Raw genomic sequence first — 54,287 nt, 5'->3', positions numbered from 1 at the left:
AGCGGCGGCGCCGCCTCAGGTGGTACACGACGCTCGGCACGTACAGGATCACGAGGAGGGTCGCGATCGAGGGGAAGACGAGGCGCCAGGCGTCGTGCGACGTGATCGAGGCGGGCAGGTTGAAGTACGACGTCACGGCGGCGATGAGCCAGACAGCGGCCAGGAGGACGCTCGCCCAGAGCGATGAGGAGGCGACCCACCACGGCTGCTTGGGCCGGATCGGGAGTGTCGGCTGCTCCTCGCGCAGGCCGAGTCGCGCAAGCCCGTCGCCCTCGTCATCGTCCATGGGCGAGACGATAGCCCCCTCCGCGCGGCGCGGCCGGGCACGTTGTGGCGCGGGTAGGTTGAGCGACATGAGCAGAATCGCGCGCATCGTCCTTGTCGTCGTCGGTGTCGTCGTGCTGGTCGTCGGGGCGGTGTTCGCCGGGCAGGGGCTGAACCTGATCCCGGGCAGTTCGATGACGGGCGACAGGATGTGGTTCTACATCGGAGCGATCATGGTGATCGTGGGCATCATCCTCATCGTGCTCGGTGCGCGGCGCTCGGCCGACAGCCGAGGCAGACGCTAAAGCCGCGAGCCGCGGAGCATCAGAACGCCTTGCCCGGGTTGAGGGTGCCGCGCGGATCGAGCGCGTCCTTGATCGAGGCGTGCATGGCCAGCACGCGCGGGCCGAGCTCGGCACGGACACCGGGCAGCTTGAGCAGGCCGACGCCGTGCTCGCCCGTGACCGTCCCGCCGAGGTCGAGGCAGTCGGCGACGATCGTGTCGAACGCCTGTTTCGCCCGGGCTTTGGCGGCGTCATCGCCGATCGGGGTGATGATCAGCGGGTGCAGGTTGCCGTCGCCGGCGTGCGCGATGTTCGCGATGGTGACGTCGTTCGCCGAAGCGGTCGCCTGGATCCGGGCGAGCATCGTCGGCACCTGCCTGCGGGGCACGCAGATGTCCTCGGTCAGCACCGGCCCGAGGCGCTCGAGCGCCGGATAAGCCAGGCGGCGGGCCAAGAAGAGCCGGGTGATCTCGTCGGGGTCGGTGGCGCGTTCGACGTTCGTGCCGCCGGCCGCGTCGAAGATCTCCTCCACCCGGTCGGCCAGCTCGTCGCCCGCGGCCCCGCGCTCGTCGATCCGGCAGAGCAGCAGGGTGTCGACGCTGTCGGGCAGGCCGAGGTGCTGCCACTCGTCGACGGCCGTCAGGCAGGCGTGGTCGATCAGCTCGAGGGCGGCCGGGACGATGCCCGCGCGAGAGATCTCGGCGACGGCCACCCCGGCATCCTGAAGCGACGGGAAGTAGCCGATGACGGCCCGCTCGTCGCGACCGCTCAGCGGCAGCAGCGTCACGGTGACCTCGGTGATGATGCCGAGCGTGCCCTCCGAGCCGACGAGCAGGCCGGTCAGGTCGTAGCCGGCGACGCCTTTCGCGGTCTTGCGGCCGAGGTGCACGACCTCGCCGTCGGCCAGCACCACCGTCAGGCCGAGCACGTAGTCGCGCGTCACGCCGTACTTCACGCAGCAGATGCCGCCAGCGTTCGTGGCCGCGTTGCCGCCGATCGTCGAGATGGCCGAGCTCGCCGGATCGGGCGGGTACCAGAGGCCGCTCTTGGCAACCTCGGCCCGCAGGGCGTCATTGATGACCCCGGCCTGCGTGACGGCGTAGCGCTCGTCGACGTTCACCTCGAGCACCTCGTCCATCAGCTCGAGAGAAACGACAACGCAGTTCAGGATGCCATTGGCCCCGCCGGACAGACCGGTCCCCGCCCCGCGCGGCACCACTCGCACCCCGTGGTCGCCGGCCCACTTCACGACGCGAGCGACGTCCTCCGTGCTGCGCGCCCGAACGACCGCGAGGGGCGCCGTGTAGTCGGCCCACTCGGCGTCGTCGTGGCTGTAGCGCTCGAGGCTCGCGGCATCGGTCAGCACCTGGTCGTCGTCGAGGATGTCGCGGAGCGCTGCCGCAGTAGCCGCCGTCGCAGTGGCGGCCGCGGCGCGGTCATCGTGGGAGGTGGTGGGTCGAGTCGTCGTCACCCTCTCACGCTAGCTCTCCTGCCTCGGTACGGCTTCCGGTCGTCGAGCCGTTCGGGCACGATGAACTCGTGACGACAACAGATGCGGTAGCCCCGACCATCACTCTGTGGCGACCGGCCGGCCCGGAGGAGATGGAGCTCGTGCGCCGGAGCGGCTCGACGCGATGGCCGCCACGACTGCCCGACCAGCCGATCTTCTATCCGGTCTTGAACGAGGAGTACGCCACGAAGATCGCCCGCGACTGGAACGTCAAGGCCTCCGGTGTCGGGTACGTGACTCGCTTCGAGGTGGCGAAGTCGTTTCTCGACGACTACGACGTGCAGCAGGTCGGCGGCCGCACCATCCTCGAGTACTGGATCCCGGCCGAAGACCTCGAGGCTCTCAACGACAACATCGTCGGCTTGATCGAAGAGGTCGCCGTCTTCCGCTGAGACGCAGCCGTAGCGGGAGCGGGACTTGAACCCGCGACCGCACGATTATGAGTCGTGTGCTCTTCCGACTGAGCTATCCCGCCGCGAGAACCCACAGTAAGCAGACGTCGATGCGGCCGCTCGATTGTTACGCGCGGGCGGGCCTCGCGGTGTCGGCCGCCGTCCATGGCCTAGATTTTGCCCATGCCCTTTGAGCAGAAGTACGACGAAGCGACTCGCAACGCGGCGGCGGCCCGCGTTCTCGAGCGGCGCGCGACGAACCCCGGCGACCGCTCGGTGCTGCGTGTCGTGTCGGAGGAGTTCAACGTGGGGCAGCAGTCGCTGCGCGCCTGGGTCGCGGCTGCTGAGGCGGAGGACGAGACCGCGGCCCCGGCGTCGGCGTCGGCGTCGGCTGCGGCTTCGGCTCCGGTCGCGAGGAAGCGCAGGCCCCGGTTCTCGCCGGTCGTCACCACGAAGATCGCGGCCGACACGGAGCCACAGCCACAGCCGGAGCCCGAGGCTGCGGCACCGGTCGCGGTCCCTGCCCCCACCGCGTCCGTCTCGGCTGTGACGCCTGCGCCCGCCGCGAGGCCCGCGCCCGCCGCGATACCTGACCCCGCTCAGACCCCCGCGGTCACCCCACCGAACCGCGTCGCCGCCCTCGAGGCAGAAATCCACGCGCTGACCCGCGGCAACGACGCCCTGAAGGCAGCCATGCGAGTCCTCCTCGGCGGCTGACCCCGCCTACAGCGGCCGCAGCCGGAAGATCAGGATGCCGAGGTACTTGTTCATCCACTCTCGCTTGTGCGGGAAGCGGCGCGCGGCATCGTCCGACAGGTGCGGCTCGACGGCCGCCTCGACTCGCAGCCCCGCGGCACTGACGGTGTTGAGCAGGTCGGACATCGTGAAGGGCCGCTTGGTGAGGCTGATCTCGTCGTTCCAGCCACTCCGGTAGGTGAAGGTGGCGGCGGTCGAGAAGTACTCCTCGCCGAGAGTGGTGCCGTTCTGCTCGGCGCGCTCGAGTGCGTACCGGACGGGCTGCGTGCGAGTGAGCAGGATGAACCCGTCGGGCGCGAGCATCCTGCGGGCATCCGTGAGCGTGCGCACAGGATCCGACGCGTACCCGAACGACTGAAGGAACATGACGCGGTCGAACGTGCGACCGTCGAGCTCGGCGATCGATCCCAGCTCCGACAGGTCGCCCTGGACGAGCTTCGGGCCGGGCGGCTGCGTGGGCAGGAAGTTGCCGCTGATGTCGACGCCGACCGAGTCGACTGCGCCATCGAGGGTCAGCTCGAGGAGCTTGCCGCCGTTGCCACAGCCGAGATCCAGCACCGAGCGCCCGGCGACGTCGCCGAGTATCTCCCGCTGCGCCGGCCACTCGACCAGCCGATCAAGCGAGTCCTCGCGACCCCGGTAGTGCTCGTAGTCGGGAGCCAAGCGGCTCCAGGGCTCCGTCGGATCCTGCCCTTGCGCTGCCCCGGTGCCCTCTGCCTCCGTCACTCTCGCATCCTACTGATGGGCTTGTCGCGTGTCGCCGGTCGATCTCCGGGACGAGGGATGTCGTCCTCACGCCCGATGGCCGGCAGCGCCTGGGTTGCCACGATGTGTTTCATGAGGGCACGACGAAAGCCGCGGACGCGCCGCGCCCTCGTGACCTGCCTCCTGGTCGCCGCCGTCGCAGCGACCGCTGGCGGAATCATGCACTGGCGCGTCGCGGTCGCGCAGGTGCCGCTCGTGTACCTCCGCGCTGCGGAAGCCCACGACTGCACCCTCACCGAGGCGCTCAGCGCCACGGACGACGAGCGACAGGTCGCCTGGTGCGGCCGGCGTTTCTCGCTGCTGGGCACACATCCCGATCTGCTGTCCTTTAAGAACATCGCCAAACCGATCGACGAGCCCGAGTTCGGCCAGAACGGGCCGCCCTCGCAGTGCTACCCCGTCGACATCACCGAGACCAACATGACCGGCGCCCAGCCCGGAGCGATGCCCGGTTGGCAGTTCTGCTTCATTCACACTCCGGCCGGCTGGCGCCTCGCCCAGGAGGGCTACGGGTGATCCGCGCCGCGCTCATTCGCCCGCGGCTCTATCGTGACTTCATGCGCAGCGAAGACTTGAGCCCTAGCACGGTGAGAGCCGCAGCCTGGCTCGGCGAGCAGATCGGCGCATTCGAAGCGCTGCGAGGGCACCGCGTGACGAAGTGGCAGGGGTCGGAGTGGGCCTTAAGGTTCGATGACGAGTCTGACGAACCAGCCCAGTTCGACGACCCGGAAGTGCCCTGCGTGCAAGCGATCGAGCTAATCGCGGTCGTCGAGGGGCAGGATCCCGTGTGCTTCTGGGCTCCTCAAGATGACGAGGGATTTGGCCTCGGTATCGAACGGAGACACTGGACGCGTCGCCACTCGGGTGGGGCCCTTCGTTCGCGTGAATCATTGCCGTTGCCCACGGGGATCGTCGAACGCGTCGAGGTGCGCGTCGAGCACTCGTGCATCTCCGAGGTGGCGATGCAAGTGGGTGGAGTCGACATCCTGCTGGTAGCCGGTGAGGTCGGAGACGCCTGGGGAGAACTCCTTCAGTGGCACCGGTTCGACGAGCAGGTCCTGGCCTTCCCGAATGCATCCGATGCCGACCAGATCGACTGGGTCCCGCCGCGGCCTCCCGGGCCCGCTTGACCGGAAGTGTAGCGGCACGTCAGCCGCGCGACCCGAGGCGCGTCATCTGCGGGCAGTGGCACGTCGCGAAAGGCCGAAAGCCTGCGGCTCGTATATGGCAACGTTCTGCGAGCGCGAGTACAGCGTCTCGTCTCGTCCGCTCCGCTTCGGTCGCGCAGTCGTCGTCTCGCTTGCGGCACCATGGACGCGTGGACTATCAACGCGTGACCTGGGCGCACGACTTGCCGGAGGAGCCCGTCGAGCTCTACGCCGAGATCGACGCGGGATTCGAAGTGCGCAAGGTCGACGTCTTCGGTGACGGCTCGATGACTCGCGCGGATGCCGCGAGCGGGTCAGGGGCAACCTGGCTGTCTCTCGCGCGGATGCCATCCTTCGAAGAGATCGCGCAGGATCCCGAGTTCCTTCCGGTTCGCATCACGGCGGAGGAGTTCGAGCGCGCCTGGGCCCGGGCCGGGGATTCGGCTGCCGCTGCGCGCGGCGGCAGTGCGACCGCGAGGCACGGGATCGCGTGGTCGGCGTTCGTCGAGGCTTTCGGGGAGCGACCTCTGGTGCTGCCCGACGGTGTGTTCGTCGGCTCCACGTCGGCCGACTGGGATTCGGTCACGGCCGCCCTCGAGCGTTCCCGTTGGGACGTCGTCGTCAGGGGCAATGACGGATCTCGTGCGTTGTCCGACATCAGGGAAGGCCTCATGCGGCTGAGCACGATCAAAGTCCGCCCACGGCCAGACGTCATGCTCAACTTCTTCTTCGACGACGAGGCGGTGCTCTTCGACATCGATCTACGTGAGATCACGGATCAGGATGCTTTCGACCAGATCCTCGATGTCATCGAGACGCTCGGGAGAGCCGTGGAGAAGGATTGCGTCATCACCGACGAGGGGGGCCGCAGCGCGCCCGTCCTCACTTGGACACGGGCCAGCGGCCGATTCCGCCTCGGCCCCTCGCTGCGATGACCAGGCAGGGCCTCCTTCCCATTCCGGGTGGCGGTCAGCCTTGACCGGGGACGGTCACCTGCACGTCGACGCTCGAAGAGTTGTTGTCGCAGGCTATTCCGATGGTCTGCTCGTCCCGATTGTCCGCCTGCCCGGCGGCGCCGGCGGGCGCAGCGAGGACGGCTTCGCGGAGGGCGCTGGTCGCCGTCGCGGCCCATCCGGGGTCGCCCGGCTTCGACGCGATCGTGTCGAGCTGCGAGGCCGCTTCGGCGCGCTCCTGCTGCCACTGCGCGGCCGTCGACAAGTGCTTCTGGTAGCTGAGGTCGGCGTTGTACGTCGTCGAGTCGGGAACGGAGTAGGCCTTGCAGAACGCGGCCAGTGCGGCATCCTGCCGGAAGCGTGTCGTCGTCGCGACGGCCTTCGCGCTGAACTTCTGGCCGCCCGTGGCGGCGCTGACGTCGATCGTCACCGACGAGGGAGTGCCGATGATCGGAACGAGCGTCGGGTCGGCCTTGTCGCAGACACCGTGCCGTGAGATCGACGAGGTCGTGTTGGTGGCGACCCACGCACCCGTGCCCGGGCAGGAGACCGTCACGTCCACCCCGTGCTCGCCCGTCGGAGTCTGCACGACCAGAGTGACGGGCGCCGGCCCGGTCTTCGCCCCGACCGTCCATCCTGTGCCCGTCGCGCTCACGGCCGCGGCAGGCGTGCTCGTGGCTTTCGAGATGGAGCCCGGCTCGCTCACACTGCTGCCCGTCTGCGTGCACCCCGCCAGAGCCGCCACCAGAGCGATGGCCGACACGACGACCCCCACGTTTCTCAACTTCATACTTCCCCCATCAAGACGCTTCCTCAGATCGTGCCAGACGAACGGCCGGTAGCGGTACATCGCGCGACTGAGATTCTGCGCGCGGCTCCGGCCGGTCTCGGGGCAAAGAAGTTCAGCCCTCGGACCACGGCGAGAGGGCCAGCGCAGGATAGATCGCGCCGGCCATTTACCCGGCCCCGCGGAGCGGCTACGGCAATACAGAAGCTCGACCCGCGTCAGGCAGCACCCCCATTGACGTGGACGACCTGGCCGTTCACCCACCGGCCCGAGGTCGCGAGGAAGACCACGACGTCGGCGATGTCGCTCGGCTCGCCGATGCGCCCGAGGGGTGAGCGAGCGGCGAGCGATGCGGCTAGCTGCTCGCCGCCGCTGCCGCCGAGATAGTTCTCGAGCATCTCGGTGCGGACCGGCCCGGGCGAGACGGCGTTGACCGTCACGTCGCGACCGGCGAGCTCTCGGGCCAGAGCCAGGGTGATCGCTTCGACAGCTCCCTTCGACGCGATGTAGGCGATGTTGCCCGGCTCCTGCAACCGGGTGGCCGAGCTGGCGATGGTCACCAGGGCCCCGCCGGGCCGGAGGGTTCGAACGGCGTGCTGGCCGACGACGAGCGCCCCGCGCACGTTCGTCCGCAGGATCGCGTCGAGCTCGTCGAGATCCAGGTCGGCCAGGCTCGTGAGCGAGCTGACCCCGGCGGCGTTCACCACGACGTCGATGTCTCCGAACTCGTGTTCGGCGGCGTCGAACATCGCCCGGACCGCGGAGTCGTCGGCCACGTCGGCGCGCACGGCGATCGCGTGCCCTCCGGCGGCGACGATCCGGTCGACGGTCTCGGCCGCTGCGGTGGGCGAGCCTGCGTGGCCGACGACCACGTCGGCTCCTGCGGACGCCAAGCGGAGGGCGATCTCACGCCCGATGCCTCGTGAGCCTCCGGTGACGACTGCTGTTCTCTGGTGATGCTGCATGGGCACTCCTTCCGTTCGGTGGCCCCAGCATCGACGCCCTGGAGAAAGACGAGAAGAGCAGGGTTCGAGCCTGGGAGTGATCCGTCCCTCCCTCGACGGCGCCGTCGAGACGAGAATGGCCGTATGAAGACGGCGGCCTCGGTTCGGGTGGGGAGTTCCTCCGCGCTCGCCGCGGCGCGCTGCAGCCCGGCGACGTCGGAGTCGACGAGACCGGCTCGATCCGGCGCGTGCCGGGCCTTCGGCGCGAAGAGCTCGCTCGGCTCGCAGCGATCAGCGTCGACTACCTCACCCGTCTCGAGCAGGGCCGGGTCACCGCCTCCGCGGGCGTGCTGGCAGCCCTCGCTGACGCTCTCCGGCTGACGGCCGACGATCGCCGGTACCTCGCGGAGGTCTCGGGCACGACCGTCGGCACACCCCCGCACCGGCCGTCTCAACGGCCGCGCCCGGCGATGCAGCGCCTTCTCGACCAGCTCACCGAGACTCCCGCCATGGTGCTGGGGCGGCGGATGGACATCCTCGCCTGGAACATCGGCGCGACGTCGCTGTTCGTCGACTTCGACGCCCTGCCGATCGATGATCGCAACTACGTGCGACTGCTCTTCACGAACCCCGTCATGCGTGCGCTCCACCGGGACTGGCGACACGACGCCGAGAGCTGTGTCGCCGCGCTGCGCACCGAGAGCTCGCGTTTCGGAGACGACCCCCGGCTGACCGCTCTTGTCGACGACCTCAGCGCGAGGGACGACGACTTCGCGGGTTGGTGGGCATCTCACGCGACCTCCACGGCGACGTACGGCACGAAGCGCTACCACCACCCGGTCGTCGGCGACCTCACGCTCGACTGCGACATGTGGGGCGACTCCGGCGACGACGGGCAGCGGCTCATGGTGCTCACCGCCGAGGCGGGCACTGCGTCGGCGGACAGCTTGCGGCTCCTCGCGTCGTGGTCGGCGACGGCGACCCGGCGCTGAGCCCAGCCCGAACGAGGGCGTCAGTCAAGCCCCGGCGTCTGCGAGACCTTCGGCGCGCGCTTCGGGCACACCCAGCAGCAGGAGGCTGGTGATCGTCGCCGCGCAGGCGTCGAGGGCGCCGTTCGAGTGATGGCTGTCGGCGATCGTGAAGACGGTGGCGTAGGCCAGCTGACTCAGGATGCCGGCGGGCAGGTGACGACCGAACACCCCGGCATCCTGTCCGCGCTGCACGAGATCCGCCAGGATGTCGTCGACGGGCCTCAGGAGGGCGTGGATCTCGGCCCCGTACTCGCCTCGCCGCAGCGCCACGACCACGCGGTAGCGGTGCGCCAGTGGCCACAGCCGGGCGACGAAATCCACCCACATCGCGTCGGCTCTCTCGTCGGACGCCGTGACCTCGGTGAGCACATCGGTGATCTCGGCCACGGCCCGTTCCGTGAGGGTACGCACCAGGTCTCGCCGGTTGGGGAAGTGGCCGTAGACGGTGCGACGGACGACGCCGGCAGCCGTGGCGACGTCGCTCATGGCGGCATCCGGATCCTGACCCAGCACCTCCAGGGCGACGTCGAGGATGCGCTCGCGGGTCTCGTTCATCGCCCCATCGTTGCACATCGGTGTGCAATGCGCGTAGATTGCACACCGGTGTGCATTGCACACCCGTGTGCAACGGCCTGTCGCACTCACAACCAGCGAGGAGAACCACGTCATGACCGCATCGAATCCGTCACCCCTCATCCGCCCCTTCACCGTCGCGATCCCGGATTCCGAGATCGACGACCTCGAGCAGCGGCTGGATCGAACCCGCTGGCCGAATGCCGAGACCGTCGCGGATTGGTCGCAGGGTGTCCGTCTGGAGAACGCCAAGAGCTTGGTCGAGTACTGGCAGCACGACTACGAGTGGCGCCGCTTCGAGCGCGAACTCAACGGCTTCCCGCAGTTCGTCACGGAGATCGACGGGCTCGACATCCACTTCCTCCACGTCCGGTCGACGAATGCGAACGCGATGCCCCTGATCCTGACGCACGGCTGGCCTGGCTCGATCGTCGAGTTCGTGAAACTGATCGGCCCGCTGACCGACCCCGAGGCGTTCGGGGGAGACGCCGCGGACTCGTTCGACGTCGTCATCCCGTCGCTGCCGGGGTTCGGGTTCTCGGGCAAGCCGGCCGAGACGGGGTGGACGGTGTCGCGGATCGCGAGTGCCTGGGCAGAGCTCATGGCGCGTCTCGGCTACGAGAAGTGGGCGGCCCAGGGCGGCGACTGGGGTGCGGTCGTGACGACTGCCCTCGGAGCCATGCGGCCCGAAGGTCTGCTCGGGGTCCACCTGAACACGCAGTACGCGTTCCCCGCGCCGATCCCCGAGACGCTTTCCGCCGAAGAGCAGGGTGCCGTCGACACCGTCGCCCTCTACACGGGCTATCTCGGCGGGTCGAACCACCTCCAGGCGACGAAGCCCGAGACCGTCGGGTTCGCTCTCGCCGACTCTCCGGCGGGGCAGGCGGCCTGGATCTACGAGAAGTTCCAATCGAAGACGGACAACGACGGCCTCGCCGAAGACGCCCTCAGTATCGACGACATGCTCGACGCGATCTCGCTCTACTGGTTCACCAACAGCGCCGCGTCGTCCGGCCGCATCTACTGGGAGAACAGTTCGGGCAGCCTCGCCGGGCCCACGCTCACGCTGCCGGTCGCAGTGACCGTCTTCCCTCGTGACATCCCGCGCCTGCCGCGAAGTTGGATCGAGGACACCTACACGAACCTGATCCACTACGGCGAGGCTGCCCGGGGCGGGCACTTCGCTGCCCTCGAGCAGCCCGACATCCTCGTCGATGAGATCCGGGCGGGGCTCAGGAGCCTGCGCTAGAGCTGCCCCGCGATGTCGCGAAGAGCGGCGAGGTGAGCCTTCCACCCGCGGCGCCCCGCCGCGCTGAGCGCGAGCGTGGTGCGAGGCGTCTTGCCGACGAAGCCCTTCTTGACGACGAGGTAGCCGGCCGCCTCGAGCAGCGCGACCTGCTTGCTCAGAGCCGAGTCGGTGATCTCGACGGCGTCGCGAACCTCGGCGAAACTCAGCCTCTCGGCCCGGTCGAGGGCCGCCGCGATCGAGAATCGGATCGGGTTCTGCAAGACGTCGGAAAGCCGATGCCGAGGGTGAGCGTGTTCGGTTGCCGTCATCGTTTCGCCTCGAGGGCGGCCGCTGTGAACGTCACCGCGAAGACGAGGCCCGACGTGATGCTCGCCAGCACGATCGAGCCGTGGGCGAACGACACCACGGCGATCGCGCCGACATAGGCGGCGAGCCAGGCGGCAACGTAGATCGTCCATCGGCGACTCCAGGCGAACGCGAGGCGCCCCTGCGTCGTCAGCAGGAAGAAGATCAGAGACCCGAAGACAGCAGCGAGCGTGCCGACATAGGTGAGGCCGAAGGCGTCGCCGACGGTCATCGCCATGCCGAGTGTGCCCAGGGATGTCGAGGTGCCGAGTGCCAGCAAGAAGGTCACATACGGCCACCGGACGGCGTCGTGTGCGCGTCTGCTGATGCGGTCGGCGTCGTCGAGCATTTGCTGGGCGGTCGTCGGCGTGAGGTCTGCGTTACTGGTCATGGCGCTCCTTCGGTTGCCTCCAGCTTCTCATTGACCTGCCAATGTGGCAAGTACTTTCCATTGATTTCACTCAGAGGGTCTGAGCGATTCTGGGCGGGTTCTTCGAGGGATGCGGTAACGATTGACAAATGCTGGACACCGACACGCGACAGGTCCGCCTCAACGTGGTGCACCTGGGCCTGTGGACGGCCGCGAAGAACGCCCTCATCGTGGGTGTGCTGGTCGGCATCGTCACAGTGATCGCTTTCTTCCTCGGGTGGACGGCGTTCTCGAACTCGGGCGGCATCGCCTCGCTGGCCTCGACGCTGTCGGGCGGCGGATCGTCGACCGAGGTCGCGTCGATCGAGAAGGTGGTCAACACGTCGAGCGTCATGGCCATCGGAGTCGTTGTGGCTGTGGTGCAGGTCGTCTCGATCATCGTGCTGGGCGTCGTGGGCGCCGCGATCTACAACGGCTTCACGCATCTGGCGGGCGGTCTTACTCTCGGTTTCAGCCCGCAGGGTCGCCGCTAAGTCTCGTGCACCGCTCGCCTTCGGGGTCTTTCCGTTTATTCGGTGGTTCGAGACACTCCGGGGTGACGGAGACGCGCCGAAGTCTGCCGCCGGGGACCGGGCAGCCCCGTGAGTGCATGGAATCCGGGCAGGCGAAGCACTGCGGCGCGGGAATCTACGCACTCGGCGGGAAGCGCAGCGCGCGAAGTCGGCGAGAGGGCAGAAACGCGCGCTCAGAAGGCTCGGGCCATGACTTTCCGCCCTTTCGGCGCCGGGCGCAGCGCGGCGCCGGGCGCGGCGCGACGGCGCCGGGCGAGCAGGCGTCAGTCGCGCGTGACCTGGTAGATGCCGTAGACGACGCCGGGGAAGTGGCCGATCAGTTGCAGCAGTATCGCGATCAGCACTTTGACGCTCGGGCCCTCGTGGATCAGCACGGCGAGGAACGGGAAGAAGAAGCACAGGATGATCAGCAGGAGTCGGCGCATCCCCCGAGCATGTCAGGCCAGGGCACGACAGGGCCAGGCGGCGGCGGCCCGGCGCTCGTAGTGTCGACAGTGCGCCGGAGCCCACGACGGCCCCGGCCAGGAAGGAACACAGACATGCAGAAGCGCACACTCGGCCAGCAGGGCCTCGAGACCTCGGCCCTCGGCTACGGGGCGATGGGCATCTCGATCGCCTACGGCTCGGGCGACGAGCAGGAGGGCATCGCGACCATTCAGCGGGCCCACGACCTCGGCGTCACGTTCTTCGACACCGCCGAACTCTACGGCTGGGGCGAGAACGAGAAGATCGTCGGCCGCGCCGTGAAGGGCTTCCGTGACGACATCGTCATCGCCACGAAGTTCGGCTTCACCCACGACTTCGGCAACGACAGCCGCCCCGAGCACATCCGCGAGGTCGTCGAGAACAGCCTCCGCTATCTCGGCGTCGACCACATCGACGTGCTCTACCAGCACCGCGTCGACACGACGGTGCCGATCGAAGACGTCGCGGGCACCGTCAAGGAGTTCATCGACGCCGGCACCGTGAAGTACTTCGGGCTCAGCGAGGCCGGCCCCGAGACGATCCGCAAGGCCCACGCCGTGCAGCCGGTCTCGGTGCTGCAGACGGAGTACTCGCTGTTCGAACGCGACGTCGAGAGCATCTTCCCGACCCTCGACGAACTCGGCATCGGTTTCGTGCCGTACTCGCCCCTCGGCCGGGGATTCCTCACCGGCACCGCCAAGCCTGCCGCCGAATACGAAGAGGGCGACATGCGCACCTACGACCCGCGTTGGCAGCCGGGCAACTACGAGCAGAACGTCCAGGCCACGCAGCGGCTCGTCGAGTTGGCCGGATCGAAGGATGCCACGGTCGCCCAGCTCGCCCTCGCCTGGCTGTTGGCACAGAGTGAGCACATCGTGCCCATCCCGGGCACCCGCAGCGTCGCCCGCCTCGAAGAGAACGTGAAGGGCGCCGATCTCGTGCTGACGCCCGCCGACCTCGACGCGATCGCCGAGATCCTGCCGACCGGTGGCTTCGGGGCCCGCTATGCGGGAGGCATGACGCCCGTCTGGCAGTAGCGGCACACGGTGCGACAAGCGTCGCGCGCGAACCTCGCCCGTATCGAAGTGGTTAGTATGGCTAAATAACTATCGGGTGCGGGACGAGTGGACGGCGGTAACTGCGGGTGACGAGTGCGACAGCAGGCGGCTTCTCTCGGACCTTCGTCTCGCTGCGCACTCGCAACTACCGGCTGTTCTTCATCGGCCAGCTGATCTCGAACAGCGGCAACTGGCTCACCAACGTCGCGCTGACGCTGCTCGTGCTCGATCGCACGGGCAGCGGCATCGCGGTGGGGTGGCTGGTCGCGTGCCAGTACGGGCCGATCCTGCTGTTCTCGATCTGGGCCGGGTCGATCGCCGATCGGGTCGACAAGCGCAAGCTGCTCTACTGGACGCAGGCGCTCGAGATGGCCGAGTCGGTGGCGCTGGCGGTCTTCGCCTTCATCCCGCACACCCCGCTCGTCAGCTTCTACGTCATCGCGACGGCGGGCGGCTGCCTGCTCGCGGCCGACAACCCGGCGAGACGCTCGTTCGTGCGCGAGATGGTCGACCGCGACGTCGTGTCGAACGCCGTGGCGCTCTACAGCTCGATGGTCAACCTGTCGCGCATCGTCGGCCCGGCGATCGCCGGCGTGCTCGTCACGACGCTCGGCTTCGGGTGGGCGTTCACGATCGACGCGGCGTCGTACATCGCGGTGATCGTCTCGCTGATCGCCATGCGGGGCTCCGAGTTGCATCCGTCGATCAAGTCGAAGAAGGGCAGCGGGCAGGTGAGCGCCGGGCTGAAGTACATCTGGCGCACCCCGGAGCTTGCGGTGTCGTTCGGCATGCTGCTCGTGATCGGGCTGCTCAGCTACAACTTCAACGTCACCTTCCCGCTCTTCGTCGAGAAGGGGCTGCACGGCACGGCCATCCAATACACGCTGCTGTATTCGTCGTTCAGCCTCGGCGCCCTCGTCGGCACGCTCTTGGTGGCCCGACGATCGGTGATCACGCTGCGCACCATCGTGCTGAGCGCCGGCGCCTTCGGCATCGCCCTGACGGGGCTGGCCTTCGTGCCGAACATCCCGGCTGGCTATCTCGTCGCGGCGATCGTGGGCGGCACCTCGATCTCGTACATGACGGCGACCACGACCCTGGCGCAGCTGCGCGCCGACCCGCAGCTGGTGGGCCGGGTGGTCGCGGTGCAGACCGTGCTGCAGCTCGGCACGACGCCGATCGGCGGGCCGCTGCTCGGGTACGTGGCCGATCTCGCGGGCGCTCGCGTGCCGATCCTGATCGGTGGCCTGGCCGCGTTCGTCACCTTCGTCATCGCCGTGCTGGCCGGGCGTCGGCGGCTGGCGACGAACCCCGTCGTCGAGCAGGAGAAGGACGAACCCGCCCTCGACTAAAGGCTCGAGCCGGCGACCACCGGCTCGCCGCCCGAGTCGTGGCCCGAGTCTCCGCTCGCGTCGTCGACGGCCCGCGATCGCACGTTCAGCACGTGCGCGCGCATGGCCTCGGTCGCGGCTCCGGGCACGCCCGAGCGGAAGGCCGACACGATGCGGCCGTGCTCGACCAAGGCCTCGGCGACGTCGTTGTGGTTGCGCAGCACGGCCTGGCGCATGCGGTGCACGTGCGCGCTGAGGCTCTCCGAGAGGTCGAGCAGAAAGCGATTGCCGCAGTTCTCGAAGATGACCCGGTGGAAGGCCCAGTCGGCGTCGAAGTACTCGCGGAAGACGGCCACCGGCACGTCGCCCACGGCCGCCGCCCGGATCACACGGTCGCCGAGGATCGCATGCTGGTCTTCGGCTCGGACGAGCGGGTCCATCAGCTCGAGGGTGTGCGCCGACGCGCGCTCGGCGGCACTCGTCTCGAGCACGAGCCGCGCATCGAAGAGTTCTTCGATCTGCTGCCGGTCGAGCGGCGGGGCGACGCGATAGCCCTTGAGCGCTTCGCGGGTGACGAGGCCGGTGCGCTCGAGCTGCACCAGGGCCTCGCGCACCGGGGTGGGGGAGAGGCGGAGCCGCTTGGCGAGCGCGTCGATGGTGAGGCGCTCACCCGGCGAGACGACACCGTCGAGGATCAGCTCGAGCAGCACCGAGTAGACCCGATCGCGCAGCCCGCTGCGGTCGATGGCACCGCCGGGTGCCGACCCCTCGCCGGGCGGCGAGTCGGAGATCGCGTTCATCGAGCCCACGGTACCGGCCTTCTCGCTACTTCAGGCTGCCGACGCTCAGGCCGCCCTGCCAGTAGCGCTGCAGCAGCAGGAACGAGACGACGAGCGGGATGATCGACAGCAGCGACCCGGCGACGATCAGCGGGAAGAGCGGCGTCTGCGTCGCTCCGTTCGAGTTGGCGAGGCTCTGCCACTGCCCGAGGCCGACCGTGACCGGGTAGAGCTTCTCGGATGACAGCACGGTGAGCGGCAGGAAGTAGTTGTTCCACGTCGCCACGATCGACAGCAGCAGCACCGTCACGACCGCCGGCCGCAAGAGCGGCAGAGCGACCTGCACGAAAGTGCGCAGCTCGCCGGCGCCGTCGACTCGCGCGGCGTCGAGCAGCTCGGTCGGCACCGCATCGGTCGCGTACACCTGCATCAGGTACACGCCGAACGGGCTGAGCAGAGAGGGCAGGATCACCGACCAGGTCGTGTTGATGAGGTGCACCTGCGCCAGCAGAAGGAAGGTCGGGATCACCAGCGCAGTGAGCGGCACCATGACCGACCCCAAGAGCAGCGCCAGTGAGATCCTGCGCCCTCGGAAGTTGAATTTGGCGAAGCCGTAGCCCGCGAGCACCGCCAGGAGTGTCGCGCCCACCCCGCCTGTCAGGGCATAGAGGAACGAGTTGGCGAGCCACCGGAAGTAGATGCCGTTGTCGTAGGTGGCCAGCTGCGAGATGTTCGAGAACAGCGCGAACGTCTTGTCGAACCAGAGCGCGCCACCCGTGCCCGAGAACAGCCCGTGCGAGTTCTTAGTGCTCGCGACGAGCAGCCACCACAGCGGCAGCAGGAAGTACACGATCAGGATCACCAGGAAGATGTGGGCGATGACGTGGCGGCTCTGCCCCGGCCGACGGCCCCGGAGGCCGACCTCTTGATGCGTCGGCGGGTGGGCGTGGCAGACGCGTCGGCGGTGCTGTCGACGGGGCGGCGGACGCTTGCTGTCGAGCTGGACATCAGAGGATCCTGCCTTTCTTTCGCGTGGCGAAGAGGAAGATGTAGACCGCGATGAAGACGACGGCCCCGAGGGCGAACGACAGAGCCGACGCGTAGTTGAACTGCGTGTACGAGAAGGCCTGCGTGTAGGCGTAGATGTTCGGTGTGTACGAGGGGGTGATCGCGCCGTTCGACGCCGGCGTCAGAATGGTCGGCTCGGTGAAGAACTGGAACGTGCCGATGAGGGCGAACACCAGGATCAGGACGAGCGCGGAGGCCACCATCGGCACCTTCACGCGCACGGCGATCTGCCACGCGTTGGCACCGTCGATCTCGGCCGCCTCGTAGATGCTCGAGTCGATGCCGCGGAGAGCCGCGTAGATGATGATCATGTAGTAGCCGGCCCACTGCCAGTTGACGACGTTGATCAGGCCGCCGAAGACGTTGTGGCTGTCGAGGATGTTGGGCGCCGTCTGGTGGAAGAGCGCGAAGAACTGCGTCAGCGGCCCGAACTGAGGGCTGTAGAGGAAGCCCCACATGAGCGCGCCGATCACCGCGGGCACCGCGTACGGCACGAAGATCATCAGGCGCGAGAAGTTCGCCAGCTTCGTCGTGAGCGAGTCGAGCACGAGGGCCGCGGCCAGCGAGACGACCATCTGCACGGGGATCAGGACGAGCGAGAACAGCAGTACGAACAGCACGCCGCCGAGGAAGAGCGGGTCGGTGAACGCCTGCGCGTAGTTCGCGAGGCCGACGAACGCGTTGCCGGTCGCGAGCTTCTGCGTGAAGAGGCTCAGGCCGAAGGCGTAGACGAGCGGGGCCACCAGGAAGGCGAGGAAGACGACGCCGAACGGTGCGATGAAGAGCCACGCGATCCACTGGCGGCGGCCTCCGCGCCGCTTGGGGGCCCGGGGCGGGCGCGCCGCGCGTGCCGGGCGGGCTGCGGGGGTGCGGATCGTCGTGGTCATTTCTTCACCTGGAATCCCTGGCTCTGGGCGTACGAGACGGTGGTCGACTGGAGTTTCTGGAGGGCGGCGTCGACGGGCTTGCCGGCTGCGATCGCGATGGCCGCCGTGTTGACCTGGGCGTAGTAGAACTGCTGGAAGGGGCTGTAGACGGTGCCCTTGTAGCCGGCCGACGCCGGGATCCAGACCTCTTTGTTGGCCTGCTGGTAGGCGAAGAAGGGGTCTTTGGCCGGGGCGAACCAGCTGCGCTTCTGGGTCGGCACGTGCTGGGGGAAGTGCGCGCCGATGGTCGTCGGCGTCTCGTCGTTGAAGAGGTAGATCGCGACCTCGGCGGCGAGCTTCGGGTGCTTGCTCTGGGTGGTCACCGTGTAGGTCGACCCGCCCCAGTTGACCTGGGCGTTGTCGCCGGCGGCCCACTGCGGCAGGGGGGCGACCCGCCACGGGCTGCCCTTGCCGGGTGCGAAGCCGTTGCCGGTGAGGTGGCCCGGCTCCCACGACGGCGCGATCATCGTGGCGTACTTGCCGTCGCCGAGGCCTGCCGTGTAGTCGGTGGTCTGCTCGCCGGTCGTCGCCACGAGGTTCTTCGAGATCATGCCCTGCCAGAAGGTCATGACCTTCTGCCAGGCCGCGTTGTCGGTGTCGATGCCGATCGACGTGCGGTTCGACTGGTTGTACTCGAAGGCCTTCGACCCGGCCTGGTTGGCGAGCGACTGCTGGAACTGCGGGGTGTCGCTGGGGAAGTCGGCCATGGCCGGGCCGCCCTCGGCCTTGAGCTTCACCGCATCGGCCTCGAACTGGGCCCACGTGGTCGGCACGGTGAGGTGATATTTGTCGAAGATGTCCTTGCGGTACATCAGGGCGACCGGGCCGCCGTCGTCGGGGATGGCGTAGATGTCGCCGTCGCTCGAGATGTCCTTCAGCGTGCCGGCCGAGAAGTTCTGCCGCACCTTCTCGGCGCCGTACTTCGACAGGTCGACGAGAGCGCCGCGGATCTCGAAGCTCGAGAGGTACTCGGTCTCGATCATGGCGACGTCGGGGCCCCGCTGCCGGCGGCGATCGCCGTGTTGAGCTTGTTGTACTCGGCTGTGCCGGCCCCCACGTTGGCGATGCACGCCTGGACGTCGCTGTGCGCCTTGTTGAACGCGTCGGAGGCGACCTCGATCGTGGGCGACCACGACCAGACGGTGATCTTGGTCGCGTTCGGCTTGTCGATCGTGTTGCTGCAGGAGGCGTTGGAGTTGTAGCTGCTGCCGGCCGAGGAGGAGCAGCCCGAGAGCGCTGCCACCGCCGCGGCTACGACGGCGATCGCCATCAGCCGGTGCCGTCTCCAGGTGCGTCGAGTGAGCACTGGTCGTCCTTTCGTCCGCGGAACGTCGTCGTTGCGACGCGGTGGGACCCAGCATCGGCGCGAGCCGTAGCTTTGTCAAGGAAAGATTGTTAACAAAAGCTCAGACGGCGAAAACCTGCAGGATGCGCGGGCTCGGTACGACGGGTCAGCTCTCGTCACCGTCATGGTCGCTCAAGAGGCGCACGAGCGTGCCTTTGACGTGATCGACGATGGCCGCCTCCGCCGCGTCAGGATCGCCGGTGAGCAGCACGTCTCGAATCTGGCGGTGCTCGGCGTAGCCGACCGAGACGAAGTCGGGGTGGGCGCGGTTGCGCACCTGGAGAAAGAACGCGACCTGGCTGCGGATGAAGCGCCACGACCGCAGGAGTCGATCGTGGTCGGCGGCCTCGTAGACGAGGTCGTGGAACTCGAGGTCGAGGGCGACGGCCTCGGCCGCCGTCGTTGTGGGGGCGACGTTCTGCATGGCGGTCAGCACGTCGTCCATCCGCTGAGCGATCTCCGGGGTGATCCGGCTCGCTGCGCGCTGCATGGCGAGCCGTTCGAGCGCGATCCGCAGCGAGTAGACCTCTTCGATGTCGCGCCGACGGAGGGTCGTGACGAAGGCGCCGCGGTGCCGGCGCAGCTCGATGAAGCCCTCGTTGGCGAGCTGTTGGAAGGCTTCGCGCACAGGGCCGCGACTGACACCCAGCGCTTCGGCGAGCTCGCTCTCTTTGAGGTGCTCGCCTTCGCCCACCCGCCCCGACGCGATCATGTCGCGAAGAGCGTCGACGACGTTCTGCGAGAGGGCAGGGCTGACGTCGAACACGATCTGATCAGGAAGCGCCATGCGGACTCCAAGCAAAGATTGTTAACAATTATTCCTTGACAACGTCGTCGCGACGGGACGAGAGTCGTTGGCACGAGGCTACCGGCTGCGGCCGTCGGCGAGGTGGAATCACCCCGACGTGTGCACGAGACGTCTCGACCCCAGGACCCCGACGGAGAGGACCACAATGACCATCGCAGAGGACAAGAACCCGGGGACGGCGGTCGCGAGCGGCGTGCCCCAGTTCGCCCCCATGATCCTGAAGCCGCCCACGTCACCAGCGCCCGGGTCGACATCGACGCCGGCGCCGAGGGCACCGTGCTCGAGCCGGTCTGGGAGAGCCTCGGCTACGACGAGATCAACTGGACGTACACGCCGACGGGCAAGCGCCTCTTGAAGGACATCGCCGGGACGTCGGGCCGGCCCTTCCACGTGCGGCCGCACTACGTCTTCATGAGCGGATCGGGCTTCGGCCTGCCTCACTTCGGCAGCGGCAACGTCTATCACGAGGACGCCGCGGGCAACCCGGTCTACGACTTCCAGATCGTCGACGACACGTACGACGCCATCGTCGGGGCCGGCCACCATGTGCTGGTCGAGCTCGGCTTCACGCCCCGCGACCTTCTGCCCGATCGCGCCCTGGCCGAGCACACGATCATCGACAGCCCCACCGTCTACAGCGCCTACGAGGCCGGGCAGTGGTCGTACCCGCCGAAAGACCTCGGCAAGTGGGGTGACCTCGTGGCCGCCCTCGCACGGCACTCGCTCGAGCGCTACGGCGAGGCGGAGGTCTCGACCTGGCTCTGGGAGCTGTGGAACGAACCCGACATCTTCTACTGGCGCGGCACCCACCAGGAGTTCTGCGACCTCTACGAGGCCACCGCGAATGCGGTGCGCAGCGTGCTGCCCGACGCGAAGGTCGGCGGCCCCACGGTGACCGGCGGGGCGAACGGCGTCACCTTCCTCCGCGACTTCCTCGCCTTCGTCGTCGACCGTGCTCTGCCCATCGACTTCGTGTCGTTCCACACCAAGGGCTCGCACTTCACGCCGTGGCGCACCTACGGCGTGCTCGGTGCCGAGGCGCCCGAGAAGCAGTCGCCCTCGACCGGCAAGATGCTCTACGAGATGCGCACGCTGCTGCGGGTGATGGCCGAGTTCCCGTCGATCGCGAGCCTCCCGGCGATCGTCGACGAGTGCGACGCCGGGGTGCCTGCGCACTGGGGTGTGTACGACAACTCGAACTTCGAGTTCCAGAACACCGAGTACTACCCGGTCTTCCAGATCAACCTGATGAAGAAGATCCTCGACCTCAACGAACAGGAGATCGCGAGCGTCAACCGCGCGACCACGTGGAGCTTCTACTTCGAAGGCGAGCGCTACTTCGAGGGCACTCGGGCCTTCCTCACCGCGGGCGGCGTCGAGAAGCCGTTCTTCAACGCCTACCGCGCTCTCGGCCTCCTCGGCGACCGCCGTCTGCCGGCCACCTCGGACGCGAGCTGGCACGTCGACGAGCTCGACGACACCCTCGAGACCGGGGCTCCCGAAGAGGTCGACGTTCTCGCCTCGGCATCCGACGACGGCCGCGTCACCGCCCTGGTCTACCGGCACGCCGACGACCAGTACCACCGCGGCGACGCAGAGGTGCCGGTCAGCGTCTCGATCACCGGGCTCGCCTCGGCCAGCTACCGTCTCGAGCACTTCCGTATCGACAGAACGCACAGCAACTCGCACACGGTGTGGAAGAGCCTCGGCAGCCCGCAGGATCCGACACCGGAGCAGCTCTCCGCGATCCGCGACCGGCAGGGGCTCGAGCTGCTCGACGAGCCGAGCACCGTGTCGCCGACCGACGGGGCTGTCGAGCTGCCCGTCTCGCTGCCGTCGACCGCGGTCTCGGTGCTCGTGCTGACCCCCGAGGTCGCGTGATGGCCGAGACGGGCCCTTCCACGGCGGGCGTGGATGTCGGCGGGGGAGTCGTGCTGCCGCAGGTCGGCTTCGGCGTCTTCCAGATCCCGCCCGATGAGGCGCAGAAGGCCGTCGAAGACGCCCTCGCCGCGGGCTACCGGTTGATCGACACCGCTGCCGCCTACAACAACGAGGCCGGCGTCGGCGCGGGCATTCAGGCGAGCGGCGTGCCGCGCGACGAGATCGTCGTGACGACCAAGCTGCGGAACGGCAACCAGGGGGCACGGTCGACACGAGAGGCCATCGAGCGGAGCCGCGACGCGCTGGGGGTCGATCACATCGACGTCTACCTCATCCACTGGCCGTCGCCGGCGCGCGACCTCTACCGCGAGAGTTGGAGCGACATGGAGGCGGCCGTCGGCGACGGGCTCGTCCGGTCGATCGGGGTCTCCAACTTCTTGGCCGAGCACCTCGAGCGGCTGCTCGCGTCGACGTCGACGAGGCCGGCCCTCAACCAGTTGGAGGTGCACCCGACCTTCCAGCAGCGCGAACTCACGGCGCTGTGCGAGCAGCACGGCATCAAGGTCGAGGCGTACAGCCCTCTCGGGCAGGGCGCCGACCTCGGCTCGCCGGTCGTGGCGGGGATCGCTCGACGCCTCGGTGCGACACCCGCGCAGGTGATCCTGGCCTGGCATCTCGCCCACGGGCGGGTCGTCATCCCCAAGAGCGTCAGGCCCGAGCGGATGGCCGAGAACCTCGACGTGACGGGGCTGCGGCTGAGCGATGCCGACCGGCGCGCGATCGACTCGCTCGAGACCGGGGTCAGGGTCGGCGGGGATCCTGCGACCTTCGAGATCACCCAGATCCGCTGAACGTTACACACACTCAGATTCTTCGAACAGCCAGAGAAGAGCTCGTCCCATGACCACCTCCTTCCCCACCTCGCCGACCGTCGTCGTCACCGGTGCGGCATCCCTCCGCGGCATCGGCCGCGCCACCGCCACCCGTCTCGCCGAGCACGGCTGGAACGTCGGGCTGCTCGACCTCGACGGGGGCGCGTGCGCCGATCTCGCGGCCGAGCTGCACGACCGTTTCGGAGTCGAGGCCCACGGTGTCGGCGCAGACGTCGTCGACCGGGGCGCCGTGCAGGCGGCCGTCGACGAGCTCGAAGCCAAACTGCCGCCGCTCACAGCCCTCGCCAACATCGCGGGCGTCTCGTCGCCGGTGCCCTACCTCGAGCTCGACGCCGACGAATGGCGCCGCGTGATGAGCATCAACCTCGACGGCGTGCACAACGTGTCGCAGCGCGTGGCCCAGAGCCTCGTGCGCTCGGGCGTCGGCCGTATCGTCAGCCTGTCGTCGGTCTCGGCCCAGCGCGGTGGCGGCACCTTCAGCAAGACGCCCTACTCGGTGGCGAAGGCCGGCGTGATCGGCCTCATGCGCTCGCTCGCCCGCGAGCTCGGTGAGTTCGGTGTCACCGCGAACGCGATCGCCCCGGGCCCGATCGACACCGACATCATGGGCGGCACGCTCACCGACGAGCGCAAAGAAGAGCTCGCCGAGGATCTCCTGATCCGTCGCGTCGGCACCCCGGACGACATCGGCGCCGCCATCGAGTTCTTGATCGGGGCCGACGCCGGCTGGATCACGGGCCAGACGCTCAACGTCGACGGCGGGCTCTATATGCATTGAGCTGCGACGCGCACTGACCTGCGACGCGCATTGACTTGCGACGCGCACTGACCTGCGACGCGCACTGACCGCCCACGACGACAACGGCCGTGCCGCCCTCCGAAGCGGGCTGCACGGCCGTTGTCGTCGTCCGCTACTTGATCGTGTAGCTGTAGGGGAGGCCGAAGAGCTCGTCGGTCGACGTCTGCCCGTACGGCGGGACCGCGTTCACGTAGTCGTCGACGTAGAGCGTGCCGTTGACCTTCGTCCCGCTCGCCCCACGCGGGGTGATCGTCACCTTGACGACCGCGGAGGCACCCGGGGCGATCACGACCGGCGCGAGGTTCTCGTCGTTCGGGTTCACCGCGAGCTCTTCGAAGTCACCGGTCGTCGACGTGACTGCCGCATCGAAGGGCTTGGTCACGACGCTCGCCTGGATGTCGGCGGTGCCGGGCGTGGCGGGAGCCGCGTAGGGGCCGCACTCCGTCGGTGCCGCGAACCAGCCGCCCGCGCCCACCTTGCCTCCGGTCGGCGTGTACGACAGGCTCTCGCTCGTCGCGCACAACGACCCGGTGCTCTCGGCCGTCGGCGTGCTGCCGAGGTCGGGGTCGCCCTGGAAGAGGCCGGCGTCGAACTCGATCGGCAGCGACGACGTGGCCGTGATGCCGAGGCCCGACGACTGGGTCGGCACGAACCACTCCGGCTCGCTCGTCGTCAGCGGCAGGGCGAGGCCCGACGTCTGGTCGAGACCGGTGAGGGGCAGGATCGCCGACGTGTTGAGACGCGGGTCGACGAAGAAGTCCTCAGGGGCCTTGCCGTTGTTCGTGATCGTGACGGGCACGGTCACCGCCTTGCCTGCTGCGAGCTTGCCCCCCGTCGGCAGACCCGGTGCGCTGGCCTTCGCCGCGTTGAACGCGACGCTGCCGGTGTAGGGGTCGGAGACCTCGTTGCCGACGACCGGCGACGCAAAGTCGACGATCAGAGTCCAGACACCGGGGGTCGGGTCGACGGTCCAGGCCGTCGCCGAGAGGGTCGACGTGCCCTCGGTGCTGTTCTGGCCGTAGCCCAGCGTGTTGCCGTCCGGGCTGACGAGGTACTCGCCGATCGGGTTCTCGGCATCGTTGGCGAGCGTGGTGCTCGCCGTGATGTTGTGCACACCGCGCGGCACCGAGAACTCGTAGTACTGCTCCTGGCCCTGGCCGTTGGGGCGGCCGTTGCCGCCGGTCAGCGTGCCGCTGAAGCGGCCGCCGTGCGCGACGTCGATGGTGCTGCGGAGAGTGACCGGGATGGTGCTGACGCCGGTGGTGCCGGCCTTCGAGGTGAAGACGACCGAGCCGGACGAGTCGCCGGGCGACGACGGGGTCGTCTCCGTGACGCGGATCGTCTTGCTCTGGCCGGCCCCGAGCAGCAGGGTGGGGTTCGAGACGCTGCCGAACGGCACGTACTTCTGCGTGGCGGTGCGCCAGACGACCTTGCCGTTGGTGCCGCTGTCTTTCGTCGTGAGGCCGAAGACGTAGCCCGTCCAGGTGCCGGGAGTCGGGTTCACCACGTCACTGTTGCCGTAGTTGCCGACACCCTGGGCGAACGAGTGGGCCGCGAACTTGCCCGTCGGGTCGATGAGGTCCATCCGGACCCGCTGGTTGTTGCCCAGGGCCGGGTCGCCCGGGTAGGCGAGCGAGGCGTCGAGGCGGTTCTGGCCGGGCTTCACGGTGAAGGTGAACTTCTCGTAGTTGTTCGGCAGGCCCTGGAACCCGATGATCTGCGGGCTGGCCGTGTCGCTGAGCGTCACGCTGCCGGTCTGCACGTTCTGGTCGGGGCCGATGGCGCGGGTCGAGACACCGACCAGCTGCGGGCGCGAGCCCGAGTTGGTGACCGTGACCGGGAGGCTCTCACGAGCGCTGGGCGTCGAGGTGGCCTGCAGCGAGACGGCCGACTTGACGAGGCTGGCATCCTGCGACGACGTGCGGGTGACCGGCTTCTGGATCGTCCCGGCCAGCTGTACCGCCTTGTAGGCGTTGACGAGGCCCGCGCCCTGCTCGGTGGCCGGAGCCCCGAGGTCGGTGGCGGTCGAGACCAGGATCTGTTTGACCAGCGCGGGGGTGGGAACCGCGCCGCCGTGCGTCTTGCCGTAGGCCTGGATCACGAGTGCTGCGGTGCCGGCCGTGAAGGGAGCCGACTCGCTGGTGCCACCGGACTCTTCGACGTCGGAGGGGTTGCCCTTGAAGTCGGTGCAGTCGGCGTACGTCGTGCTGGCGTCGCACGAGGCGAAGCTGAGCTCACCGGGTGCCACGAGGTTGATCGTGCCGCCGGTCTCGTTCGTGCCGCCCGACGAGAGCGACGAGATGTTGTTGTTCAGCCAGCCGTTCTTGGCGAAGTAGCGCGCGTCGGCGTAGTCGGTCTGCGCGTAGAAGCGGAGGTCGGTCGAGGCCCCCACCGAGATGACGGCGGGGTCGGTCGCGGGCGAGCCGATGGTGTTCGTCGAGCCGGCGTCGCCGGACGAGACGGTGACCGTGACTCCTGCGGCGACCGCGGCCTCGTCGAACTGGTCGGTCACGTCGAGGGTGCGCACGTCGGGGAAGGCGTTCGTGCCGAACGACTCGTTGAGGATGTTGACGTGCTCGGTCTGCACCGCGTAGTCGATGGCCTGGAGGAAGTTCGACTCGGTGGTGAGCTCGTTCTCTCCGAACACGTTGAGGCCGACGAGGCTCGCGCCGGGCGCCACACCCTCGATGCGGATGTTGCAGGCCGCCGCGGTCGGCTGGGCCGAGAAGTTCTGCACGTCGTAGACGTGCTTGCCCTGGCCGGCGATCGAGTTGGCGTCGAGGAAGGCCTCGCCGCCCGTGGTCGGCTGGCCGGGGCCGTCGCCGGTGAAGTCCTCGGTGTCGGTGAAGGCACTCGACGTCGGATCGTTCGGGTTGCGGAGGAAGTTGACGTTGCTCGGGTCGATGCCGTCGGCGATGTAGGCCACCTTGACGCCGGTGCCGGTGAAGCCGAGCGAGCGGGCGGTCGCCGCGTGCGGGTCGTCGGAGTCGACGTGCATCAGCGAGAGGGCCTCGGGGTCGAGCTGCACGGCGCCGTTCGCACCGCACGCTCCGGGGATGTCGTTGGGGGTGAGCGCGCTGCTCGTCGGGTAGCCGGACGACGTCGGCGTCGTGGCGGGGGCCGCGAGGTGGATGACGGAGTCGGGGATGACCTCGGCAACCGCCGGGTCGGCCGAGAGACGGCTCTGCTCGGCCGCCGAGACGGTAGCCGAGACGATGTTCGACGTGGTGAACGTCTTGATGTGGGTGGCGCTGACCTGCTTCAGCTCGGAGACGACCGGTGCCTGCACGCTCTTGATCTTCGTGGAGCGCTGCTTGGCGGCGCTGGTGCCGACGTGCGCCGGCGCGAGCTGCGACTTGAGGATGACGATGACCTTCTTGTCGACGTGCTGGGCCAGCTTCGTCGCCATCGACGGAGTCAGGGCGGCCTGCGCGCTCGGCGAGAGGGTGCTCGTCGCCGGTGCGGCCGAAGCCGACCACGGTGTCATCAGCATCAGAGCCCCTGCGGCGGTGGCCGCTACTGCTGCGGATATGGTCGTTCGGCGTTTGTACACGGGTCCTCCGACGTTGGTTGACGCGCGTCGACCCCCCTGGCGGTTCCGATCGAGCGGAGCCCGGAGCGACGCGATGTCCGAATCCAAACACAGTCCCTATGACTGGGGCTAGACCTCTGTGTGAAGATCGTGTGACGGCTTGCGCTTTTCGCCCGCAGTCACTTGCCGAGAACGTACGAAGCCCAGCAGGAAAAGCGCCAGGGCGATGACCGCGAGAGCTGCGCCGACCAAGGGCACGGCGCTCGCGCCCGGCAGAGAGCCGAATCCGCCAAGAACGGCTGCGCCGAGAATCGGCGCAAGGGCGATTCCGACGTACATCGCCGTCGAATACCACGAGAGGGCGATGCCGGCGACTTTCGGCTCGATGCCGACGAGGCGGTGCTGCACGGGCACCACCACGCCGAAGGCAAGGACGCCCCACAGTACGAAGCCCACCGCGAGGGTCGCGTACGACCCCTCGACGAGCGGCAGGATCGCGAGGACCACCGCCTCGCCGCTCAGCCCGATGGCCACCACGGTTCGGCTGCCGAGCCGGTCGGTCAGACGGCCGGACAGGTTCGTGCCGATGATGCCGCCGACGCCGTAGAGCAGCAGCAGGATCGCGAGGAGGCCGCTGGACCCTGCCGTCGCTTTCGCCGTGACCGGGGCCGAGAAGATGTACACGACGTTGAAGGCCGTGGTGAGCACGAGCACCGCCACGAGCGTCAGGACGATCGCGCGACCGCGCAGGGCGCCGAGGCGCTCGCGCACGCCGATCACCGGCCCGACGGGAACGCCGCGGACCACGACGGCGAGAACGACGGCGACCACCGCGCCGAGCACGGCCAGGGCGCCGAGGGGCAGTCGCCAGTCGCCGCCGGCCGCCAGGGCGGTGCCGACGGGGGAGCCGAGCGCGGTGGCCAGTGTGAAGCCGAGGGCGGCGATGGCGAGGGCGCGGCCGCGCTGATCGGGCGGAAGCAGAGTGGGCGCGGCTGCGGTGGCAGCGGGCACGAGTGCGGCGCCGCCGAACGCGGCGAGGACCCGGCCCAGCTCGAAGACCGCGAGGCTCGGCGCGATCGCCGTGATGGCCGTACCGATCGCGATGACCGCCAGCCCGCCGGCCATGAGTCGGGTGCGGTCCATGCTCGCGAAGACGATCGAGACGATCGGTGAGGCCACCGCGACTATCAGCGAGTAGAGCGTGATCGAGTAGCCGACGCGGGCCTCGGTGGTGTGCAGCCCGTCGGCGATGCGGCCGAGCAGGCCCGCGATGACGAAGGCGTTCGTGCCGACCACGAAGAGACCGGCGGCCAGGATGCCGAGGCGCAGCGTCACGATGCGCGAGGAGTACGATTGTTCGATAACCGTCATACGATCAAGTTAGCGGATAGTTTGATGATTGTCGAACTAATTCGGAGAGGTCCCACGTGCCCGACTACCCCGTTCCCGACATCGCGGACGTCGAGCTCGTCGAGATCCTGAAGGCCGTCGCCGACCCGATCCGGTTGCACATCATCAGCGTCCTCGCCGACGGCGAGCCTCGATCGAAGACGCTCGACGGCTGGAGGCTGGACGTGACGAAGTCGACGATGTCGCACCATTTCAAGATCCTGCGCGAGGCGGGCCTCACACGCACCATCGTCGATGGGCGCAACCACTCGATCCAATTGCGGCGCACCGAGCTCGACGAGAAGTTCCCCGGCCTCCTCGCGGCCCTCACCGCCCCTGGCGCCGACGACCCCTCCGCCTGACGCGGTCGCTGTAGAACTTGTTCTACAAGATCGGTAGGCTTGAGGTCATGATCACCCACAGTGCTCGCGACGGGGCTCGTGCGGGGCTTCCCTCCGTCGGCGTTCGCGAACTCAAGCAGAACGCCTCCAAGGTCGTGGCTGAGGTCGAGGCCGATCACATCATGCGTGTCGTGACGATCAACGGTCGACCCGTTGCGGGCATCGTTCCGCTGGAGGTCCTCGATGTGATCCTCGTGGACGGCCCCGGGCATCGGGTCGAACGGGTCGGCGTCAGCTCCGCAGACTTCGACGCTGCAATGGCTCGCTTCCCGGTGCCGCGGATGACGACGGACGAGATCGACGAGTGGCTTCACGACACCGACCAGGCCGCACCCGAAGAGCCACTGATCGACCCGTGGGAGGAAGCCGGGCTGTGATCCTGTTCGACACGTCAGTGCTCATCGCCTACGACCAGCTCGACATTCCCGCCGGCGACTACGTGTCGAGTGCAGTCGTCCTCGGCGAGTTGCACTTCGGCGTCGCGACGGCCAAGAGCATTTCGATGCACAGTCAGAGGCAGGCTCGGCTTGCCCGAATTCGGAGGACGGGCATTCAATGGCTGCCCTACACCGAGTCCACTGCCACATTCCACGCCGAGCTCATGACGGCCATTCACCCGCACGCGCCGGGCAAGGCCCGTGCGCGCGACATCATGATCGCAGCCACCGCCTACGAGCTCGGGGCCAGCCTCGCCACGCTCAACCCGGTCGACTTCCGGCACATCGACGCTCTCGTCGAGATCGTCGTCCCTCCTCGCGTGGCCTGACGGGCCGGCGCACGAGCGGAGCCCGGACGGGGGCTGACACGAGGCCACGTCTCGGGTCATGATTGACGGCGGGGGTCGGGACGGCCGGTGCCAGACGATCGAGGGGATCGACATGCCGCTACGAGAAGCCGCACGCGAGATGCGAGACGTCTACGCGAACGAGATCGCGCGCGCGGTCCATGCGGGCCAGGAGCCCGACCCGTTCGCCGTCGTGTCCTGGGCGAAGTACGAGGCCGAGGCGACCTCGGGGGAGCCTCCCCGCACCTGAGCGCTGCGGTCGTCGCGGTCAGTGGCGGGAGGCGATCCAGCCCATCAGAGCCTCGACGTCGAGGCCGAAGGGGCGGTCTGCTGTTCCCGGGGGCAGGATCCCGTCGACCTGGCCCCACATCGCGTCGTTCGCTGTCGCGCCTCCGAGGCGTCTCGCCTGGACGATCGCCAGCATCTCGCACGCGAGCACGTCGCGCAGGCCGTCGAGGGACTTCTCGCACGCGGCGGCCGCTTCGAGCGCGAACGACTGCGCGTCCTCCTGGCCGAGCGACGTCTCGATCAGGCCGAGGCTCGCAGGGGCCGAGCTTCGCACGAGTTCGTGGACGACCCCCGCGGCCCGCTTGTGCACGGTGACCATGCCGGCGTGGAGGCCCGGCTGCGACGAGAGCTGGCGCGGGAGGCCGGTCACGCGGTCGTCAAGGAGGCGGTGCAGACGTGCGGCGGACAGTTCGGCGAGGTGGATGACGGCCGAGCGGAGGGCGTCGAGGCCGGCCGCCAGCTCGAAGCCGTCGAAGCCGGCGGTGCCGATGAACGCGGTGTCGTCGCGAGTCTCGTCTTCGGCACCCGCTTCGACATCGACGAAGGCAGGGGAGTCGGTGACCCCGTCGAGAGCTCGCCGTGCGGCCAGCCCGAGGGCGACGGCGGTGCGCTCGAGATGAGCCAGCGCCGGCGCCGTGACGCGGAACGAGACCGGGGCCTGCAGGGCCGAGGCGACCGCCCGTGATCCTGCGCCCTCGCGGATGCGCCCGGCGATCGCTTGCTGGACGTCGTCGCCGCGGATCACCTCGTCGCGCAGCGGATCGCGGCTGGCATTCGTGAGGTCGAGCTCGGCCGACAGCGCAGCCTCGACGACCCGGCCCAGGATGCGGGACTGCCGCACCCGGGCGAGCACCAGCGCGGTCGCCACCGGCACACCCTCGATGAGCGCGACGCCCTCTTTCGGGCCGAGGCCGAAGGGGGCGACACTCACCTCCGGGCTGCCCGCGATGATCGCCGCCCCGAGGTGGGCGAGGGGGATGATCTCGCCGGCGGCTCCGTTGCGCGTGGCCGGGATCGGGGGCAGCGCGCTGCGGTTCAGCATTTCGACGAGGTGCTGGCAGAGCTCGGGAGACACTCCGGCGTCGCCGTTGAGGAGGGTTCGGAGGCGGACGGCGATGGCGAGGCGGGTCTCATGGGCGTCGAGCCACGGCCCGGAGCCGACGGCGCGGGCTCGCATGAGGTTCTCTTGCTGTCGTCGCTGCGCGTCGGCATCGAGCCGGACGGTGCTGGCCGCGCCCATGCCCGTCGTGACCCCGTACACCGCGTCGCCGCGCTCGAGTCGGCGCAGCAGCTGCTCGCGTCGCCCGCCCAGCCGTGCCACCAGTTCGCCGCCGAGCCGGAGGTGCCGCCCGTCGGCCACCGCCATGCAGGCGTCGGCGTCGAGGTCGGCCGGGGCGTCGACTTTGAGGGCGTCGGGGTGGGTGGGGCTCATCGGCGGGAGCTTGTCGGCGTCACGCCTCCACTCTGGCACGGGCTGCTGAGATCGCGGGGCGGAGTCCGGATCGCGGGCACACGCCGGCTCCGCCGACCTCACGCTGCCCGCAGACCGCGCGCCCGCCAGCCAGACGTCCCGCCCGCTCGTCAGGACGACGCAGCCCGAGTGCCCGACCCGGCGCGCCGAGCGGTCCCGCCGCGCACCACAGCCCGCGGCGCCGTGATCCTGCTCAGCACCCCGTAGGCGACACCGCCGACGAGCGGCCCGACGATCGCCGAGAGGTCGGCCCCGCCGAGCGCCGCCGAGACCGGCCCGGTGAACGGGGTCGTGTCGATGCAGAGTGTCGCGGCCGCGGCCCCCGCGACGAGGGCGACGATGCCGGCCCAGTTCCAGCCGCGGTGGTACCAGAACGGGCTCGACGGCGACTCGTCGGCGAGAGCGGTGTGGTCGTACCGGTTGCGGCGCCGCACGATGTCGATCACGTAGATCGCCATGGCCGGGCCGAGCAGGGCGACGGTGAGGGTCAGGATGCTGCTGATCGCGTCGAGAAAATTCGTCACGAACAGCGCGTAGCCGGTCACCCCGACGGCGACCGCCGCGTCGAAGACCACGGTGACCGACCGCCGCCACGGCACCCCGGCGGCCTGGAGCGCGAGGCCGGTGCTGTAGGCGGTCAGCACGTTGTTGGTGATGAGACCGACGATGATCATGCCGAGGAACGCGGCGTAGAACCAACTGGGCAGGATGCCCTCGAGCGACGTCTGCGGGTCGGTCATGTCGACCGCCGTGGCCGCGAAGGCGCCGAGCAGGCTGAGCACGACGGACGGCAGGAAGCTGCCGAGGAAGGTCCAGCCCATGACGGCCCGAGGCGACGAGGCGGCCGGCAGATAGCGCGAGAAGTCCGCGCTCGTGCCCCACGAGAGCGGGCACGCCGCGATGATCGCGAAACCGACCAGAGCGACGGCCCAGAGCGCCCACCCGTGCACGGCGTCGTTCGCGGGTGTCGCATAGTGGAAATCGGTGTGTCGCACGACGAACCAGCCGAGCACGACGAGCGCCGCGAAGAGCAGCCACGTGAACCCGCCGCTCAGCCGCTGGATGGTCGCGTGGCCCAGCACGGCGATGGTGAAGGTCACCACGGCGGTGCCGACGATGATCGCCGCCTTCGACCAGAGTGGCACTGCGCCGAAGAAGTAGTGCACCAGGGCGAACCCGGCGAGCGACCCGGTCGCGAGGTTGATGGCCTCGTAGGCGACACCGACGACCCAGCCGAGGATCAGCGTGTAGACCCGGTTGCCCCGCACGCCGTACATGGCGCGCGTGATGATCTCGCTCGGGGTGCCGGCCGCCGGCCCGCTGATCGCGACGAAGCCGACGGCGATCCAGAAGAGGTTGCCCGCGACGATGACGAGGCCCGCCTGCCACAGGTTCAGGCCGAGCATCACCATGAGCCCGCCGAGCACGACGTAGAGGTAGGTGATGTTCGACGCAGCCCAGATCGCGAAGAGCGAGCGGGGCCGACCGTGCCGCTCGGCGTCGGGGACGTAGTCGGTGCCGTGCGTCTCGATTCGACCTGACCGGTCGGCGCGCGGCTCGACTTCGACAGTGCTGCTCATGGTTCGCCCTTCCGCGATCTGTTATTGGTGCTGGAGTCAACAGCACTGTTGGCCCTAGAGTCAACAACATGGCCGATGTTGTTACACGCGAGAAACCTCGACGGCGCAAGAGCCCCGTCGAGCGCCGCGACGAGATCGTCGAGGCGGCAAGCCGGCTGGCGATCGGCGACGGCCTCGGCGCAGTCACGGCGAAAAGGGTTGCTCAGGATCTCGGGGTCGTGCCGGGTCTCGTCACCCACTACTTCTCGTCGATCGACGACCTCGTCGCCGCCGCCTTCGTGCTCGCTGCGGCCCGCGAGCGGGACGAGCTGTACGCCTCGGCCCGTGCCGCCGCTCCGACATCGGTCGCCGGGCAGCTCGGCGCCCTCCTCGACTCGTACGTCGACCCGGGGCGCGACACGATCAGCCTCCTCTGGCTTGACGCCTGGCAGGACAGCCGGCGGCGACCCGCGCTCGCCGACGCCGTCGAGGGCCAGATGCTGCTCGACTACGACGCGCTCGCAGAGCTCATCGAGGAGGGGATCGTGAGCGATGGGCTCCTGGTGCCCGACCCTCGGGAGGCCGCCGTCAGCGTCATGGCCCTGGTCGACGGGCTGAGCATCCGCGCCGCCGTGCGCGACCGTATCGACTACGCACCCGTCGTCGAGGTCTTCACCGAGACTGCGTCGCGCCTCCTGGGGCTCGCACGCTGACGGCGGGCGGGGCCGCGGGGTATTCTCGGCGCGATGAGCATCGCAGAGCCCGCCCGCACCCGCCCGCTGACCGACGACGAGTTCGCCGCGTGGCGCGACGCGCAGCTCGCCGACTACGCCGAGAGCCTCGAGCGCTCGAGCGGCATCTCGCCGGAGTCGGCGCGCGCTCGCTCCGAGAAGGAGTTCTTCGGCGCCCTGCCCGACGGGCTGCAGACGGCGCGCATGCACGTGCTGGCCGTGCTCGACGCGGCCGGCGAGAAGGCCGGCGTGCTGTGGGTCGGGCCGCATCCCTCGTTCGACGGCTCGGGATACGTGTACGACATCGTCATCGAGCAGGATCACCGCGGGGCTGGCCTCGGCCGGGCGACGATGCTCGCCGCCGAGGAGGTGTCGAAGGCGGAAGGCTGGAGCAAGATCGGCCTCAACGTCTTCGGCGACAACGAAGTGGCGCGCGGCCTCTACGACTCGCTCGGCTACGCCGTCGCCTCGACACGCATGATCAAACCGCTCTGACCCGCCACACCACCCGCGCAGTCGAAGGAGACACCGTGACCGACCAGCCCGACCGCACCCTGGCTCCCGCCCGCACCCCCGCCCCGCCGTTCGACGCCGAGCTGGGCGCGGCCCTCGAGGAGCTCGGCGACCTGATGGACCCGACCCTCACGCCGGACAAGCTGCAAGCGCGCCGCGCTGCTCCCACGATCCCGATCGACGAGATCATCGGCGGCCGGGCGATCCGCCGCACCGAGCGCACCATCGAAGCGGGCGGCGTCGAGATCGCGCTGTCGATCTTCGAGCGGGACGATCACGAGACGGCCGGCATCGGCATCTACTACACGCACGGGGGCGGAATGGTGGCCGGCGACCGGTACTCCGGCGCGGCCGAATACCTGCAGTGGGTCGAGGCCTTCGACGCCGTGGTGGTCTCGGTGGAGTACCGGCTGGCGCCCGAGCATCCTGACCCGGCGCCTGTCGACGACTCGTACGCCGGCCTCGTCTGGGCGGCCGAGCACGCCGCCGAGCTGGGCATCGACCCGTCGCGTCTCATCGTCGCGGGAGTCAGCGCCGGGGGAGGCCTGGCGGCCGGGCTCGCCCTCCGCGCGCGCGACCAGGGTGGCCCTGCGCTGGCCGGCGCACTGCTGATCTGCCCGATGCTCGACGACCGCAACGACACCGTGTCGAGCGCGCAGATCGACGGCTTCGGCGTCTGGGATCGCACGAGCAACGACACGGGCTGGAACGCCCTGCTGGGCGACCGCCGCGGCACGGACGGCGTGTCGATCTATGCGGCGCCGGCCCGGACGACCGATCTCAGCGGCCTGCCGCCCACGTTCATTGACTGTGCGACGGCCGAGGTCTTCCGCGACGAGGACGTCGCCTATGCCACGTCGATCTGGCAGCATGGCGGTGTCGCCGAGCTCCACGTCTGGCCCGGCGGCTACCACGCGTTCGACAACTTCGCGCCCGCGGCGCAGTTGTCGATCGAAGCCAGGGCTGCCCGTGTCGCGTGGATGCGCCGGGTGCTCGGCGCCTGAAAGGCCCGGCTCGGGCGCAGCGCACGCTCGTGGGCCCCAGCAGCGCGTTGACTTCGACGCCGATGGTCGAGGCGCTCGTCGTCGACCACGCCGAATTGCTCGCCGTCAGGTCCGTTCGCACGGCGATCGGGTAGGTGGCAGGCCGAGCCCGAGGAGGGACGCCGTCGACAGCGCCGCCGACAGTGCCGCCCCCGTCGCCGTCGCGTAGGCCGTGCCGTTGAAGGGGAGTGCGAGGTCGTTCGGCGTCGTGCCGGTGTAGCTCCAATTGATCGTGACCGTCGTGCCGTCGGCGTTGTTCGCGCAGGTCGGATTCGTCGCTGCGACGGGTGTCCTCATGGCGAAGGTCGAGGTCGGGTTGGCGGTGGTCGCCCTGAATGCGACCGCGTCCGCGCGCGGCTGCGGCGCCGCCGAGCACACGGCCCCGGCGATCAGCAGCACCGTGAGCGCCGCCCCGGCCTGCCGCAGGCGGCGCACGTTCCGCGGCAGTCGGTGCCGGTCGAGCCGGGCTTGAGGCCGGTCGCCGTGAAGAGCGCGACGTTGTTGTCGTCGTCGGTGAGCGCCACGGATCCGGCGCTCCAGTTGCTCGTGGGGTTCGACGTCGTGGCCGAGAACGCCGAGTACGACGCGGTGCCGACGACGATGCCGGAGGCGTCGAGGGCCGTGGGAATCGCGATCCAGGCGGCGATCTTGGCGCGAAAAGGGTGACGAAAGGCATGGCTGTAATCCCGGGTGTGGGGCTGACCCGCGGTCGGTCGACCGCCTACAGGTGAAGCGGGATGGATGGGCAGTGGTTAAGTGCTCACCCGGTGTGGTTACGACCGAACTAATCGGGTCGGGCCGGGTCGGGTCGGGTCGGGTCGGGTCGGGTCGGGTCGGGTCGGGCCGGGTCGGGCCGGGCCGGGCCCACAAGACCTCCCTGCGGGGGACTGGACGGGGTTGTCGACCCCGTTGTCAACCCTCTGCCGCAACGGATCGCCCGGCGTACGGTCGACCGATGACACCCTCCGACGACACATCGACCACCGACGGCTCCACGAACGTCACCGACGAGCAGAAGAAGCACACCGACTCGCTCGGCGACGGCTCGCCCACCGGCGACGCGACGGAAGACCCGAAGCAGGACAGCGACACCACGTCGGGCGGTGAGCCCGAGTGAGCGACCCTAAGCCGCAGGGCGTGCCAGACCCCGACGAGGTCGACCCCGAGACCGGCACCGAGCCCGACGGCACGCCCGTCGACAACCCGTCCGGGCTCGTCGCGGCCTGACCGGCCGGCCGCTACCTGATCCACTCGCCGCCGATTGGCTCTGTCGAAAGAGCCGGTCGGCGACCACTCTGTCTGCATGAGACTCAACCCTCTCGCGATCCGGCTGCCGGCGCTGGTCGTCGGCCTCGTGCTGTACGGCGCTGCGATCTCACTCTTGGTGCGCGCCCACGTCGGCGTCGAGCCGTGGGACGCCTTCGCCCTGGGCATCGCGCGGCACACCGGCTGGAGCTTCGGCCTGCTCACCAACGTGATCGGCGCCCTCGTGCTGCTGCTGTGGTGGCCTCTGCGTCAACGACCCGGGCTCGGCACCGTGCTGAACATCGGCGTCGTGGGGTCGAGCGCCCAGGTGGGCCTCATGATCCTGCCGTCCGTGTCGTCTCTACCCGTGCGCATCGCGCTCTTCGCCGCCGGCATGCTGCTGCTCGCCGTCGCGAGCGGGCTCTACATTGGCGCCGGGTTCGGCCCCGGGCCCCGCGACGGCCTCATGACCGGACTCAACCGCAGGCTCGGGGTGCCGATCTGGTTGTCGCGCACCGTCGTCGAGGTGTCGGTCGGTGTGACGGGGTGGATCCTCGGCGGCGACATCGGCGTCGGCACCGTCGTGTTCGCGCTCGGGGCCGGGCCGCTGTGCGGGCTGACTCTCCCGTGGTTCGCGGCGCGGATCCCCGCGGCCCGTCCGTCGCGGCGCGCTTCGCGCCCGGAATCGACGACTGCGGCCGTCTGACCGGGCTCAGTTGTCGCTTTCGGGAGCAGAAAGTTGGTCGCGCGGGCGGCTGCTCTGTCGCGCCAACCGGATCCGGCGGCGCCAACCGGATCCGGCGGCGCCAACCGGATCCGGTGGGGCGAACCGGATCCCGTGGTGCGAAGTCGGCCGCAGGGGCTAGACCGTGGCGAGCTCCAGCCCGAGGGCGGCGGCGACGCCGGCGTTCGTGACGCGACCACCCTGCACGTTGAGCCCCTTGGCCAGCGCGGCATCGTCGGCGATGGCCTTCTGCCAGCCCTTGTCGGCCAGCGCCTGCACGTACGGCAGCGTCGCGTTCGTCAGCGCTCGTGTCGACGACTCCGGCACGGCGCCCGGCATGTTCGCGACGCAGTAGTACACCGCGTCGTGCACCGCGAAGGTGGGGTCGTCGTGCGTGGTCGGGTGCGAACCCTCGAAGCAGCCGCCCTGGTCGATCGCGATGTCGACGAGCACCGCCCCGGGCTTCATGGTGGCGACCATGTCGTCGGTCACGAGCTTGGGGGCCGCCGCGCCCGGGATGAGCACCGACCCGATCACGAGATCGGCGTCTCGCAGTTGCTCGGCGATGGCGAACGGGGTCGAGTGCCGCGTCTGGATCCTGCCGCCGAACTGCACTTCGAGGGCACGCAGGCGAGGCAGCGACACGTCGATGACGGTCACGTCGGCCCCCATGCCGAGGGCGTTGGCAGCCGCGTGCTCGCCGGCGACACCGCCGCCGATCACGACGACCTTCGCCTTCGGGGTGCCGGGCACGCCGCCGAGCAGGGTGCCGCGCCCGCCGTGCGAGCGCATCAGCTGGTACGAGCCGACGGTGATCGAGAGGCGACCGGCGACCTCCGACATGGGTGAGAGCAGCGGCAGGCTGCGGTCGGCGAGTTGCACCGTCTCGTAGGCGATCGCGGTCGTGCCGCTGGCGACGAGCGCCTCGGTCAGTGCGCGGTCGGCGGCGAGGTGCAGGTAGGTGAAGACGGTCTGGTCGGCGCGGAGATGGGCGTACTCGCTCTCGATCGGCTCCTTCACCTTGAGCAGGAGGTCAGCCGAACCCCAGACCTCCGAGGCGCTCGGCAGGATGGTGGCGCCCGCGGCCGCGTAGTCGGAATCCAGGATGCGAGACCCCAGCCCCGCTCCCGCCTCGACGACGACGTCGTGGCCGCGCCTCGCCAGGGCGTCGACACCCGCCGGGGTGATTGCGACGCGGTTCTCGTTGTTCTTGATCTCGGTCGGAATGCCTACACGCACGCGCTTCTCCTTCGACGGGCTCTTGCAGTCGATACTGGGCATGATTCGTTTCGCTCGTGTTTCTTCCGCAGAAGATTCTGTAGATTGCCCTGAAAGCGACGAAATCACACAAGAGAGCGCGCACATGAGCGATTCGACGAACAAAATTCACGAGACTGCAGAGCTCGACGACCTCGATCGGCGCCTCGTCGCGGTCCTGAAGACCGACGGGCGCATCTCGAACAGCGCCCTGGCCGAGGCCGCGGGCGTCGCGCCCTCCACCGCGCACACGCGCCTGAGATCGCTGCAGGATCGCGGAGTGGTCACCGGATTCCTCGCCAGCATCGACCAGAGGTCACTCGGTCTCGGCCTCCAGGCGATCGTCGGCGTCACGCTGCGTCCCGGCGCCCGACAGGAGAACATCCGCAGCTTCTCCGACCAGGTGCGGCGGCTGCCGCAGGTGCTTCAGGTGTTCTTCCTCGGCGGCACCGACGACTTCATCGTGCACATCGCTGTTGCCGACTCGTCGGCGGTGCGCGAGTTCGTCGTCGAGCACCTGTCGGCCCAGCCGAGCGTCGCGTCGACCCGGACGAGCATCGTGTTCGACTACCACCGCAACGGCGTCGCGGCGTCGTTCCAGTGACCGGCCATGCGTGACGTGATGTGACGGCAGCATGCTCGCCGCGTGGCGCCCGGTGCGACGATGGCACGATGAGCGACTACTTCGACCGCACCGCCGACAAGACCTACACGCGCGTGTACAAGCAGCAGACCCCCGACATCCTCGAGAAGTTCGCCGCGTTCGACGACGCCGTCTTCCAGGCCGAAGGCCGCGACATCCCGCTGAAGTACCGCGAGCTCATCGCCCTCGCCGTGGGCATCACGACCCAGTGCGTGTACTGCATCGACGCCCACTCGCAGAACGCCGTGAAAGCCGGCGCCTCGGAGGCCGAGCTGGCGGAGGCCGCCTGGGTCGCGACCGCGATCCGCGCCGGGGGCGGCTACGCGCACGGGCGCCTGGCGTTCAAGCTGTCGGGTGCCGCCGAGCCCGCCGAGCCCGCCGAGCCCGCCGAGCCCGCCGGGCACGGCGCCGCGGGCCACACGCACTGAGCCCGCGGCCATGACGACGACGATGTCGGAGACGAGCGAGACCCGAGGCGACGAGCGCTACGAGCGTCTCGCTGCCCGGTTCCGGCCGGTCTTCGCCCGCATCGGCGTCGACTCGCTCGAGCGCGAGCAGGCCGGGCGCCTCGCGCATGAGCAGCTCGGCTGGCTGACCGAGGCCGGGTTCGCGCGGCTGCGCACGCCCTCGTCGTTGGGCGGGTTCGGGGCGCGCCTGTCCGACCTCCTGCGCCTTCTCGCCGAGCTCGCCGAGGTCGACGTGAATCTCGCGCACATCTGGCGCAACCACTACTCGTTCGTCGAGGACCGCCTCAGCGCGCTCGACGAGCCCTCTGACACCCGGTCGGCCGTCTGGCTCGAGCGCCTCGGGCGCGGCGAGATCATCGGCGGCGGCTGGAGCGAGAGCGGCCCCTTCACACAGGAGACCGTCGAGACCACGATCGTGCCGACCACCGACGGCTACCGCGTCGACGGCGCGAAGTACTACTCGACCGGCAGCGTCTACGCGCACTGGTTCACGGTGCTCGCTGTCGACCCGGCCGGGGCGCGCACCGTCGCCCTGGTGCCGGCCGACCAGCCCGGGGTCACCATCGGCGACGACTGGGACGGCTTCGGCCAGAAACTCACCGGCTCGGGCAGCGTCACCTACCGCGGCGCGCACGTCGCGCCGGGCGACGCCATCCCGTACGCGTCGCGCTACGAGTACGCGTCGCAGTATTACCAGAGCGTGCTGCACTCGCTGCTCGTCGGCATCGGCCGAGCCGTCCTGCGCGACGGCATTGCGGCGCTGCGGGCTCGGCGCCGGTCGCACGGCAACGGCACGACGTCGTCACCCGTCGACGATCCGCAGATCCTGGAGGTGATCGGGCGCGTGTCGAGCCTGGTGTTCGGGGCGTCGAGCGCATTCGAGCGCAGCATCGACCTCGTCGACCGGTTCGTGGCCTCAGGATCGGAGGCGGACCGTCAGCAATCCTGGCTGGCGGTCGCGCAGGCCCAGGGTGTCGTCACCGACGCCGTGCTCGAGGCGGCGACTCTCGTCTTCGACGCCCTCGGCGCCTCCGGCACCAGCTCGGCGGTCGCGCTCGACCGGCACTGGCGCAACGCCCGCACGCTCGCCTCGCACAACCCGCGCGTCTTCAAGCAGCGCCTCGCCGGCGGCCTGCTCGTCAACGGGATGGACCCGACGGCGCACTGAGGCGCGCGCGGCGCGCTCCGCCCGCTGCGCCGCGGGCCGCCGGTCTCGGCCCGCCCGTGGCTGCACCGCCTCCGGCTCGTGCCGCGCGAGATGGCCTGTCCGACGGGCGGAGCGCGTCCACGTCGTCGGACGGGCCATTTCGCGGTGGTGGGCGGGACACGTGCGCGCGAGATCGCAGTCTGGCCGGGCCAGGCCTGCTCGGGGCGGCCGAGTCGCGATCTCGCGGGCAGGTCGCCGCGAGATGGCCTGTCCGACGCCCGGGGCGCGGTTGCGTCGTCGGACGGGCCATTTCGCGGTGGTGGGCGGGACACGTGCGTGCGAGATCGCAGTCTGGCCGAGCCAGGGTCGCTCGGGGCGGCCGAGTCGCAATCTCGCGGGGACGCATTCGTGGGCTCGGGTGCAATCTCGCGGGGCCCGCGGCCGTCGGAGAGCGGTCGTCGTCGCGGGCGCCTGGCCCGAGCGGCCACGGCTGCGATTTCGCGGAAGAGTGGCCGGGCCGCGCCGGCGCCGCGGCGGCGGCTTTGGTAGCGGCGGCTGCGGCAGCATGCCGGCAGCGGTCGCGGAAGCGGCGGGGCTATATCGGCGGCTACGGCAGGGCGGCGGCGCCGGCGCCGGCGCGCGCAGCGGCGGGCGCGGCTGTGGCAGCGGGCCCCGCAGCGGCCGCGGGCACCGCGGCGTGCGCGGCCGCGGCGGGCAGCGCGGCGAGCGCTTGGGCGAGGTCGGCGATCAGGTCGTCGGCATCCTCGATGCCGACGGAGAGCCGGATCAGCCCCTCGTCGATGCCGAAGCGGTCGCGCTCCTCCTGCGTGAGGTGCAGGTGCGTGGTGGTCGCCGGGTGGATGATCAGCGACCGCACGTCGCCGATGTGCGTCATGCGCGAGAACAGCGCCACGGAGTCGACGACACCGCGGGCCGCTGCCCGTCCGCCGTGCAGGGTGAACGCGAAGATGCTGCCCGTGCCGCGCGGCAGGTACTTCTGCCCGAGCTCGTAGGACGGGCTGGAGGTCAGTCCCGCGTAGTCGACGCTCGCCACCTGCGGCTGCTCGTCGAGCCAGGCCGCGACGCGTGCGGCGTTCGCCACGTGCTGCCGCAGCCGCAGCGAGAGCGTCTCGATGCCCTGCTGCAGCAGGAACGCGTGGAACGGTGACGGCGTCGGCCCCAGCCGGTTGACGACGACGCTGCGGGTGAAGGCGAGGTAAGCGCCCGCACCGAATCTCGAGACGAACGACGGCTGGTTCCGACGAGACTCGTTCAGGTGCGGATAGAGGTCGGGCCGTGCGCCCCAGTCGAACCGCCCCGCGTCGACGACGATGCCGCCGAGGCTCGCGCCGTGGCCGGTCAAGAGCTTCGACGCGGAGTGCACGACGATGTCGGCGCCGAACTCGATGGGCCGCAGCAGGTAGGGGGTCGCCACCGTGTTGTCGATCGCGAAGGGCAGGTCGTGCCGGTGCGCCAGTGAGGCCAGGGCCTCGATGTCGACGAGGTCGTTCTTCGGGTTGGGAATGGACTCGGCGAAGAGCAGGCGGGTGGTGGGCCGGATCCTGCGCTCCCAGTCGTCGAGGTCGCGCGGGTTCTCGACGAACTCGACCTCGATGCCGAACCGCGCGAAGTTGTCGCGGAAGAGCGAGCGGGTGCCCTCGTAGATGCTCGGCGCCGACAAGAAGTGGTCGCCGGCCTTCAGCACGCCGAGCAGCGCGACCGACACCGCTGCCTGCCCGCTGGCCACGAAGATCGCGCCGGTTCCGCCCTCGAGGGCCGCAACGCGCGCCTCGACGGCGACGTGCGAGGGGTTGTTGTTGCGCGAGTAGACGTAACCGGGGTCGGTGCCGCCGAACCGCGCCTCGGCCTGGTCGAAGTCGTCGAAGACGAAGCCGGCGCTGAGATAGATCGGGGTGATGCGGGCGCCGTGGGCCGACTCGGGGAGGCCCCGGCGTGGATCTGGTCGGTGTCGAATCCGGTCATGCGGTGGTGGTTCCTTTCAGTTCAGAAGCAGAGAGGGCAGGATGCCGGTCGGTCGGCTCGGGCCCGTCACGCCGGGTCGCCGCGAGCCGGCCGTGCAGGGTCGCCTCGCCGTACTCGTGACGGAAGAGCCCGCGCGCCCGCAGCAGCGGCACGACGTGGTCGACGACCTCCTCGAACCCGGTGGGGAAGCGGTCGATCATGAGGTTGAAGCCGTCGGCCGCGCCGGCCTCGAACCAGGTCTCGATCGAGTCGGCGACGTGCTCGGGCGTGCCGACGACGATGCGGGCGCCGTAGCCGCCGAACCCGCGCACGAGGGCGCGGACGCTCGTGTTGTTGTTGCGCACCCATCGCGTGACGGTGCGCCGATAGCCGACGGAGTGGCCGTAGGTGTTCTCGTCGAACGGCCGGTCGAGGATGTCGGCGGGGACGGGGCGGTCAGGATCGAGGGTGGTCACGTCGACGTCGAGGTAGGCGCCGAGCGACGACTCGGCGTAGCCGTCGGGGGCGAGCTCTTCAAGCGAGTCGTAAAGGTGTTGCGCTTCGGCCTCGGTGGAGCCCAGCACGATCGAGAGGCCTGGCAGCACCTTCACATCGTCGGCCCGACGCCCGGCAGCGACGGCGGCCGCCCGCAGCTCGCGGCGGTTCGCCACTGCGGCGTCGAGGGTGAGCTCGACGCTGAAGACGCCGTCGGCGAATCGGGCGGCGAGGTCGCGGCCCTGGTCGGAGCCGCCCGCCTGGAAGACGATCGGCTGATGCCCACCCGGAGCCGAGCCCGAGAGCCCCGACGCCTGCCAGAGGCCGCGGACCTCGGCGACGAACTCGGCCGCGCGGGCGTAGCGCGTCGTGCGGTCGGGGTTCGAGGTGACCCCGAAGTTGGCCGACACGGCGGGGTTGTAGGTCGTGACCGCGTTCCAGGCGGCGCGCCCCGCGGTGACGACGTCGAGGCTCTGCACGCGCCGTGCCAGCTCGACGGGATCGTTGTAGGTGGTCGATGCCGTGCCGACGAGACCCAGGTGGGTGGTCGCCTGGCCGATGGCCTGCAGCGCGGTGAACGGCTCCAGGAAGCCGAGCGCGCGCACGTCTGGGTCGCCGAGGCTCGGGTTGTCGGCGAGGAAGACGAGGTCGAGGGTGCCGCGCTCGGCGATGCGGCCGAGGTTCTGCCAGAACTCAAGGCTCACGAGGTCGAGGCCGTCGACGTCCTGCACCTGCCATGCGCCGGGTCGCTGCCCGAAGCCCTGCAGGTTGACGCCGAGAACGAGCTGGCCGTCGCGGCTCATCGCGCGCCCCCGGCGGCGGTGAACGCGGGTGCGCCGAGGGGGAGGGGCGGGGGCCGGCCGGTGCAAGGCCCAGGATGTGGCGCAGAGTCAAGGCGGGCGGCCCGTCGCCGGATGAGGCGGGGGTGATGAGTGACTCCACGGAGGCCACCTCGCTGCCGGAACCCACCACGAGCAGCCCGTCCGCCCCGCGGCCTCGGCATCGGTGCGCGAGCCGAGCCACACGACGGGCGGCCGACCCTGCACGCTCGACGGCGTCGTGAGGGGGCCCGCGATGCTCCAGGCGCCCGTGTGGTCGAGCCGCCGGATCCTGCCGCTCTCGGCGAAGCGCCCACGGGCGCGGTCGGTCACGATCGCGTCGCGCGGGAAGGTCTCCCAGAGGGTGGCGATGATCTGCGCGAACTCGATCGCGCCGGCGACGGGGGCCGAGGGCTGCGGGGTGACCAGGATGCCGACGCGACCCTTTGTCAGGTGATCGAGCGACAGCATCCTGCGTGCGAAGTTGTACGGGTGGTCGCGCACCGTGTCCGCCACGACCAGCACGCCCACGGCGGGGTGGCGCCCGGCGATGGCCTGCGCGGCCATGCCTGCGTCGAGTCGACGACCGGACGATCCGGGCGCCGGGGCCGAGCGCGAGCTCGAGCCCGCGTCGTCGACCCCGCCGTCCAGCCCGAGCACGACGAACCGCACGCCCGAGTCGAGCCCTCTCTCGCCGAGGGCCACGCCGACCGCGGCGTCGCCCGTCAGCACCACCCCGCCGCGGCCGCTCAACTGTTGCTCAGCGGGAGGCCGGGAGGGTTGATCTCGGACTTCGCCACGGCCTCGTTCGACAGGTTGTAGGCCTTCAGCCATTTCGTGTACTGGCCGTTGTCGATGAGGTAGTCGATCGCATCCGCGAGCGGCTTGTCGAGCCCGTCGCCCTTCTTCGTGGTGGCGGCGATGAGACCCTGCAGCGACTCGCCTGCGCCCGAGAACGTGCCGACGGTCTTGGTCGGGTTCGCCGACTTCGCGCTCTGCGTGTTCTGGTAGGCGGCGCCGGGGTTGGGGCCGAAGTTCGCGTCGATCTTGCCCGAGTCGAGAGCGAGCCAGGTGGCGCTGTCGGTCGGGTAGTACTTGATGGTCAGGGGCTTCTTGCCCTGGGCCTTCAGCTTGGACTGCCAGGTCAGCAGCAGCTTCTCCTGGTTGGTGCCGGCACCGACGGCGACGGTCTGCCCCGCGAGGTTCTCGTAGTCGCCGGCGAACTTCCACGAGCTCGACTTGAGCACCGAGAAGGCGAGGTTGTCGTCGCGGTAGGAGGCGAAGTCGTACTTCTCTTTGCGCTGCTCGGTGTCGGTGATGTTCGACAGGCCCACGTTCGTGGCGCCGGTGTCGATGCCGACGAACAGGTTGTCCCAGGTCGCCGGCTTGATGACCGGCTTCAGCCCGAACACGGCCGAGATGAGCCGGCCGAGGTCGGGCTCGGTGCCGGTCTGCGTCTTCTGGTCGCTGCCCGTGAAGGCGAGCGGCGGAAACCCGGCGGGCAGGTCGCCGACGCCGATGACGAGCTCGCCGCTCTTCCGAACCGACGCGGGGAGCTCGGCGCGGATCTTCGCGACTGCGGGAACGGTGATGGTGGTCTCGGTCGCCGCGCCGTTGGCGAACGCGCCGACGGTGACCCTCGTGGTGCCGTTCGAAGCAGCAGCGTCCCCGCCTGATGTCGAGGCAGCGGTCGTCGAGCAGGCGGCGAGCGCGCCGATGAGGGTGCCGGTGAGAGCGAGGGCCGATGCCGCTCGCCAGGCTCGGGTGCGGTGGATGGGCATGGTGGAGCTCCTTGCTGTGGTGGGACGGGGTGGTGGGACGGGCTGTGGTGGGACAGCGGAGCCTCAGGCCAGGACGGCGCTGAGGAAGTCGCGGGTCCGGCTCTCGGCCGGGTGGTCGAGAACACGGGCGGGCGGGCCCTGCTCGACGATCGCGCCGTCGTCGATGAAGACGACGTGGTCGGCGACCTCGCGGGCGAAGCCGATCTCGTGGGTGACGACGACGAGGGTCGTGCCGGTGCCGGCGAGCCGCCGGATCACGCTCAGCACCTCGCCGACGAGCTCGGGGTCGAGGGCGCTGGTCGGCTCGTCGAAGAGGATCAGCTCGGGTTCGAGGGCCAGGGCGCGGGCGATCGCAACGCGCTGCTGCTGACCGCCCGAGAGCTGTCGCGGGTAGGCGTCGGCCTTGTCGGCGAGACCGACCCGGTCGAGCAGCCTCCGGGACGTCTCGCGAGCGTCTCCGACAGAGATCCCCTGCGAGATCGGCGCCTCCGACACGTTCTCGAGCACGGTCAGGTGCGGGAAGAGGTTGAACTGCTGGAAGACGAAGCCGATGCGCGAGCGTTGCTTCAGGATCTGCTTCTCGTGCAGCTCGGTGAATCGCGGCTCTCGGCGACGCGTGTCGACGCGGACTCCGATCAGCTCTCCGCCGACCTGCACGTAGCCCTGGTCGAGCTTCTCGAGATGGTTGATGGCGCGGAGCAGGGTCGACTTGCCCGAGCCCGAGGGCCCCAGGATCACGGTCACGCTGCCCGCGGGGACGTCGAGGTCGATTCCGCGCAGCACCGTGCGGTCGCCGTAGGCCTTGACCGCGCCGCGCACGGTCACCTCGGCGCTCATCGGCGCACCTGCCCACGGTTGTAGTGGCGTTCGACGTAGTGCTGGATCACGCCGATGAGGCTGGTGAACACCAGGTACCAGATCGTGGCGACGACGAGCAGCGGGATCACGTCGCTGGGGTAGGTGCTGCCGAGGTTCTGCACGACGCCGAAGAGGTCGAGCAGAGAGACGTAGAACAGCAGCGACGAGGCCTTCAGCAGACCGACGATCTGGTTGACGTACGACGGCACGATCGAGCGGAGGGCCTGCGGCAGCACGATCCGCGTGAACTGGCGGCGCTGGGGGATCCCGAGGGCTTTCGCGGCCTCGTGCTGCCCAGGGTCGACGGCCAGCAGGCCGGCTCGCACGATCTCGGACGAGAAGGCGACCTCGCTGAGACTGAGCCCGACGACGCCGAGGGTGAGGTCGGAGAGCACCGAGATCGTCTTGACCTCGAGTTGCGGGCCGAACGGGATCCCGATGCCGAGGGTCGGATACAGATTGCCGAGGTTGTACAAGAAGATCAGCACGAGGATCAGCGGCACGGATCGGAAGACCCACACGTAGAACCAGCTCAGCCCCGACAGCACGGGGTTCCGCGAGAGGCGGGCCAGGGCGACGACGATGCCGCCGGCGAAGCTGACGACGGCGCTGATCGCCGTGACGACCAGGGTGAGCTCGATGCCCTGCAGGATCGTCGGATTGAAGAGCCAGTGGCCGACCCGCGGCCACTCCCAGGCTTTGTTCGTGAAGAGCGTCTGGCCGAAGTCGAGGGCCAGGATCACGACGACCGCGGTGATGATCCAGCGCGCCGGGTGGCGGACGGGCAGCACCGGTCGCAGCGAGAGGGCAGCCAGGTCGATGCCGGCCGGCACGGCGGAAGGCCGCGGCACGGCGGCCGCCTCCGCCTTCAGGGTGTTCGTCATCGGTCTCCGTTCGTTGCTGCCGTCTCTGGCCTGTATGGCTGTGAGACACGGACTGTGCCAGGGATCGGGGGCGCGCATCCGAATGTGACGGGTTCTTTCACCGCGTGACGGGTGTGTGACGCGGTGGTTCGACGCGGTCGACGACGCGGCCCTACCGTCGTCGGACACGACCCCCTCAGGAGAGACATGACCCACCGCATATCGAGGGTGCTCGCCCCCGTGGCCGCACTCGGGGCGCTCGCCCTCGTCCTCACCGGCTGCTCGTCCGGCTCCAGCTCGCCTGCCTCGACGTCGTCGACCGCCGTCCAGAAGGGCGGCAACGTGACCGTGGCCATCAGCTCGGACATCGGCTGCATCGACCCCCAGCAGGTCGGCAACAACGACGACATCGCCATCGCCCGCCAGACGGTCGCCTCGCTCACTTCGCAGGATCCCAAGACGGGCGCGATCAAGCCCTGGCTCGCCACCGCGTGGCAGATCAACTCGAACGCGACGAGCTTCACGTTCGACCTGCGGAAGGGCGCCACCTTCGCCGACGGCACACCGATCGACGCCGCCGCCGTCAAGGCGAACCTCGCGGGCATCCAGGCGCTCGGCGCCAAGGCCTCGCTCGGGTCCAGTTACCTCTCCGGGCTGAAGGGCGTCACCGTCGTCGACCCGCAGACCGTGCGGATCGACTTCTCGGCGCCGAGCGCACAGTTTTTGCAGGCCACCTCGACCTTCAGCCTCGGGCTCGTCTCGACGAAGAGCACCACGCTCAGCGTGGCCGACCGCTGCGCCGGCGAGTACGTCGGCAGCGGCCCGTTCGCGGTCAAGAGCTACACGCCGAACAGTTCGGCCGTGCTGTCGAGGGTGTCGTCTTACGACTGGGCACCACCGACCGAGTCGCACACCGGCGCCGCCTACCTCAGCACGGTGACCTACAAGGTCATCCCCGAGGCCGGCACCCTGACGGGCGCACTCAAATCCGGTCAGATCGACGCGTCGCCCGACGTCCAGACCACCGACCTGCCCCTCTTCGACGGCAACGGGTACACCGAGATCAACCGGGCCAACCCCGGCGTCACCTACAACCTGATCCCGAACGAGACGAACGCGGTCCTGAAGGACCAGTCGGTGCGTGTCGCCATCCAGAAGGCGATCGACCGCACGGACGTCGCGAAGCTCCTCACGAAGTACGACAAGCCCGCCACGAGCGTCCTGTCGTCATCCACCCCGTACTTCACGAGCGAGGCGTCGAAGCTCAAGGCGGACACCAAGGCCGCGAGGGCCCTGCTCGAGGCGGACGGCTGGAAGGTCGGCTCGGACGGCGTCCGCGAGAAGGACGGCCAGAAGCTCAGCTTCACCGTCGAGTACTGGCAGCCGTCGACCGAAGAGCTCGAGCTGGTGCAGCAGGAGGAGAAGGCGATCGGCGTGGACCTCCAGCTCAAGTTCGTGACCATCGCCCAGTGGCAGAGCGCGAGTGCGAGCGGTTCGCTCGACTTCCTGTGGGGCAACCTCACGCGGTCCGACCCGGACGTGCTGCGGACGATCTTCTCGACGACGGGCCAGAACGCCACGCACCGCGCGGCGCCCGCCGCGATCGACACGCTCCTGGCGGACCAGGCCTCGACGACGGACACGGCCCAACGTCAGAAGCTCGTGACCGAGGCCGTCGAGCAACTCATCAGCTCGGGTGAGGCCGACCCGGTCTACCAGCTGTCGACGACCATCGCCGCGAGCAGCACGGTGCACGGCCTGGACTTCGAGGGGTCGAGCCGCCTCGACCTCTACAACACCTGGGTGAGCAAGTAGGTGGCGAGGTACATCGTCAAGCGAGTGCTGCAGGGGGTGTTCGTGCTCTGGGCCGCCTATACGCTGTCGTTCTTCATCCTGTACTCGCTGCCCGGCAACGCCGCGACCATCGCAGCGGCCGCCAGCGGAGGGCTCGGCGCCCCGCCGGCCGCCCTCGTGCACAAGCTGGCCGTCGAGTACGGCTTCGACAAGCCGCTCTCGGTGCAGTACGTCGACGACCTGTGGAAGGCACTTCGCCTGAACTTCGGCAACTCGGTGCAGACCGGGCAGTCGGCGACCAGCGCCGTCGCGCAGGTCCTGCCCCACACGATCGCGCTCGCGGTACTCAGCCTCGTCGTCGCCGTGCTCGGCGGGCTGGGCCTTGCGATCGCCAGCACCTTCCCGAGGGCGCGCTGGCTGCGGCAGCTGATCGGGGCGCTGCCGTCGCTCGGCGTCTCGATCCCGTCGTTCTGGCTGGGTCTTCTGCTGTTGCAGGCGTTCTCGTTCGACATCCACTGGTTTCCGGCCCTCGGCGACGACGGGATCTCGAGCCTCGTGCTGCCGACCGTGGCGCTCGCGATCCCGACCGGCGGCTACATCGCCCAGCTCCTGTCGCGGAGCCTCCGGATCACGCTCGAGCAGCCCTACATCGACCAGGCCCGCGCGAAGGGCGCCAGCGAGACGCGAGTCCACTTCGGGCACGCCCTCCGCAACGCCGTGATCCCGAGCCTCACCATGGTCGGCGTGCTGATCGGCAACCTGCTGGCCGGCACGGTCGTGACCGAGACCGTCTTCTCACGGACGGGCATCGGGCGCCTCATCGTCCAGGCCGTCAACGCCCGTGACCTCCCCGAAGTCCAGGTGGTCGTCATCTTCGCGGCCCTGGTCTTCGTCGTGTCGAGTCTCGTCGTCGACCTCATCTACCCGCTCATCGATCGCCGCATCAGCCTCACCGGCACTGCGGTCACCGCCTAGGAGACCATGACTTCCCTCGATGCCCTGCGGACCGACGAGTCCTTCGCCCCACGGCGCAGCAGCACGTGGTCGCTGCGCCTCTTCGGTCGAGCCCTCCGCCGGCCGAGCGTGACCCTGTCCGTGCTCTTCGTCCTGTTCGTCCTCGCCTGGGCCGTGGTGCCGCAGGCGTTCGCCCACTCGAACCCGATCCACGCGAACATCCTCGATCGCTTCCAGGCGCCGAGCGCCGCGCACCTCTTCGGCACGGACGACCTCGGCCGCGATGTGTGGTCGCGGATGATCTACGGCGCGTCGTCGTCACTCGCCTCGTCGGCTTTCGCCGTGGCCATCGCGCTCGTCAGCGGGGCCGCCCTCGGTCTTGTCGCCGGGTTCGTGCGCGGCGTCGTCGACGACGTGATCATGCGGATCATGGACGTCGTGCTGGCGATCCCGGCCATCATGCTCTCGCTGGCCATCATCACTTCGCTCGGCTTCGGCACCGTGAACGTCGCCGTGGCCGTCGGCTTCGCCAGCACGGCCACCTTCGCCCGGGTCATGCGGGCCGAGGCCCTGACGGTCAGCACGTCGCTCTACGTCGAGGCGGCGCGATCCTCGGGGGTCCGCTGGTTCACCATCCTGCGCCGTCACGTCCTGCCGGGCTCGCTCGGGCCTGTCCTGGCTCTCGCAGCCCTCGAGTTCGGCACCGCGGTGCTGGCCATCTCGGCGCTGAGCTTCTTGGGCTTCGGCGCCCCGCCACCCACGCCGGAGTGGGGCTCGATCATCGCCGACGGCCGCAACTACCTGTCGCTCGCCTGGTGGCTGACGACCCTTCCCGGTGTCGTTATCGTCCTGCTCGTCATCGCCACCAACCGGATCAGTCGTGCGTTCGAGAAAGAGGGGGCCCGACGATGAGCGACCAGCCCCTGCTCTCGGTCAAGAACCTGTCGGTCGGCTACATCGTCGGCTCGAGGCAGGTCGAGGCCGTTCACGGAGTCAGTTTCGATCTCCAGCGCGGCGAGACGGTGGCCATCGTCGGGGAGTCCGGCTCGGGCAAGACGACCACCGCCCATGCCGTCATCAACCTGCTCGCCGCGAACGCGCGGGTCTCGAGTGACACTCTCGCCCTCGACGGCGCCACCCTGACGGATCTCAGCCGGTCGGAGTGGCAGGAGATCCGGGGGCGACGCATCTCGCTGATCCCGCAGGATCCCGGCGTCTCGCTGAACCCGGTCGCGAAGGTCGGCGCGCAGGTGGCGGAGGTGCTGCGCATCCACAAGCTCGCCAGCCGACGCGGGGCCGAGCGGCGAGCCGTCGAACTGCTCGCCCTCGCCGGCATCCCCGAACCGGAGACCCGCGCGAAGCAGTATCCGCACCAGCTCTCCGGCGGCATGAAGCAGCGCGTGCTGATCGCCACGGCCCTCGCGGCCGACCCCGAGCTGGTCATCGCCGACGAACCGACGAGCGCTCTCGACGTGACCGTGCAACGGCAGATTCTCGACCACATCGACACGCTCGCCCGAGAACGGAACACCGCGATCCTGCTGATCACGCACGATCTCGCCGTCGCCGCCGATCGAGCCGACCGAGTGATCGTGATGCAGCACGGCCGCATCGTCGAGCAGGGCGCTGCCCGATCGGTGCTCGAAAATCCACAGCACCCCTACACGCGCGCCCTGGTCGCTGCAGCCCCGGCGCTCACGGAGCGCCGCCTGGTGGCTTCCGACCGCGCCCGCGAGAAAGCGGTGGCGACGGGCCAGGCCGCCGACCTCGACACGCGACCGCTACTGGCCGCCCGGGATCTCCGCAAGGAGTTCACCCTGCCGGGCGCGCGCCACCGCCCGCTCGCAGCCGTCGACGGCGTGAGCTTCGAGATCGCCCGCGGCGAGACGTTCGCCCTGTTAGGGGAGTCGGGCTCGGGCAAGAGCACGACCGCGCGGCTCGTGACGCGGTTGGACGAGCCGACCTCCGGGTCGCTGTCTCTCGACGGTGTCGACTACACGGCGGCCCGCCGCGAAGACCTCCGTCAGTTGCGTCGCCGCTTCCAGCTCGTCTACCAGAACCCGTACGCGTCGCTCGACCCGCGTTTCACGATAGAGGCCGTCATCGAGGAGCCGCTGCGGGCCTACCGGGTCGGGACGGCCGCGTCGCGAGCCGAACGGGTCGCCCGGCTGATCGACGACGTCGCCCTGCCGAAGGCCTACCTCGGACGGCGGGCCGCCGAGCTGTCGGGCGGCCAGCGGCAGCGGGTCGCGATCGCCCGGGCGCTGGCGCTGCAACCCGAGCTGCTGGTGCTGGACGAGGCCGTGTCGGCTCTGGACGTCTCGGTGCAGGCTCAGATCCTGGCTCTCCTCACGGATCTCCAGACCGAGTACCACCTCAGCTACCTGTTCATCACGCACGACCTCGCCGTCGTGCGTCAGATCTCCGACCGTGTCGGCGTCATGCGCGCCGGCCGGATCGTCGAGACCGGCCTCACCGCCGACATCCTGACCGCCCCGACCGAAAAGTACACGCGCGAGCTCATCGACGCGATCCCCGGATCGGGTCGCACGGCACAACGAAAGGAATCAGCATGACCGAGAACGTCGTCATCGCCGTCGCCCTCGCCGGCGCCGGCTGGCACCCCGCCGCCTGGCGCGAGGAGTCCGCCTCGCCCGAGAAGATCACCCGGCTGCCCTACTGGCGGGGCCTCATCGGCCGGGCCGAGAGGGGCGGCGTCGACTTCGTCACGCTGGAGGACTCCTTCCTGCTGCAGGGCGGAAGCATCACGGCCGGCGGCTCGCCCGACGAGCACCGGGTCGGCGGGCGCCTCGACGCGCTGCTGATCGCGTCGGCCGTCGCCCCGTCGACCAGTCGCATCGGCCTCATTCCCACGGTCACAACGACGCACACCGAGCCGTTCCACGTCGCCACGGGGCTTCAGACGCTCGACCACGCCAGCCGAGGTCGAGGCGGCTGGCGGGTGCAGGCCAGCCCGCTCGCCGAGGAGGCGGCGCTGTTCGGGCGCCGGACCATCGAGCCTCTCGACCGCGAGGATCTCGCCGGCCCGGAGGCCCAGGCGCTCATCGCCGACCTCTTCGGCGAGGCCGCCGACGTGATCGAGGTCGTGCGCCGGCTCTGGGACAGCTGGGAGGACGACGCGGTCATTCGCGAGGTCGCCACCGGCCGCTACCTCGACCGCGACCGCATCCACAACGTCGAGTTCGAGGGCGAGTGGTTCAGCGTGAGCGGCGCGTCCATCGTGCCGAGACCGCCGCAGGGGCAGCTGCCGGTGACGCTGCTGGCGCACCAGGACAAGCCCTACGAACTGGCGGCACGCGGCGCGGACATCGTGTACGTGACGCCCGATGGCGATTCGAGCGCCTCCACGATCCTGCAGTCCGTGCGCGACGCCGAGTCGCGCGTCGGCCGCGTCGGTGCGCCGCTGCACGTCTACGCCGACCTGCTCGTGCTGCTCGACGACACCGAGCAGGCGGCGCGCGACGCGCTGGCCCGGCTCGACGACAGAGCCGAATCCGCTCTCGAATCGGACGCCGTGATCCTGCCGACCACCGTCGACCGGCTCGTCGAGCGCATCCGTGCCTGGCAGGGCCTCGGCTACGCCGGCTTCCGGCTGCGCCCCGCGCGACTGCCGCAGGATCTCGACCGCATCGCGGGTGAGCTGCTCCCGGCTCTCGAGAAGGCCGGCCTCCACTCATCCGCCGACGGTGCCACGTTCCGCGAGCGCCTCGGCCTCGCCCCCGCCCCGAACCGCTACGCCACCACCCGCTCCACCACCCGCCAGGAAGAGGTCGTCGTATGACCGCGAAACGCCAGGTCCACCTCGCCGCCCACATCCCGGGCGTCAACAACACGACCATCTGGAGCGGCCCCGACGCCGGCAGCCAGATCGACTTCGAGTCGTTCGAGCACTTCGCGGCGAACGCCGAGAAGGGCTTCTTCGACTATCTCCTTCTCGCCGAGGGGCTGCGGCTGCGCGAGCAGAAGGGGCTTATCCACGACCTGGACGTCGCCGGGCGGCCGGCCACCCTGTCGATCCTGGCCGCCATCGCCGGGGTCACCGAGCACATCGGCCTCGTCGGCACCCTGAGCTCGACGTTCAACGAGCCGTACGAGCTCGCCAAGCAGCTCGCGAGCCTCGACCACCTGTCGGGCGGCCGGGCCGGGTGGAACGTCGTGACATCGTCGAACGCCTTCACGGGCGCGAACTTCCGGCGCGGCGGCTACCTCGACCTCGCCGACCGCTACGTGCGGGCGGCCGAGTTCGTGACG

At 69.5% G+C, this 54,287-nt stretch carries 60 protein-coding genes and 1 tRNA gene (2 of these 61 running past the window's edge); 33 read left to right on the top strand and 28 right to left on the bottom strand.

Translation table 11 applies throughout. From position 1 onward, the window contains the following. Positions 1-286: the 5' portion of a hypothetical protein gene (locus AX769_RS16515; RefSeq protein WP_066281563.1), read on the bottom strand. 2 nt of this gene lie to the left of the window's left edge; 286 of the gene's 288 nt are visible here — the first part of the coding sequence; its start codon is at positions 284-286; its stop codon straddles the left edge of the window (only 1 of its three bases is visible, at position 1). Between the two features lie 67 nt (positions 287-353). On the opposite strand from AX769_RS16515, the gene AX769_RS16510 reads away from it, so the two are divergent. Beyond that, positions 354-569 carry a hypothetical protein gene (locus tag AX769_RS16510; RefSeq protein ID WP_066281561.1) on the top strand — a complete coding sequence of 72 codons (216 nt, stop codon included), beginning with the start codon at positions 354-356 and terminating at the stop codon, positions 567-569. A 19-nt stretch (positions 570-588) separates the two neighbouring features. On the opposite strand, the gene AX769_RS16505 is transcribed toward AX769_RS16510, so the two are convergent. Continuing rightward, positions 589-2,019 carry an FAD-binding oxidoreductase gene (locus tag AX769_RS16505; protein WP_239451829.1) on the bottom strand — a complete coding sequence of 477 codons (1,431 nt, stop codon included), beginning with the start codon at positions 2,017-2,019 and terminating at the stop codon, positions 589-591. A 68-nt stretch (positions 2,020-2,087) separates the two neighbouring features. On the opposite strand from AX769_RS16505, the gene AX769_RS16500 reads away from it, so the two are divergent. Beyond that, on the top strand, positions 2,088-2,450 hold the full coding sequence (locus tag AX769_RS16500; protein ID WP_239451828.1) for a hypothetical protein: 363 nt from the start codon (positions 2,088-2,090) through the stop codon (positions 2,448-2,450). 10 nt (positions 2,451-2,460) lie between these two features. Here AX769_RS16500 and AX769_RS16495 read toward each other — a convergent pair. Continuing rightward, positions 2,461-2,533 (bottom strand) — tRNA-Met (locus AX769_RS16495). A 100-nt stretch (positions 2,534-2,633) separates the two neighbouring features. Here AX769_RS16495 and AX769_RS16490 point away from each other — a divergent pair. Beyond that, the gene (locus AX769_RS16490) at positions 2,634-3,167 is read left to right on the top strand and encodes a hypothetical protein (RefSeq protein WP_066281549.1); all 534 of its coding nucleotides are present in this window, start codon (positions 2,634-2,636) and stop codon (positions 3,165-3,167) included. A gap of 6 nt (positions 3,168-3,173) precedes the next feature. Here AX769_RS16490 and AX769_RS16485 read toward each other — a convergent pair whose 3' ends face one another. Next, on the bottom strand, positions 3,174-3,932 hold the full coding sequence (locus AX769_RS16485; RefSeq protein WP_066281548.1) for a class I SAM-dependent methyltransferase: 759 nt from the start codon (positions 3,930-3,932) through the stop codon (positions 3,174-3,176). 111 nt (positions 3,933-4,043) lie between these two features. Here AX769_RS16485 and AX769_RS16480 point away from each other — a divergent pair, with 111 nt between their 5' ends. The 3 genes from AX769_RS16480 (at position 4,044) to AX769_RS24770 (ending at position 6,054) form a co-directional block, all read left to right on the top strand. After that, positions 4,044-4,487 carry a hypothetical protein gene (locus AX769_RS16480; RefSeq protein ID WP_157887686.1) on the top strand — a complete coding sequence of 148 codons (444 nt, stop codon included), beginning with the start codon at positions 4,044-4,046 and terminating at the stop codon, positions 4,485-4,487. 41 nt (positions 4,488-4,528) lie between these two features. Beyond that, entirely contained in the window at positions 4,529-5,101 is a 573-nt protein-coding gene (locus tag AX769_RS16475; RefSeq protein ID WP_157887685.1) for a hypothetical protein, read from the top strand. Between the two features lie 188 nt (positions 5,102-5,289). Further along, complete coding sequence (locus AX769_RS24770; protein WP_204249224.1) at positions 5,290-6,054, top strand: hypothetical protein; 765 nt, start codon at positions 5,290-5,292, stop codon at positions 6,052-6,054. Between the two features lie 34 nt (positions 6,055-6,088). Here AX769_RS24770 and AX769_RS16465 read toward each other — a convergent pair whose 3' ends face one another. After that, entirely contained in the window at positions 6,089-6,862 is a 774-nt protein-coding gene (locus AX769_RS16465; RefSeq protein WP_157887684.1) for a hypothetical protein, read from the bottom strand. A gap of 215 nt (positions 6,863-7,077) precedes the next feature. Continuing rightward, positions 7,078-7,824 (bottom strand): SDR family oxidoreductase, encoded by a 747-nt coding sequence (locus tag AX769_RS16460; RefSeq protein WP_066281538.1) that lies wholly within the window; start codon positions 7,822-7,824, stop codon positions 7,078-7,080. Between the two features lie 179 nt (positions 7,825-8,003). Between AX769_RS16460 and AX769_RS16455 the strand changes: the two genes are divergently transcribed. Then, a complete protein-coding gene (locus tag AX769_RS16455; protein ID WP_066281536.1) occupies positions 8,004-8,795 on the top strand; it encodes a helix-turn-helix domain-containing protein in 792 nt (263 codons plus the stop codon). A 24-nt stretch (positions 8,796-8,819) separates the two neighbouring features. On the opposite strand, the gene AX769_RS16450 is transcribed toward AX769_RS16455, so the two are convergent. Then, positions 8,820-9,389 (bottom strand): TetR/AcrR family transcriptional regulator, encoded by a 570-nt coding sequence (locus AX769_RS16450; protein ID WP_082763875.1) that lies wholly within the window; start codon positions 9,387-9,389, stop codon positions 8,820-8,822. A gap of 112 nt (positions 9,390-9,501) precedes the next feature. Here AX769_RS16450 and AX769_RS16445 point away from each other — a divergent pair, with 112 nt between their 5' ends. Then, positions 9,502-10,656, top strand: coding sequence for an epoxide hydrolase family protein (locus tag AX769_RS16445; protein ID WP_066281528.1), 1,155 nt, complete (start codon positions 9,502-9,504; stop codon positions 10,654-10,656). On the opposite strand, the gene AX769_RS16440 is transcribed toward AX769_RS16445, so the two are convergent. Beyond that, positions 10,653-10,964, bottom strand: a complete 312-nt coding sequence (locus AX769_RS16440; RefSeq protein ID WP_066281525.1) for a transcriptional regulator — start codon at positions 10,962-10,964, stop codon at positions 10,653-10,655. The genes AX769_RS16445 and AX769_RS16440 overlap by 4 nt on opposite strands. Then, entirely contained in the window at positions 10,961-11,392 is a 432-nt protein-coding gene (locus AX769_RS16435; RefSeq protein WP_066281520.1) for a chemotaxis protein CheY, read from the bottom strand. The genes AX769_RS16440 and AX769_RS16435 overlap by 4 nt, the downstream gene beginning before the upstream one ends. A 128-nt stretch (positions 11,393-11,520) precedes the next feature. On the opposite strand from AX769_RS16435, the gene AX769_RS16430 reads away from it, so the two are divergent. Beyond that, positions 11,521-11,904: a DUF3566 domain-containing protein gene (locus tag AX769_RS16430; RefSeq protein ID WP_066281517.1), complete on the top strand. Its 384-nt coding sequence runs from the start codon at positions 11,521-11,523 to the stop codon at positions 11,902-11,904. A 302-nt stretch (positions 11,905-12,206) separates the two neighbouring features. On the opposite strand, the gene AX769_RS23195 is transcribed toward AX769_RS16430, so the two are convergent. Then, on the bottom strand, positions 12,207-12,368 hold the full coding sequence (locus tag AX769_RS23195; protein WP_082763874.1) for a YqaE/Pmp3 family membrane protein: 162 nt from the start codon (positions 12,366-12,368) through the stop codon (positions 12,207-12,209). Between the two features lie 114 nt (positions 12,369-12,482). Between AX769_RS23195 and AX769_RS16425 the strand changes: the two genes are divergently transcribed. Together AX769_RS16425 and AX769_RS16420 are read left to right on the top strand one after the other, a co-directional pair. Continuing rightward, positions 12,483-13,445: an aldo/keto reductase gene (locus AX769_RS16425; RefSeq protein WP_066281514.1), complete on the top strand. Its 963-nt coding sequence runs from the start codon at positions 12,483-12,485 to the stop codon at positions 13,443-13,445. A gap of 107 nt (positions 13,446-13,552) precedes the next feature. Further along, complete coding sequence (locus AX769_RS16420) at positions 13,553-14,818, top strand: MFS transporter (protein WP_066281512.1); 1,266 nt, start codon at positions 13,553-13,555, stop codon at positions 14,816-14,818. Here AX769_RS16420 and AX769_RS16415 read toward each other — a convergent pair. The 6 genes from AX769_RS16415 to AX769_RS16390 form a co-directional block, all read right to left on the bottom strand. Continuing rightward, positions 14,815-15,597: a GntR family transcriptional regulator gene (locus AX769_RS16415; protein WP_082764101.1), complete on the bottom strand. Its 783-nt coding sequence runs from the start codon at positions 15,595-15,597 to the stop codon at positions 14,815-14,817. The two genes, AX769_RS16420 and AX769_RS16415, sit on opposite strands and share 4 nt — an antisense overlap. A gap of 25 nt (positions 15,598-15,622) precedes the next feature. Then, the gene (locus AX769_RS16410) at positions 15,623-16,438 is read right to left on the bottom strand and encodes a carbohydrate ABC transporter permease (RefSeq protein WP_239451827.1); all 816 of its coding nucleotides are present in this window, start codon (positions 16,436-16,438) and stop codon (positions 15,623-15,625) included. 145 nt (positions 16,439-16,583) lie between these two features. Then, positions 16,584-17,531: a carbohydrate ABC transporter permease gene (locus tag AX769_RS16405; protein ID WP_066281507.1), complete on the bottom strand. Its 948-nt coding sequence runs from the start codon at positions 17,529-17,531 to the stop codon at positions 16,584-16,586. After that, positions 17,528-18,553: an ABC transporter substrate-binding protein gene (locus AX769_RS16400; protein ID WP_066281505.1), complete on the bottom strand. Its 1,026-nt coding sequence runs from the start codon at positions 18,551-18,553 to the stop codon at positions 17,528-17,530. Before AX769_RS16400 ends, AX769_RS16405 begins: the two co-directional genes overlap by 4 nt. Then, the gene (locus AX769_RS24165; RefSeq protein ID WP_157887683.1) at positions 18,550-18,876 is read right to left on the bottom strand and encodes a hypothetical protein; all 327 of its coding nucleotides are present in this window, start codon (positions 18,874-18,876) and stop codon (positions 18,550-18,552) included. The genes AX769_RS16400 and AX769_RS24165 overlap by 4 nt, the downstream gene beginning before the upstream one ends. Before the next feature lie 145 nt (positions 18,877-19,021). Next, on the bottom strand, positions 19,022-19,702 hold the full coding sequence (locus tag AX769_RS16390; RefSeq protein WP_066281501.1) for a GntR family transcriptional regulator: 681 nt from the start codon (positions 19,700-19,702) through the stop codon (positions 19,022-19,024). 297 nt (positions 19,703-19,999) lie between these two features. Between AX769_RS16390 and AX769_RS16385 the strand changes: the two genes are divergently transcribed. The 3 genes from AX769_RS16385 to AX769_RS16375 are packed head-to-tail and all read left to right on the top strand — an operon-like array spanning position 20,000 to position 23,275. Beyond that, the gene (locus tag AX769_RS16385) at positions 20,000-21,604 is read left to right on the top strand and encodes a glycoside hydrolase (protein ID WP_239451826.1); all 1,605 of its coding nucleotides are present in this window, start codon (positions 20,000-20,002) and stop codon (positions 21,602-21,604) included. Then, positions 21,604-22,455 carry an aldo/keto reductase gene (locus tag AX769_RS16380; protein ID WP_066281499.1) on the top strand — a complete coding sequence of 284 codons (852 nt, stop codon included), beginning with the start codon at positions 21,604-21,606 and terminating at the stop codon, positions 22,453-22,455. The genes AX769_RS16385 and AX769_RS16380 overlap by 1 nt, the downstream gene beginning before the upstream one ends. A gap of 49 nt (positions 22,456-22,504) precedes the next feature. Then, complete coding sequence (locus tag AX769_RS16375; RefSeq protein ID WP_066281496.1) at positions 22,505-23,275, top strand: SDR family NAD(P)-dependent oxidoreductase; 771 nt, start codon at positions 22,505-22,507, stop codon at positions 23,273-23,275. Positions 23,276-23,408: 133 nt separating this feature from the next. On the opposite strand, the gene AX769_RS16370 is transcribed toward AX769_RS16375, so the two are convergent. Both AX769_RS16370 and AX769_RS16365 read right to left on the bottom strand, forming a co-directional pair. Next, on the bottom strand, positions 23,409-26,789 hold the full coding sequence (locus tag AX769_RS16370; protein ID WP_066281493.1) for a hypothetical protein: 3,381 nt from the start codon (positions 26,787-26,789) through the stop codon (positions 23,409-23,411). A 168-nt stretch (positions 26,790-26,957) separates the two neighbouring features. After that, on the bottom strand, positions 26,958-28,199 hold the full coding sequence (locus AX769_RS16365; protein ID WP_066281488.1) for an MFS transporter: 1,242 nt from the start codon (positions 28,197-28,199) through the stop codon (positions 26,958-26,960). Positions 28,200-28,255: 56 nt separating this feature from the next. Here AX769_RS16365 and AX769_RS16360 point away from each other — a divergent pair, with 56 nt between their 5' ends. The 4 genes from AX769_RS16360 to AX769_RS16345 all read left to right on the top strand — a co-directional run bounded on the left by AX769_RS16360 (position 28,256) and on the right by AX769_RS16345 (position 29,652). Then, positions 28,256-28,579 carry a helix-turn-helix transcriptional regulator gene (locus AX769_RS16360; protein WP_066281485.1) on the top strand — a complete coding sequence of 108 codons (324 nt, stop codon included), beginning with the start codon at positions 28,256-28,258 and terminating at the stop codon, positions 28,577-28,579. A gap of 47 nt (positions 28,580-28,626) precedes the next feature. Then, on the top strand, positions 28,627-28,995 hold the full coding sequence (locus AX769_RS16355; protein ID WP_066281484.1) for a type II toxin-antitoxin system Phd/YefM family antitoxin: 369 nt from the start codon (positions 28,627-28,629) through the stop codon (positions 28,993-28,995). Further along, positions 28,992-29,384, top strand: a complete 393-nt coding sequence (locus AX769_RS16350; RefSeq protein ID WP_066281482.1) for a PIN domain-containing protein — start codon at positions 28,992-28,994, stop codon at positions 29,382-29,384. The genes AX769_RS16355 and AX769_RS16350 overlap by 4 nt, the downstream gene beginning before the upstream one ends. Before the next feature lie 112 nt (positions 29,385-29,496). Further along, positions 29,497-29,652, top strand: a complete 156-nt coding sequence (locus AX769_RS16345; RefSeq protein WP_157887681.1) for a hypothetical protein — start codon at positions 29,497-29,499, stop codon at positions 29,650-29,652. 18 nt (positions 29,653-29,670) lie between these two features. On the opposite strand, the gene AX769_RS16340 is transcribed toward AX769_RS16345, so the two are convergent. Together AX769_RS16340 and AX769_RS16335 are read right to left on the bottom strand one after the other, a co-directional pair. Continuing rightward, entirely contained in the window at positions 29,671-31,122 is a 1,452-nt protein-coding gene (locus AX769_RS16340; RefSeq protein WP_066281476.1) for an aromatic amino acid ammonia-lyase, read from the bottom strand. Between the two features lie 149 nt (positions 31,123-31,271). Beyond that, positions 31,272-32,741: a cytosine permease gene (locus AX769_RS16335; RefSeq protein WP_066281474.1), complete on the bottom strand. Its 1,470-nt coding sequence runs from the start codon at positions 32,739-32,741 to the stop codon at positions 31,272-31,274. Between the two features lie 68 nt (positions 32,742-32,809). On the opposite strand from AX769_RS16335, the gene AX769_RS16330 reads away from it, so the two are divergent. The 3 genes from AX769_RS16330 to AX769_RS16320 are packed head-to-tail and all read left to right on the top strand — an operon-like array spanning position 32,810 to position 34,968. After that, complete coding sequence (locus AX769_RS16330; RefSeq protein WP_066281471.1) at positions 32,810-33,433, top strand: TetR/AcrR family transcriptional regulator; 624 nt, start codon at positions 32,810-32,812, stop codon at positions 33,431-33,433. Between the two features lie 33 nt (positions 33,434-33,466). Further along, a complete protein-coding gene (locus AX769_RS16325; protein ID WP_066281468.1) occupies positions 33,467-33,946 on the top strand; it encodes an N-acetyltransferase in 480 nt (159 codons plus the stop codon). 35 nt (positions 33,947-33,981) lie between these two features. Next, positions 33,982-34,968: an alpha/beta hydrolase gene (locus AX769_RS16320; RefSeq protein WP_304440147.1), complete on the top strand. Its 987-nt coding sequence runs from the start codon at positions 33,982-33,984 to the stop codon at positions 34,966-34,968. 105 nt (positions 34,969-35,073) lie between these two features. Here AX769_RS16320 and AX769_RS16315 read toward each other — a convergent pair whose 3' ends face one another. After that, a complete protein-coding gene (locus AX769_RS16315; protein ID WP_066281466.1) occupies positions 35,074-35,442 on the bottom strand; it encodes a hypothetical protein in 369 nt (122 codons plus the stop codon). A 48-nt stretch (positions 35,443-35,490) separates the two neighbouring features. Here AX769_RS16315 and AX769_RS24160 point away from each other — a divergent pair, with 48 nt between their 5' ends. The 3 genes from AX769_RS24160 (at position 35,491) to AX769_RS16305 (ending at position 36,958) form a co-directional block, all read left to right on the top strand. Then, on the top strand, positions 35,491-35,673 hold the full coding sequence (locus AX769_RS24160) for a hypothetical protein (protein ID WP_157887680.1): 183 nt from the start codon (positions 35,491-35,493) through the stop codon (positions 35,671-35,673). A gap of 289 nt (positions 35,674-35,962) precedes the next feature. Continuing rightward, entirely contained in the window at positions 35,963-36,124 is a 162-nt protein-coding gene (locus AX769_RS24155; protein ID WP_157887679.1) for a hypothetical protein, read from the top strand. A 186-nt stretch (positions 36,125-36,310) separates the two neighbouring features. Further along, positions 36,311-36,958, top strand: coding sequence for a YitT family protein (locus AX769_RS16305; RefSeq protein WP_066281461.1), 648 nt, complete (start codon positions 36,311-36,313; stop codon positions 36,956-36,958). Positions 36,959-37,114: 156 nt separating this feature from the next. On the opposite strand, the gene ald is transcribed toward AX769_RS16305, so the two are convergent. Beyond that, complete coding sequence (ald, locus tag AX769_RS16300) at positions 37,115-38,215, bottom strand: alanine dehydrogenase (RefSeq protein ID WP_066283869.1); 1,101 nt, start codon at positions 38,213-38,215, stop codon at positions 37,115-37,117. A 124-nt stretch (positions 38,216-38,339) separates the two neighbouring features. Between ald and AX769_RS16295 the strand changes: the two genes are divergently transcribed. The 3 genes from AX769_RS16295 to AX769_RS16285 all read left to right on the top strand — a co-directional run bounded on the left by AX769_RS16295 (position 38,340) and on the right by AX769_RS16285 (position 40,511). Further along, a complete protein-coding gene (locus AX769_RS16295; RefSeq protein ID WP_066281460.1) occupies positions 38,340-38,837 on the top strand; it encodes an Lrp/AsnC family transcriptional regulator in 498 nt (165 codons plus the stop codon). 68 nt (positions 38,838-38,905) lie between these two features. Beyond that, complete coding sequence (locus AX769_RS16290) at positions 38,906-39,304, top strand: carboxymuconolactone decarboxylase family protein (RefSeq protein WP_082763871.1); 399 nt, start codon at positions 38,906-38,908, stop codon at positions 39,302-39,304. A 10-nt stretch (positions 39,305-39,314) separates the two neighbouring features. Next, complete coding sequence (locus AX769_RS16285; RefSeq protein ID WP_066281458.1) at positions 39,315-40,511, top strand: acyl-CoA dehydrogenase family protein; 1,197 nt, start codon at positions 39,315-39,317, stop codon at positions 40,509-40,511. A gap of 586 nt (positions 40,512-41,097) precedes the next feature. Here AX769_RS16285 and AX769_RS16280 read toward each other — a convergent pair. The 6 genes from AX769_RS16280 to AX769_RS16255 form a co-directional block, all read right to left on the bottom strand. Beyond that, on the bottom strand, positions 41,098-42,465 hold the full coding sequence (locus AX769_RS16280; RefSeq protein WP_369824105.1) for an O-acetylhomoserine aminocarboxypropyltransferase/cysteine synthase family protein: 1,368 nt from the start codon (positions 42,463-42,465) through the stop codon (positions 41,098-41,100). A gap of 4 nt (positions 42,466-42,469) precedes the next feature. Continuing rightward, positions 42,470-43,750, bottom strand: a complete 1,281-nt coding sequence (locus tag AX769_RS16275; RefSeq protein WP_066281456.1) for an LLM class flavin-dependent oxidoreductase — start codon at positions 43,748-43,750, stop codon at positions 42,470-42,472. Between the two features lie 87 nt (positions 43,751-43,837). After that, on the bottom strand, positions 43,838-44,518 hold the full coding sequence (locus AX769_RS16270; protein WP_157887678.1) for an LLM class flavin-dependent oxidoreductase: 681 nt from the start codon (positions 44,516-44,518) through the stop codon (positions 43,838-43,840). Next, on the bottom strand, positions 44,515-45,546 hold the full coding sequence (locus AX769_RS16265; protein WP_066281450.1) for a transporter substrate-binding domain-containing protein: 1,032 nt from the start codon (positions 45,544-45,546) through the stop codon (positions 44,515-44,517). The genes AX769_RS16270 and AX769_RS16265 overlap by 4 nt, the downstream gene beginning before the upstream one ends. A gap of 63 nt (positions 45,547-45,609) precedes the next feature. Further along, the gene (locus AX769_RS16260; protein WP_066281444.1) at positions 45,610-46,383 is read right to left on the bottom strand and encodes an amino acid ABC transporter ATP-binding protein; all 774 of its coding nucleotides are present in this window, start codon (positions 46,381-46,383) and stop codon (positions 45,610-45,612) included. Continuing rightward, on the bottom strand, positions 46,380-47,288 hold the full coding sequence (locus AX769_RS16255) for an amino acid ABC transporter permease (RefSeq protein ID WP_082763870.1): 909 nt from the start codon (positions 47,286-47,288) through the stop codon (positions 46,380-46,382). The genes AX769_RS16260 and AX769_RS16255 overlap by 4 nt, the downstream gene beginning before the upstream one ends. 186 nt (positions 47,289-47,474) lie before the next feature. On the opposite strand from AX769_RS16255, the gene AX769_RS16250 reads away from it, so the two are divergent. The 6 genes in view from AX769_RS16250 to AX769_RS16225 are tightly spaced (at most 6 nt apart) and all read left to right on the top strand, a layout consistent with a single transcriptional unit that may run on beyond the window. Further along, positions 47,475-49,082: an ABC transporter substrate-binding protein gene (locus AX769_RS16250; protein ID WP_066281440.1), complete on the top strand. Its 1,608-nt coding sequence runs from the start codon at positions 47,475-47,477 to the stop codon at positions 49,080-49,082. Continuing rightward, on the top strand, positions 49,083-50,036 hold the full coding sequence (locus AX769_RS16245; protein WP_066281439.1) for an ABC transporter permease: 954 nt from the start codon (positions 49,083-49,085) through the stop codon (positions 50,034-50,036). It abuts the gene before it with no gap. A 6-nt stretch (positions 50,037-50,042) separates the two neighbouring features. Continuing rightward, positions 50,043-50,927, top strand: a complete 885-nt coding sequence (locus AX769_RS16240; RefSeq protein ID WP_082763869.1) for an ABC transporter permease — start codon at positions 50,043-50,045, stop codon at positions 50,925-50,927. Further along, a complete protein-coding gene (locus AX769_RS16235) occupies positions 50,924-52,591 on the top strand; it encodes an ABC transporter ATP-binding protein (RefSeq protein WP_066281433.1) in 1,668 nt (555 codons plus the stop codon). Before AX769_RS16240 ends, AX769_RS16235 begins: the two co-directional genes overlap by 4 nt. Then, positions 52,588-53,817, top strand: a complete 1,230-nt coding sequence (locus tag AX769_RS16230) for an LLM class flavin-dependent oxidoreductase (RefSeq protein WP_066281430.1) — start codon at positions 52,588-52,590, stop codon at positions 53,815-53,817. The genes AX769_RS16235 and AX769_RS16230 overlap by 4 nt, the downstream gene beginning before the upstream one ends. Then, on the top strand, positions 53,814-54,287 hold the 5' end (the start) of the coding sequence (locus AX769_RS16225; protein ID WP_066281427.1) for an NtaA/DmoA family FMN-dependent monooxygenase. It continues 900 nt past the right edge of the window; only the first 474 of its 1,374 coding nucleotides appear in the window; the start codon lies at positions 53,814-53,816; its stop codon lies off the right edge, out of view. Before AX769_RS16230 ends, AX769_RS16225 begins: the two co-directional genes overlap by 4 nt.

The sequence above is a fragment of the Frondihabitans sp. PAMC 28766 genome (genome assembly GCF_001577365.1).
Classification (GTDB): domain Bacteria; phylum Actinomycetota; class Actinomycetes; order Actinomycetales; family Microbacteriaceae; genus Frondihabitans.
Note: the sequence above shows the minus strand (reverse complement) of the source record. Positions and strands in the feature narration are given on the sequence as shown.

Bases quoted from the DNA above. Each gene is read 5' to 3' on its own strand.
- AX769_RS16390 (WP_066281501.1), bottom strand. From the start codon at position 19,702: ATGGCGCTTCCTGATCAGATCGTGTTCGACGTCAGCCCTGCCCTCTCG.
- AX769_RS16435 (WP_066281520.1), bottom strand. From the start codon at position 11,392: ATGACCAGTAACGCAGACCTCACGCCGACGACCGCCCAGCAAATGCTC.
- AX769_RS16415 (WP_082764101.1), bottom strand. From the start codon at position 15,597: ATGAACGCGATCTCCGACTCGCCGCCCGGCGAGGGGTCGGCACCCGGC.
- AX769_RS16345 (WP_157887681.1), top strand. From the start codon at position 29,497: ATGCCGCTACGAGAAGCCGCACGCGAGATGCGAGACGTCTACGCGAAC.
- AX769_RS16490 (WP_066281549.1), top strand. From the start codon at position 2,634: ATGCCCTTTGAGCAGAAGTACGACGAAGCGACTCGCAACGCGGCGGCG.
- AX769_RS16290 (WP_082763871.1), top strand. From the start codon at position 38,906: ATGAGCGACTACTTCGACCGCACCGCCGACAAGACCTACACGCGCGTG.
- AX769_RS16260 (WP_066281444.1), bottom strand. From the start codon at position 46,383: ATGAGCGCCGAGGTGACCGTGCGCGGCGCGGTCAAGGCCTACGGCGAC.
- AX769_RS16305 (WP_066281461.1), top strand. From the start codon at position 36,311: ATGAGACTCAACCCTCTCGCGATCCGGCTGCCGGCGCTGGTCGTCGGC.
- AX769_RS16380 (WP_066281499.1), top strand. From the start codon at position 21,604: ATGGCCGAGACGGGCCCTTCCACGGCGGGCGTGGATGTCGGCGGGGGA.
- AX769_RS16460 (WP_066281538.1), bottom strand. From the start codon at position 7,824: ATGCAGCATCACCAGAGAACAGCAGTCGTCACCGGAGGCTCACGAGGC.
- AX769_RS24155 (WP_157887679.1), top strand. From the start codon at position 35,963: ATGACACCCTCCGACGACACATCGACCACCGACGGCTCCACGAACGTC.
- AX769_RS23195 (WP_082763874.1), bottom strand. From the start codon at position 12,368: ATGCGCCGACTCCTGCTGATCATCCTGTGCTTCTTCTTCCCGTTCCTC.
- AX769_RS16275 (WP_066281456.1), bottom strand. From the start codon at position 43,750: ATGAGCCGCGACGGCCAGCTCGTTCTCGGCGTCAACCTGCAGGGCTTC.
- AX769_RS16230 (WP_066281430.1), top strand. From the start codon at position 52,588: ATGACCGAGAACGTCGTCATCGCCGTCGCCCTCGCCGGCGCCGGCTGG.
- AX769_RS16325 (WP_066281468.1), top strand. From the start codon at position 33,467: ATGAGCATCGCAGAGCCCGCCCGCACCCGCCCGCTGACCGACGACGAG.
- AX769_RS16365 (WP_066281488.1), bottom strand. From the start codon at position 28,199: ATGACGGTTATCGAACAATCGTACTCCTCGCGCATCGTGACGCTGCGC.
- AX769_RS16370 (WP_066281493.1), bottom strand. From the start codon at position 26,789: ATGCTGATGACACCGTGGTCGGCTTCGGCCGCACCGGCGACGAGCACC.
- AX769_RS16240 (WP_082763869.1), top strand. From the start codon at position 50,043: ATGACTTCCCTCGATGCCCTGCGGACCGACGAGTCCTTCGCCCCACGG.
- AX769_RS16255 (WP_082763870.1), bottom strand. From the start codon at position 47,288: ATGACGAACACCCTGAAGGCGGAGGCGGCCGCCGTGCCGCGGCCTTCC.
- AX769_RS16430 (WP_066281517.1), top strand. From the start codon at position 11,521: ATGCTGGACACCGACACGCGACAGGTCCGCCTCAACGTGGTGCACCTG.
- AX769_RS16335 (WP_066281474.1), bottom strand. From the start codon at position 32,741: ATGAGCAGCACTGTCGAAGTCGAGCCGCGCGCCGACCGGTCAGGTCGA.
- AX769_RS16440 (WP_066281525.1), bottom strand. From the start codon at position 10,964: ATGACGGCAACCGAACACGCTCACCCTCGGCATCGGCTTTCCGACGTC.
- AX769_RS16400 (WP_066281505.1), bottom strand. From the start codon at position 18,553: ATGATCGAGACCGAGTACCTCTCGAGCTTCGAGATCCGCGGCGCTCTC.
- AX769_RS16445 (WP_066281528.1), top strand. From the start codon at position 9,502: ATGACCGCATCGAATCCGTCACCCCTCATCCGCCCCTTCACCGTCGCG.
- AX769_RS16465 (WP_157887684.1), bottom strand. From the start codon at position 6,862: ATGAAGTTGAGAAACGTGGGGGTCGTCGTGTCGGCCATCGCTCTGGTG.
- AX769_RS16250 (WP_066281440.1), top strand. From the start codon at position 47,475: ATGACCCACCGCATATCGAGGGTGCTCGCCCCCGTGGCCGCACTCGGG.
- AX769_RS16265 (WP_066281450.1), bottom strand. From the start codon at position 45,546: ATGCCCATCCACCGCACCCGAGCCTGGCGAGCGGCATCGGCCCTCGCT.
- AX769_RS16375 (WP_066281496.1), top strand. From the start codon at position 22,505: ATGACCACCTCCTTCCCCACCTCGCCGACCGTCGTCGTCACCGGTGCG.
- AX769_RS16235 (WP_066281433.1), top strand. From the start codon at position 50,924: ATGAGCGACCAGCCCCTGCTCTCGGTCAAGAACCTGTCGGTCGGCTAC.
- AX769_RS16510 (WP_066281561.1), top strand. From the start codon at position 354: ATGAGCAGAATCGCGCGCATCGTCCTTGTCGTCGTCGGTGTCGTCGTG.
- AX769_RS16425 (WP_066281514.1), top strand. From the start codon at position 12,483: ATGCAGAAGCGCACACTCGGCCAGCAGGGCCTCGAGACCTCGGCCCTC.
- AX769_RS16295 (WP_066281460.1), top strand. From the start codon at position 38,340: ATGAGCGATTCGACGAACAAAATTCACGAGACTGCAGAGCTCGACGAC.
- AX769_RS16475 (WP_157887685.1), top strand. From the start codon at position 4,529: ATGCGCAGCGAAGACTTGAGCCCTAGCACGGTGAGAGCCGCAGCCTGG.
- AX769_RS16405 (WP_066281507.1), bottom strand. From the start codon at position 17,531: ATGACCACGACGATCCGCACCCCCGCAGCCCGCCCGGCACGCGCGGCG.
- AX769_RS16330 (WP_066281471.1), top strand. From the start codon at position 32,810: ATGGCCGATGTTGTTACACGCGAGAAACCTCGACGGCGCAAGAGCCCC.
- AX769_RS16355 (WP_066281484.1), top strand. From the start codon at position 28,627: ATGATCACCCACAGTGCTCGCGACGGGGCTCGTGCGGGGCTTCCCTCC.
- AX769_RS16340 (WP_066281476.1), bottom strand. From the start codon at position 31,122: ATGAGCCCCACCCACCCCGACGCCCTCAAAGTCGACGCCCCGGCCGAC.
- AX769_RS16450 (WP_082763875.1), bottom strand. From the start codon at position 9,389: ATGAACGAGACCCGCGAGCGCATCCTCGACGTCGCCCTGGAGGTGCTG.
- AX769_RS16480 (WP_157887686.1), top strand. From the start codon at position 4,044: ATGAGGGCACGACGAAAGCCGCGGACGCGCCGCGCCCTCGTGACCTGC.
- AX769_RS16285 (WP_066281458.1), top strand. From the start codon at position 39,315: ATGACGACGACGATGTCGGAGACGAGCGAGACCCGAGGCGACGAGCGC.